53 protein-coding genes and 4 pseudogenes (1 of these 57 running past the window's edge) are annotated in these 57671 nt (G+C 56.5%); 34 read left to right on the forward strand and 23 right to left on the reverse strand.

Annotation, left to right across the window (positions count from 1 at the left end; translation table 11 throughout):
• Together ASR47_RS02675 and istA are read right to left on the reverse strand one after the other, a co-directional pair.
• Positions 1–382 (reverse strand): IS21 family transposase (locus ASR47_RS02675; RefSeq protein ID WP_483790118.1); only part of this gene is annotated, 382 nt, incomplete at its 3' end.
• Positions 383–624: 242 nt separating this feature from the next.
• Positions 625–1311 (reverse strand): annotated as a pseudogene (gene istA, locus ASR47_RS02680) (IS21 family transposase); the annotation flags it as partial.
• On the opposite strand from istA, the gene ASR47_RS27795 reads away from it, so the two are divergent.
• Positions 1280–2068, forward strand: coding sequence for a hypothetical protein (locus ASR47_RS27795; protein ID WP_245714242.1), 789 nt, complete (start codon positions 1280–1282; stop codon positions 2066–2068). The pseudogene istA and the gene ASR47_RS27795 sit on opposite strands and share 32 nt — an antisense overlap.
• Before the next feature lie 380 nt (positions 2069–2448).
• Here the strand turns inward: ASR47_RS27795 and ASR47_RS02690 are convergent, their stop codons facing one another.
• The gene (locus ASR47_RS02690; protein ID WP_065306230.1) at positions 2449–2661 is read right to left on the reverse strand and encodes a hypothetical protein; all 213 of its coding nucleotides are present in this window, start codon (positions 2659–2661) and stop codon (positions 2449–2451) included.
• Between the two features lie 945 nt (positions 2662–3606).
• Here ASR47_RS02690 and ASR47_RS02695 point away from each other — a divergent pair.
• The gene (locus ASR47_RS02695; RefSeq protein ID WP_150127652.1) at positions 3607–3876 is read left to right on the forward strand and encodes a hypothetical protein; all 270 of its coding nucleotides are present in this window, start codon (positions 3607–3609) and stop codon (positions 3874–3876) included.
• 322 nt (positions 3877–4198) lie between these two features.
• Here ASR47_RS02695 and ASR47_RS02700 read toward each other — a convergent pair.
• Positions 4199–4414, reverse strand: a pseudogene (locus ASR47_RS02700) (IS481 family transposase); the annotation flags it as partial.
• A gap of 98 nt (positions 4415–4512) precedes the next feature.
• On the opposite strand from ASR47_RS02700, the gene ASR47_RS26340 reads away from it, so the two are divergent.
• From ASR47_RS26340 to ASR47_RS02735, 9 genes and pseudogenes are all read left to right on the forward strand, one after another.
• Entirely contained in the window at positions 4513–5631 is a 1119-nt protein-coding gene (locus ASR47_RS26340) for an SEC-C metal-binding domain-containing protein (protein ID WP_171898875.1), read from the forward strand.
• A 1626-nt stretch (positions 5632–7257) separates the two neighbouring features.
• Positions 7258–7341, forward strand: a pseudogene (locus ASR47_RS28315) (SEC-C metal-binding domain-containing protein); the annotation flags it as partial.
• 229 nt (positions 7342–7570) lie between these two features.
• A complete protein-coding gene (locus ASR47_RS02710; RefSeq protein WP_065306234.1) occupies positions 7571–9166 on the forward strand; it encodes a S8 family peptidase in 1596 nt (531 codons plus the stop codon).
• Entirely contained in the window at positions 9163–10329 is a 1167-nt protein-coding gene (locus ASR47_RS02715) for a trypsin-like serine peptidase (RefSeq protein ID WP_065306235.1), read from the forward strand. The genes ASR47_RS02710 and ASR47_RS02715 overlap by 4 nt, the downstream gene beginning before the upstream one ends.
• 2 nt (positions 10330–10331) lie before the next feature.
• Positions 10332–12308 carry a trypsin-like serine peptidase gene (locus ASR47_RS02720; RefSeq protein WP_065306236.1) on the forward strand — a complete coding sequence of 659 codons (1977 nt, stop codon included), beginning with the start codon at positions 10332–10334 and terminating at the stop codon, positions 12306–12308.
• On the forward strand, positions 12292–15252 hold the full coding sequence (locus tag ASR47_RS02725; protein WP_082988688.1) for an AAA family ATPase: 2961 nt from the start codon (positions 12292–12294) through the stop codon (positions 15250–15252). Before ASR47_RS02720 ends, ASR47_RS02725 begins: the two co-directional genes overlap by 17 nt.
• A gap of 3 nt (positions 15253–15255) precedes the next feature.
• Positions 15256–15477 (forward strand): PrpF domain-containing protein, encoded by a 222-nt coding sequence (locus tag ASR47_RS28320; protein WP_217270522.1) that lies wholly within the window; start codon positions 15256–15258, stop codon positions 15475–15477.
• Between the two features lie 150 nt (positions 15478–15627).
• Complete coding sequence (locus ASR47_RS02730; protein WP_065306238.1) at positions 15628–15882, forward strand: hypothetical protein; 255 nt, start codon at positions 15628–15630, stop codon at positions 15880–15882.
• Positions 15883–16343: 461 nt separating this feature from the next.
• A complete protein-coding gene (locus tag ASR47_RS02735; RefSeq protein WP_065306239.1) occupies positions 16344–17942 on the forward strand; it encodes an ATP-binding response regulator in 1599 nt (532 codons plus the stop codon).
• 26 nt (positions 17943–17968) lie between these two features.
• Here the strand turns inward: ASR47_RS02735 and ASR47_RS02740 are convergent, their stop codons facing one another.
• The 13 genes from ASR47_RS02740 to ASR47_RS26845 all read right to left on the reverse strand — a co-directional run bounded on the left by ASR47_RS02740 (position 17969) and on the right by ASR47_RS26845 (position 30992).
• Positions 17969–21979, reverse strand: a complete 4011-nt coding sequence (locus tag ASR47_RS02740; RefSeq protein WP_065306268.1) for a response regulator — start codon at positions 21977–21979, stop codon at positions 17969–17971.
• A gap of 8 nt (positions 21980–21987) precedes the next feature.
• Positions 21988–23145, reverse strand: a complete 1158-nt coding sequence (locus tag ASR47_RS02745) for a response regulator (RefSeq protein ID WP_051959249.1) — start codon at positions 23143–23145, stop codon at positions 21988–21990.
• 600 nt (positions 23146–23745) lie between these two features.
• Positions 23746–25287 (reverse strand): IS66 family transposase, encoded by a 1542-nt coding sequence (gene tnpC, locus ASR47_RS02750; RefSeq protein WP_034754631.1) that lies wholly within the window; start codon positions 25285–25287, stop codon positions 23746–23748.
• 29 nt (positions 25288–25316) lie between these two features.
• Entirely contained in the window at positions 25317–25664 is a 348-nt protein-coding gene (tnpB, locus tag ASR47_RS02755; RefSeq protein ID WP_034754629.1) for an IS66 family insertion sequence element accessory protein TnpB, read from the reverse strand.
• The gene (gene tnpA, locus ASR47_RS02760) at positions 25661–26086 is read right to left on the reverse strand and encodes an IS66-like element accessory protein TnpA (protein ID WP_235194276.1); all 426 of its coding nucleotides are present in this window, start codon (positions 26084–26086) and stop codon (positions 25661–25663) included. The genes tnpB and tnpA overlap by 4 nt, the downstream gene beginning before the upstream one ends.
• Positions 26087–26140: 54 nt before the next feature.
• Positions 26141–26473 carry a GNAT family N-acetyltransferase gene (locus tag ASR47_RS02765; protein WP_150127653.1) on the reverse strand — a complete coding sequence of 111 codons (333 nt, stop codon included), beginning with the start codon at positions 26471–26473 and terminating at the stop codon, positions 26141–26143.
• Positions 26474–26629: 156 nt separating this feature from the next.
• Positions 26630–27064: a hypothetical protein gene (locus ASR47_RS02770; protein WP_065306241.1), complete on the reverse strand. Its 435-nt coding sequence runs from the start codon at positions 27062–27064 to the stop codon at positions 26630–26632.
• Positions 27065–27101: 37 nt separating this feature from the next.
• Positions 27102–27659 (reverse strand): hypothetical protein, encoded by a 558-nt coding sequence (locus ASR47_RS26835; protein ID WP_150127654.1) that lies wholly within the window; start codon positions 27657–27659, stop codon positions 27102–27104.
• A 58-nt stretch (positions 27660–27717) separates the two neighbouring features.
• The gene (locus ASR47_RS26345) at positions 27718–28155 is read right to left on the reverse strand and encodes a single-stranded DNA-binding protein (protein WP_082988702.1); all 438 of its coding nucleotides are present in this window, start codon (positions 28153–28155) and stop codon (positions 27718–27720) included.
• A 105-nt stretch (positions 28156–28260) separates the two neighbouring features.
• Positions 28261–28827, reverse strand: coding sequence for a hypothetical protein (locus ASR47_RS26840; protein WP_150127656.1), 567 nt, complete (start codon positions 28825–28827; stop codon positions 28261–28263).
• Positions 28828–28866: 39 nt separating this feature from the next.
• Complete coding sequence (locus tag ASR47_RS26350; RefSeq protein WP_082988689.1) at positions 28867–30015, reverse strand: PFL_4669 family integrating conjugative element protein; 1149 nt, start codon at positions 30013–30015, stop codon at positions 28867–28869.
• Between the two features lie 27 nt (positions 30016–30042).
• Positions 30043–30717, reverse strand: coding sequence for an STY4526/YPO1902 family pathogenicity island replication protein (locus ASR47_RS26355; protein WP_082988690.1), 675 nt, complete (start codon positions 30715–30717; stop codon positions 30043–30045).
• The gene (locus ASR47_RS26845) at positions 30714–30992 is read right to left on the reverse strand and encodes a hypothetical protein (protein ID WP_150127657.1); all 279 of its coding nucleotides are present in this window, start codon (positions 30990–30992) and stop codon (positions 30714–30716) included. Before ASR47_RS26845 ends, ASR47_RS26355 begins: the two co-directional genes overlap by 4 nt.
• Before the next feature lie 1047 nt (positions 30993–32039).
• Here ASR47_RS26845 and ASR47_RS02775 point away from each other — a divergent pair.
• Positions 32040–32480 (forward strand): antirestriction protein, encoded by a 441-nt coding sequence (locus ASR47_RS02775; RefSeq protein ID WP_171898876.1) that lies wholly within the window; start codon positions 32040–32042, stop codon positions 32478–32480.
• 107 nt (positions 32481–32587) lie between these two features.
• Here the strand turns inward: ASR47_RS02775 and ASR47_RS26360 are convergent, their stop codons facing one another.
• A complete protein-coding gene (locus tag ASR47_RS26360) occupies positions 32588–32899 on the reverse strand; it encodes an H-NS histone family protein (protein WP_082988692.1) in 312 nt (103 codons plus the stop codon).
• Between the two features lie 245 nt (positions 32900–33144).
• On the opposite strand from ASR47_RS26360, the gene ASR47_RS02785 reads away from it, so the two are divergent.
• Both ASR47_RS02785 and ASR47_RS26850 read left to right on the forward strand, forming a co-directional pair.
• On the forward strand, positions 33145–33462 hold the full coding sequence (locus ASR47_RS02785) for a hypothetical protein (RefSeq protein WP_065306243.1): 318 nt from the start codon (positions 33145–33147) through the stop codon (positions 33460–33462).
• A gap of 143 nt (positions 33463–33605) precedes the next feature.
• Positions 33606–33746: pseudogene (locus tag ASR47_RS26850) on the forward strand (IS30 family transposase); the annotation flags it as partial.
• 208 nt (positions 33747–33954) lie between these two features.
• Here the strand turns inward: ASR47_RS26850 and ASR47_RS02790 are convergent.
• The 5 genes from ASR47_RS02790 to ASR47_RS26860 form a co-directional block, all read right to left on the reverse strand.
• Positions 33955–34524, reverse strand: coding sequence for a hypothetical protein (locus ASR47_RS02790; RefSeq protein WP_065306244.1), 570 nt, complete (start codon positions 34522–34524; stop codon positions 33955–33957).
• A 202-nt stretch (positions 34525–34726) separates the two neighbouring features.
• A complete protein-coding gene (locus tag ASR47_RS02795) occupies positions 34727–35578 on the reverse strand; it encodes a DUF5677 domain-containing protein (RefSeq protein ID WP_217270524.1) in 852 nt (283 codons plus the stop codon).
• A gap of 259 nt (positions 35579–35837) precedes the next feature.
• Positions 35838–36044, reverse strand: a complete 207-nt coding sequence (locus ASR47_RS26855) for a hypothetical protein (RefSeq protein ID WP_150127658.1) — start codon at positions 36042–36044, stop codon at positions 35838–35840.
• Between the two features lie 87 nt (positions 36045–36131).
• Positions 36132–38429, reverse strand: coding sequence for a MobH family relaxase (gene mobH / locus ASR47_RS02800; RefSeq protein ID WP_150127659.1), 2298 nt, complete (start codon positions 38427–38429; stop codon positions 36132–36134).
• Positions 38426–38938, reverse strand: coding sequence for a hypothetical protein (locus ASR47_RS26860; RefSeq protein ID WP_150127660.1), 513 nt, complete (start codon positions 38936–38938; stop codon positions 38426–38428). The genes mobH and ASR47_RS26860 overlap by 4 nt, the downstream gene beginning before the upstream one ends.
• A gap of 683 nt (positions 38939–39621) precedes the next feature.
• Between ASR47_RS26860 and pilL2 the strand changes: the two genes are divergently transcribed.
• The 20 genes from pilL2 to ASR47_RS02890 form a co-directional block, all read left to right on the forward strand.
• Entirely contained in the window at positions 39622–40197 is a 576-nt protein-coding gene (gene pilL2, locus ASR47_RS02805; RefSeq protein WP_065306247.1) for a PFGI-1 class ICE element type IV pilus protein PilL2, read from the forward strand.
• Positions 40198–40231: 34 nt separating this feature from the next.
• A complete protein-coding gene (locus ASR47_RS26865) occupies positions 40232–41017 on the forward strand; it encodes a hypothetical protein (RefSeq protein ID WP_150127661.1) in 786 nt (261 codons plus the stop codon).
• A 17-nt stretch (positions 41018–41034) separates the two neighbouring features.
• The gene (locus tag ASR47_RS02810) at positions 41035–41556 is read left to right on the forward strand and encodes a hypothetical protein (RefSeq protein WP_065306248.1); all 522 of its coding nucleotides are present in this window, start codon (positions 41035–41037) and stop codon (positions 41554–41556) included.
• Positions 41553–42128, forward strand: a complete 576-nt coding sequence (locus ASR47_RS02815; protein WP_082988693.1) for a transglycosylase SLT domain-containing protein — start codon at positions 41553–41555, stop codon at positions 42126–42128. Before ASR47_RS02810 ends, ASR47_RS02815 begins: the two co-directional genes overlap by 4 nt.
• Positions 42129–42240: 112 nt before the next feature.
• Positions 42241–42675, forward strand: a complete 435-nt coding sequence (locus tag ASR47_RS02820) for a PFL_4695 family integrating conjugative element protein (RefSeq protein ID WP_171898877.1) — start codon at positions 42241–42243, stop codon at positions 42673–42675.
• Positions 42672–44996: a type IV conjugative transfer system coupling protein TraD gene (traD, locus tag ASR47_RS02825; protein ID WP_065306251.1), complete on the forward strand. Its 2325-nt coding sequence runs from the start codon at positions 42672–42674 to the stop codon at positions 44994–44996. The genes ASR47_RS02820 and traD overlap by 4 nt, the downstream gene beginning before the upstream one ends.
• On the forward strand, positions 44993–45745 hold the full coding sequence (locus ASR47_RS02830) for a TIGR03747 family integrating conjugative element membrane protein (RefSeq protein WP_065306252.1): 753 nt from the start codon (positions 44993–44995) through the stop codon (positions 45743–45745). The genes traD and ASR47_RS02830 overlap by 4 nt, the downstream gene beginning before the upstream one ends.
• A gap of 12 nt (positions 45746–45757) precedes the next feature.
• The gene (locus ASR47_RS02835) at positions 45758–46084 is read left to right on the forward strand and encodes an integrative conjugative element protein, RAQPRD family (RefSeq protein ID WP_245714243.1); all 327 of its coding nucleotides are present in this window, start codon (positions 45758–45760) and stop codon (positions 46082–46084) included.
• A 24-nt stretch (positions 46085–46108) separates the two neighbouring features.
• On the forward strand, positions 46109–46339 hold the full coding sequence (locus tag ASR47_RS02840) for a hypothetical protein (RefSeq protein WP_065306253.1): 231 nt from the start codon (positions 46109–46111) through the stop codon (positions 46337–46339).
• A 162-nt stretch (positions 46340–46501) separates the two neighbouring features.
• Entirely contained in the window at positions 46502–46903 is a 402-nt protein-coding gene (locus ASR47_RS02845; RefSeq protein ID WP_065306254.1) for a TIGR03745 family integrating conjugative element membrane protein, read from the forward strand.
• 32 nt (positions 46904–46935) lie between these two features.
• Positions 46936–47385 (forward strand): TIGR03750 family conjugal transfer protein, encoded by a 450-nt coding sequence (locus ASR47_RS02850; RefSeq protein WP_150127662.1) that lies wholly within the window; start codon positions 46936–46938, stop codon positions 47383–47385.
• Positions 47386–47387: 2 nt separating this feature from the next.
• Positions 47388–48224, forward strand: coding sequence for a PFL_4703 family integrating conjugative element protein (locus tag ASR47_RS02855; RefSeq protein WP_065306256.1), 837 nt, complete (start codon positions 47388–47390; stop codon positions 48222–48224).
• 17 nt (positions 48225–48241) lie between these two features.
• Complete coding sequence (locus tag ASR47_RS02860; RefSeq protein ID WP_082988696.1) at positions 48242–49270, forward strand: TIGR03749 family integrating conjugative element protein; 1029 nt, start codon at positions 48242–48244, stop codon at positions 49268–49270.
• A 9-nt stretch (positions 49271–49279) separates the two neighbouring features.
• Entirely contained in the window at positions 49280–50872 is a 1593-nt protein-coding gene (locus ASR47_RS02865; protein WP_082988697.1) for a TIGR03752 family integrating conjugative element protein, read from the forward strand.
• 15 nt (positions 50873–50887) lie between these two features.
• Positions 50888–51352, forward strand: a complete 465-nt coding sequence (locus ASR47_RS26365; RefSeq protein WP_082988698.1) for a TIGR03751 family conjugal transfer lipoprotein — start codon at positions 50888–50890, stop codon at positions 51350–51352.
• Positions 51353–51379: 27 nt separating this feature from the next.
• On the forward strand, positions 51380–54271 hold the full coding sequence (locus ASR47_RS02870; protein WP_082988699.1) for a conjugative transfer ATPase: 2892 nt from the start codon (positions 51380–51382) through the stop codon (positions 54269–54271).
• A gap of 34 nt (positions 54272–54305) precedes the next feature.
• Positions 54306–54887, forward strand: a complete 582-nt coding sequence (locus ASR47_RS02875; protein ID WP_065306259.1) for a hypothetical protein — start codon at positions 54306–54308, stop codon at positions 54885–54887.
• The gene (locus ASR47_RS02880) at positions 54874–55359 is read left to right on the forward strand and encodes a TIGR03757 family integrating conjugative element protein (RefSeq protein WP_065306260.1); all 486 of its coding nucleotides are present in this window, start codon (positions 54874–54876) and stop codon (positions 55357–55359) included. Before ASR47_RS02875 ends, ASR47_RS02880 begins: the two co-directional genes overlap by 14 nt.
• A 17-nt stretch (positions 55360–55376) precedes the next feature.
• Positions 55377–56639 carry a TraU family protein gene (locus tag ASR47_RS26370; protein ID WP_150127663.1) on the forward strand — a complete coding sequence of 421 codons (1263 nt, stop codon included), beginning with the start codon at positions 55377–55379 and terminating at the stop codon, positions 56637–56639.
• 13 nt (positions 56640–56652) lie between these two features.
• On the forward strand, positions 56653–57671 hold the 5' portion of the coding sequence (locus ASR47_RS02890; protein ID WP_082988701.1) for an integrating conjugative element protein. It continues 328 nt past the right edge of the window; 1019 of the gene's 1347 nt are visible here — the first part of the coding sequence; its start codon is at positions 56653–56655; its stop codon lies off the right edge, out of view.

Consider the following 57671-nt stretch of genomic DNA (forward strand, 5'->3'; position numbering starts at 1 on the left):
GCATCGAGCGCTTGAGCTGCCTGGCGAAGCGGCGGTAGTTTTCGCAGAACTGCGTGTAGCCGTAGGTCTGGCGATCGGCATAGTCGGCGCGGTGCTCCTCCCACAGCAGCATCAACGTCATGCCCTTACGGCGCAGTTCCTGGTGCAGGCGGCCATAATCGGGCTGCACATAGTCACTCGCCTTTTGGGCGCCGACCAGCAGGCGCCGCTCCAGTGCCGCCTCGTCCATGCTTTGTACAGTGAGCCAGTCCAGGCCAGCTGCCGCAGCCAGGCCGGCGTACTTCGTGACCACACCTTTAGACAGGCCAAGTGCATTGGCAATCTGCTGGTGCGACAATTTGGCGTCAAGTTTGAGTCGTAGTACGTCCTTAATTTTACGCATATTGATCCTCGGTGCGGGCACGCCATCTCCAGTCAAAAGCTGGGAGCCTACCCGTTCGGTTGCAAAATGCGTAACGTCATCACTGCGCTGTACAACACCATTCCGGCATCGTGACCAGCGATTCCGGTATCGTGACCGCTGATTCCGGACAATGCCCGAAATCGGTCACGTTCGCCCGGAATGGGCGGTCACGTTCAAACGGAATGGCTGGTCACGATGCCGGAATCACTGGTCACGTTCGTCCGGAATACCCAAATCCGGAAGCCGCTGTGCTTGGCGAAGTCGAGGAAGCCGGCGTGGTATCGGTGCTGGCCGTCGCCGTACACGTCGCGCTCGATGACGACCGTCTTCATGTTGTCGTACAGAACCTTACGCGGTACGCCGCCGAATGCGGTGAAGGCGCGCTCATGGCAGCCGATCAGTGTTGCCACTTTCATGTCGCTGACGAACTCGACATAGCTGGCACGGCTGTAACCCATCGTGGCGCAAAACGCATGCAGTGGCGCGCTGCCTTTGCGGAACTCGACCCAATCGACCTGCAACTGCTCACCTATCTCGGTCTCGAAGCGCATCACCGGCACGACTGGCAATGTCGGCCGCAAAGAACGCATGAACGCGCGCAACTGGCTCAGGCCACCCTGGTAGCCGCGCTCGACGATCTCATCGTGCAACACGCTCGCCGGAATCCAGTTCGGCTGCGCCGCCGTCTGCCGCTCCCGCAGATAAGCCTCATATGGCGCCAGTTTGCTTGGCCGTTTTACCTTGCGTTCGTATTTAGGCACAGCTTCCATTGCCAGATGCCGCCGCACCGTGTTCACCGCGCAGCCTACCTCGGCGGCGATACGCCGCAGACTCAAACCGTGCTTGCTCAATACCTGAATTTCCACACACACCTCCTTGGGTTTCAAAGCTGCTCCCAAAGCAGCCATCTTCTCAAATCGGTGTATCAGTTTTCAATCGCTGCTGTGTATCAGTTTACAACCGCTGCTGACACCCGCCTCAGGAATAAACAACAAGGTTGTTCTGCCCGAACTGTTCAGCTATCGATTTGTTGACCATCCCGAAGCACAGGCTGTGCTTGGACAGGCCTGGTACGTAGTCGAGATGGACCAAGGTCGCACAGTACTAAGGAACTATGTTGCCGAACCAGCATTACATTTGTGCGGAGGCGTCGGATATCACGTCCTCAAGAAATATGATGGAGATACCGTGCCAAAAAAATACGCCCTGCCCATTTTCCTTGTCGGCATCGTCGAACCAATGGCCTACCAGCGCTGGCTGGTACACAAGGCGCAGGCCCATGTGAAGCGCGACCGCAAGCGCGGCAATGCTACTGCGATCGGCGAGGCTTACCGGATCGCTATTCACGCGGCGGTGGGGGAAAGCGGTGGGTGCGACGCCTACAGCGGCGAGTCGCTCGACTGGACCTTATTAGGCACCTACAATAACGCCGACTCTGCAGAGGGCGGCCGGACCTACAAACACGACTTTGCACTGCTGCCTACGGTCGACCATGTTAGCGACGGCCTCGGACCGGCTGACTTTAAAATCTGTGGCTGGCGCGTCAACGATGCCAAACACGACTTGGATGTGCCAGCCTTCCTCGCTGTGTGCCGGACTGTTCTAGAACATCATGGCTTCACAGTCGCTGCTCCAACAGTCAAGCCGCCTGGAGGCGAAGCGTAATGACCAGTCGCTTGCCATGAAGGCGCAGTCAAACTGTGCATTATTCCCTTAGAGGAGCAGCTGGCCGATGCCGAAAATTTGCTACGCGACTCTATAGCTGACCCGGATGACGGTAGCAACAAGCTGGGTGGTTCCGTGGTATCGGCCGTGGCCAACTTGGCCCAGTTAATTGACATGACCCTTCCTTGCCTGAGCCGATTTGGCGGCATCGCTAATTGCGCTCGGGTGACATGTATATAGTTCCTTGATCAAAATTAATAAGGGGGGCGATTATATCGAGCACTTTAGGATAGTGTTTACGACGCCTCGTTTTCTCGCCCCTCCCGATTTTAGTGTCGCTTCGCCATGCCAACGGAAATCGGTGAAATGACAACTGCCCCTTATCCGCCAAAAATGATTTGTCCCAGGATGGGCCATATGTCCCACGTATAGATGGGATGGACATGAAGTGCAGCGGCAATAAGCAGCTTCCCGCCAATTTCAGAGGCAACGAATTGCTCCGTCAAGTCCTTAAAAAGCTTGTACCAATTCAGCAAGGCGGGCGCATTTTCCAGGGCAATTGCGAGCGGGGATGGTTTCGTTTTTTGTGACATAGAATACTCTCCTTAAGGTTGAAAAATGGGCCATACGCTTATTACAGCGAGTGGGTTTTAAATCTCTTCGCCGTCCGCCCTCGGCTTGATTACTTGGCCGGCGTCGCACACGACTACCTGTGCGATTTCGCAGGCTGCGTGCCACTCAAAACTACTGTCACGACTTGCTGTGCGTGCAGGTTTTCACCACATCTTGCCAATCCGACGGTTTGCTGTCCTCTGGTGGGTTTTCCAGCGGATATGCAAGTACTCATGGCAATGACGCGTTGATGCAATCCACTGCCACCTATGTCAAGCGTGGAACTGGCGGCAAGAACAGTCGTCTGTCTCGTCTAGCACCGGGATTTATTCCCAGCGGCTAAATCAGCGCACAGCTGTCAAAAATGATGGTCAATCGGAGGGGAGTAAAGCGAAGTGGAGGCAAGCCAATGAAAGCGATGTACCCGGCAGGTACGATCACTGGCTGTTCATCCAATAGTGGGGGTTGAAGACACTGCGGTAATACGATGGGAATGCCTTGCGGCTGTTATTGCTGTAATGGCAGACTCTAATGGCGCCTATCTCTGTCTATAGTGTGGGTTAGGCGTTGTGTTCTGTAGATTATGCGACTTCTACCGGAGCAGGCTGCTGCTTGTCCATGTAGTGTACCAAAAGGTGCCAAGCGCCCTTTTCCGCAATCTAGTCGTGATTACTCAATTATTCACGACGAGCCCGTTACTAAAGATCAAAGGGATCCTCAAGCATGGTCTTGATGAGCCACTGGACAGCTCCCAAGAGATTGAGTGGTCGCGAAGCATGTAGCGCCATTACGATAAGTACCCAACGCGGCTACGCGGACGTGACGTCCTTTCTCATCTTGAAAGCTATCGCGTTTGACCAACGTGCTGAAAACAAAGATGCCGGCGACCTGATACACGTGATGCGCGACGCCGGCGCGCGGAGCAGGTGGAAGAGGAAATCGTTGAGCGCTACAGATCTGGCTTGCATAACCAGGCGATATTAGATGCATTAGAGAAGTTGCAGAACCGTTTTTGTGACGGCGGTGGAGTGGATGGGTATCTGCGCAATGGACCAATTGCGACTGCGCGATTCAAGTTGGGTTTGGACGAAGAGGATGATGACGAGCGCGTTCGCGAGCAGCGGAACGTGGCCGGACTGGTGATGGCGATCGTCGCCTATGTGCTGAAGTGTATTCACCCGCAAGGATCGCTGTAGAACAGTTGATCGATTATTCACGTAAGCCGAAGTACACGGCAAAAGATTTTAACATCCCTGCCTGCTAGGTGTCACTCTTCAACATTGCGCCAACGTGGGTGCAGAAGCGGTTTTCACTGCGCTTGCCTCCCGTGTACAACTGGCACGAGCAAGCGATTTCAGTGTTGCTGTCGCTGGGCTTCTATAGGGCACTGATGTTGTGACATTTCAAATAACTGCGACATTTTCCAAATAAATGCGATAACAATTCCACAGATCAACATTTCTTCGTCATCAACGCAGACCTGCTAATCCACAGGCGAAGTACACGACGTGACTCGCTGTCCAGTCCCGTTTGATCATAAACGCGCTTGACGAATAGCTCCGGCTTCTTTTGCTGCCACTCTTTGAGCGCCTGGATGGGTGTTTTAGCACCGATGGCCCTTTGTAGAATGTGGTGGTTGTAAAGCTTTAAATAGTTGAGCAAGGTCGTCTCCAGATCGGCCCGACTGTCGAATCGGGTCTGCTGCAAGAGCTCGCTGATACGGCCGTTTAATCGTTAGCCCGTGCCCCCTCTTGCTGACACCGCAGCCGCTGCTTTTAGGATGATTATCAGGCTATACTGAAAGCATTAAAATTCTCAAAATGATAGTTGGCGTGGATAATATTCCTGAGTTTAATCAAAAAATCGGCCGCAATGCGTTGTGCCCTTGTGGATCGAAAAAAAAGTTCAAGCACTGTCACGGACATCACAGCAATCCGCCTGAAACGAATATATACGCGGCCTCGTCTAAAGTGCGCGTGATGAACGCCAAGGGAGAGTGCTATTCTCCATCGGATATGCATTATGACTGCACCCGTGGAACGATTAATGCTCATACCGTATCGCGTTCCGGAAGCCTTGGCGCCATTCAGCGCGACGGACACGTCTATTCGTACGACTTGAGGCTTGAAGCAATTCAAAAGAATGGTGCTGCGCTAACGCCCGTATCAACTGGCTGGAAAACTGCCTCGACTTTCCCTGGATTCTGCGGTTTTCATGATAAACATCTGTTCATGCCGTTGGAGGATCAGCCGTTTATCGGATCTAGAGAACAGTGCTTTCTAATTGCATATCGATCGGTCGCAAGAGAGCTGCATGCAAAAGCCACTTCGGCGAAGCAGACCAAATTGCGGTTAGCGTATGCCGGGAAATCTGCGATAGCTCGAAGTAACATCGCTACGTTCAATAAAGGTGTTGAGCTTGGGCTTCGTGATTCACAGCGGCACAAGAGCCGTTACGACAACGTACTCACGAAAAAAGATTGGTCCCAAGTGAAGGGAGTGCTAGTCGAGTTTGATAATGTCTTCCCAATCCAATGCGCCAGTGGCGTTTTCCCTGAGGCGGATTTTTTCGGTCGCGAAGTTCAGCGTTTAGGATGGGGAAATGATACACCGGATGCGCTTACTTTTTCTTCGTTTGCCGCTGATGGAAAATCATACTTCTTGCTTTGTTGGCTGTTAGATAGTGATGCTAGCTGTGTTCCCTTTGCCGCAGCTATCAGTGAAATTGAGCGTGATGCGCTGCCCGCTGTACTGGCGTCCTATATATTGCAGGTAACTGAGAACTGTCATTTCGCCCCTGCTTGGTATGACGCCCTGACGGATGATGGTAAGCTCTGGTGTAGAGAGCAAAGCATTTCTGGGCACTTTTATGGAAACCTTCCCCCTCCCATAAAAAATTGTGCAGTGCCGTTCTTTGGAGGCATAAACGTGAAAAATATTGTCCACATATAGAGGAGCCTGCGTTCACTACGATACACTTCATGTCGACTGCATCAGACCTAGCGCTCAGAACCGTGGCTGCAACCAGATTTGGCTGTGTCCTTGTGCTCGATGTTCCGACGAAGTCGCCAACTGTTAGCTTAATGTCGATCCGACTGCCAGCGCGGCGGTCACCGTCAATATGTCAGTTCTAGTCCCTTCTGACGTGTGAGTTAAAGGAGTTTTATGTCTTTGCAATCCGCACCTAGAGCTATTCAGAAGTCCACCGGCTTCACGGACTCCGAACGTATGCTTGCTGACTTTTGTGACCAGACTTTCCTAAGGCTGTGGAGTTATCCGAACCCCTTTAAGTCGGATGGGCACGAGCTGTGCGATTTGTTGGCAGTGTTCGGTAACCACGTCTTTATATTCTTTGACCGCCACAAGGTGCTTCCTATCGATAGCGACAAAGACCCCAATGTGCTTTGGAATCGCTGGAAGAACCGCGCTATAGATGCGCAGACTAATACTGCACACGGTGCGGAGCGTTATCTTCGAGGTGGAGGGAGTATCTACTTAGATGGGAAGCGGACAAATCCGTTTCCGCTGGCTCTAAACATTGACACCGCAATCGTCCATAAAATAATAGTCGCGCATGGAGCAAAGGAGGCATGTGAGCGGGCATCCGAGCAGAATATCTATGGCAGCCTAGCAATAACCTACTCGCATCTGGATGATGATGTTTCTCATCCATTTCACGTCTTTATCGACAAGTCAAATCCGGTACATGTTTTTGATAGTCACAATTTGCCTATTGTCCTTGGTGAACTTGATACGGTTACCGACTTCACCAACTACTTGGAAGAGAAGCTACATGCAATTGCCAAGTATGACGTGCTGACCTACTGCGGAGAGGAGGATCTCCTTGGGCACTATCTGGCAAACTATGACAAGGATGGGAGCCGGCACATAATCGGGACAAAAGACGAAGGCGTGACGTGTGTAATGATCGGGGAAGGAGAGTGGCGCGATTTCATAGAAACTGAAGTATTCAAAAACACAAAGCGCGTCGACCAGATCTCCTATTTTTGGGATGAGCTTATACAGCGCACTTGCCAAAATTCAATCGACGGCACCCTTGGGGGCAACTCCGATCTGCTGCGTGGGCCTAGCGCGATTTTTGAAATGGTGAAGGAGCCTCGTTTCGTCCGCCGTGCTCTATCCGAGAAGATAAAACAAGTGGTTGTAGAGTTCCCCGATTCGCCGGGGGAATTAATGCGACAGGTGACGTTGATGCCTTCATCTGTGGATGACGTTGCTTACGTATTTTTTCAACTCAGAGCGTCGGAGGAGCTGCGCGCAACCCCCGAGTATCTGGACAAGCGGCGCATGATGTTGGAGGTCGCATGCGGTGCGGCCAAGAACAAATTTCCTAATTTGAAGAAGGTCGTCGGCATTGGCATGGATGCGCCCAAGTTTGCGGGAGACACGAACTCTGAAGACTTTATTCTGATGCCTTGCGAAGTTTGGGAGAGGGAAACCAAGGAGCATTACGAGAAGTTGAACTCTAAACTAGGTTTCTTTCAGTCGCCGGATCTAAGGCAGTATGAGCAGCATGTAACTCAGTTCGTTGCACCTCCTGACACACCTTTGTATAATGCAGCGCAGTTTCCCAAAGTTGGGCGTAACGATCCTTGTCCCTGCGGCGCGGGCGTGAAATTCAAGAAGTGCCATGGACGGTAATCACCATTGGAATTTGGCACGTCTGTAGAAGAACAGCTATCCCGCAAAAGTTTATCTGGGCGTAAGTTCACAATCCCCAATCGGAGCGGGCAATTCAACTGCATTCGATGATGTTACTTTACACGGCGAGGCCGTTAAGAACTTCCGAACCGGCCAGGGTAATTCCAGCATTGACACTTTGAAAACAATCGAATAATGTGCATGTTGAGTATAATTAAAAATTCATAGGATGATGATGACGTTGCCTACAGTCCTGACCGCACTTGCCCGTGCGACCGTTGAAGTAGCCGGCGTCAATGAGCTGCCGGCTCGCTTCATACTATACCCCCGGTTTGACCAAGATCCATCGGAACTTGCCAGGCGGATTGCTGCGGAACTGCAGGTCTACATGGCGCAGCCTCTCGTTAATACCGATACTGAACGTGCCGTGATCATCGTGACTTTGCCGGCGCGAATCATGATTAAAGGTGCCGAGGCCTATGAAGCCGCCTATGCAATTGCGAACTATTGGCAGTTGAAGTCGGCGGAACCCGAACTCTACACCGACTTTTTCCCCGAGACGGAGGTGGTTCGGGGCGACGGCACGGATGAGTCTATTCATGATGCCTGCTGGGCACCGGCAGACCCACGGGTTGATGCAAACCCCAGGTGGGCGCTCGACATGTTGCGGGTGCCTCAGGCTTGGGAATGGTCGCTCATGCAGGGTCGACCTGCCTACGGTGATGGCGTGATCATCGCCCAGCCTGACACCGGGGTGACAGACCACCCCGAGCTGCGTGACGTGCCGCGCGTCGGCGCGATCGACCTCATTAGTGGCGGCGACACAGCGACCGACCCGCTCGATTACTACGGTAATACCTCTCATGGCACCGGCACTGGCAGCGTTCTGCTGAGCAGATCGGCAGAAAACATGACCGGCTCGGCACCGGGCGCAACCCACATGCCGATCCGCGCAATCCGCAGTGTAATCCGCATATCGCAGCTGAGTGTCGCAGATGCTATTAACCACGCTGTGGACAAGGGGGCCCACGTAATCACCATGAGCCTTGGCGGACTACCGTCAATGTTTCTGTGGCTGGCACTGCAGCGTGCAGTCAAAAACAATGTCATCGTGTTGGCTGCAGCCGGCAACTGCGTAGAGACGGTGGTGTGGCCAGCCCGCTATGACGACTGTATTGGGGTTGCAGGTGTTAACTTCGACGAACAGCGCTGGCGCGGTTCTTGCCGTGGCGGCACAGTGGCAGTAGCGGCCCCCGCGGAGAACGTAATTAAGGCATTAACGCTGCTGAACGGTGGCACGAAGTCTTATCATACCGAACAAGGCCAGGGAACCAGTTTTGCGGTGGCCTTGACCGCAGGTGTTGCGGCGCTATGGCTCGCGCATCACGGCCGGGATGTGGTGGTGTCGGCGGCAGCGGCCCAACACATCCCGGTGCAGGCTCTGTTCAAAAACCTTCTGCGGGCAACTGCCCGTAAACCGAACACCGACTGGGATGAATCCGCGATGGGAAGCGGCATTGTAGACGCGGAGGCACTGCTAAAGGCACCGCTGACGCTCGTGACGGGTGAGGAAGCAAACGAAACGGGGGCAGAGGCCTCGGAAAGCATCCGTAACCTGCTAGATGAAGCGCAGGCTGATTCAGCGCTTGAGCAAGACGCGCTGGATCTTTACGGTATGGAGTTGGCCGACGTGGCACTCGAAGCGCGCCTCTGCTGTGCTGATGGTGCAGAGAGCAACGAAGACGGGCCGTTGCAAGTGTCAGAGCAGCTGCGCCAGACCGTTCCGCTAACCACGCTAGAGCGTTTGGCAGCGGTTCAGCCATGAACCATCTGTACAGTCTGCTTGGAACTCGCCAAGCGGGTGGTGCCGAAGGTGTTAACGAACCTGACTTCGCGGAGCCGGTAGCGTACGATGTCCTCGACAGGTTCGACAAAGCGCTGCGTCTGGCACACGGCACGATGCTGCTTGGAGAGGACATCACGGCGGCCGAGGACAAGGTGGCGCAGCAGGTCGAGCAGGCGTTGAAGGCGCTGCGACAGGATAAAGCAAAAGTGCTGCCTGTAAACCAGCGACTTGGCCTGGAAACGGTCGTTCGGGCTGATGGCACACGGCCGAGCCTCGTGATCACTGGGGATGGGGTTAATCCGGATCACCCGATGGCCGTATGCTGGCGGGAACAACTTGCTGCAACCAGAGAGGCTGTAAGACTGCTTACGGGAGCAACCGCACGTGTGCAGCCCCGCGGAGGCTCGCGGACCAGATTCTTCGGAACAGCCTTTCTCATTTGCGCAGCACCCGCGCGCTTGGTTACAAATCGGCATGTCGCCATGCAGGCGTTGCGGCGCGCAGTCGCAACGCGTGAAGCCGCGGCACATCCGCTGCTTAGCAGTTACCGGGTTCACGCGGGTACCATTGAGGCCGAATTCGACGGCAGCCAGGACAGCAAAATCAAAAAAGTAGTCGCGGTCGAACGCGTAATTCTTCCGCCGTGGCCAAACACGGTGGGTCAGCCGAGCATGGATATTGCAGTTTTGGAATTGTCGCCATCCTCTATCGACAAGATTCCTGAACCGATCAAGCTGCAGCCGTCGTCTGATTTTGAATCGGAAGGAACGATCCACTCTTTCTGTATCATTGGATTTCCTGGCTCGCCAGCACGACGTATAGGCGTCGTCGATGGCATCGATTGGGCATACGTTGACCGGGTCATCTTCAATGAGAGTTACGGAGTCAAACGCCTGGCACCAGGCGTCGTCACCAAGTCACTTGAGAAAATCGACCGCCACGGAGCTGGCTACACGTTCTGTCACGATGCCACAACCCTCGGTGGCAGTTCGGGATCGGCCATCTGTGCCTGGAAAGACGGAAAAAAGATCTTCGGCTTGCATTTCTCCGGCATCGGCTCCGAGAGCAACCGCGCACACGGGTTTTCGTCGCCGGACACCGCAGACCTGATGCGCGCACTGCGAGTATTCCCGGATACCTGAACATGAACAAAGCCATTACGTTCGACGCTAGTTTGGTGCCGTTTGCCAAGTTGAGCGTAGACGAGCAGGACACACGTCTACTTGCTTATTCGAAGCGCAACGTCGCATTGCTTAAGGAGCAGTTCGACCTGCTGAGCGATGCCGAAGTTGCGCAGGCACAGTCTTTCGATGCGCTAGAAGCCGCCTATGGAGATGCATACAAAGCGTGCGAAGAGGCGATAAAATTTGCGCGAACTCATGACCTCACTGCACGCCTCGCGCATCGCATCGCGATAGCAGCTGGCCCCGAGGCCCGTCAGCGAATTCATGCATTCGGCGGCACTGGAGCCATAGCGATCGCAGAAGGCGTGTTCGATCCAAGGAACGGCCTTACCGACACCACTGTCTTGCTCGGCCTGTGTGAAGTCAACCGCGCAATCTGTTTGGTACTGAACGGCAAGAAGGCCGTTGGGACGGGAATGCTGGTCGAAAACGCCCTCGTCTTGTCGGCGGCACATGTCTTCGAAGACCAAGGGTATGTGGACGATGGTTCGAAAGATGCCGAACTAAGCGCACTGCTCACATTTCAGTTTTATGGCCCAGACGGCGTCCAGACCCATACTGCTCGGCTCGCCAACAGTTGGAAGGTTGCCTATGGTAGATCTTGCATCAAGCAGAGCGTCGACGGTGCAATCCCGGCCAATGCCGCTTCGGCACTGGATTACATTCTCGTGCGACTCGAAACCGCAGTACCGGCCAATATCCCTCCGCTTAAGTTAGCCAACCTAGGAAGGATTCCCGAGCCACCATTGTCGACTGAAGAATTGAGTCGGCGCTATTACATCATGGGCTATCCGGGCGGTAGAGACGCCAAATTTGCTATTGGCACCGTAGTTGCGATCCACAATCAGGCTGCGCGCTTGCTGCATGAATGCGATACGGCCCCTGGCATGTCAGGTTCGCCTCTGCTTGACGATTCAGCGCGCATCATCGCCCTGCATGAGGGACGCATAGAAACTCGCGCAGGGGGCCTTCTGCACAATCGCGCCACCATGCTGCGTTCGATCTCTACTGCGATCGAGCAGGCGCGTCTTCTCACCAAGCCGGCACCGGCCTATATCAAGAGTCCGGCCCTGCGGCGCCAGTGGACGGAATACGGTCTGAGCGCGGAGCACTCAGCTATGCGAACGCACTGGAGGCGCACACTGGCGGCCGCTGGCGTTAGTGATCGGGGAGAAATCACGGCCGTGCCGGCGGACAACTTCTACCCCATCTTCCATTTCGCAGATCTGGATGAATGGCTAGATCTTCCGCACGTCGCTCATGACACGCCAAGGGTCCTTTGTGTCGATGGTGCGCCTGGACGCGGGAAAACTTTCGCGTTGCAGTATGCCCTAGCTCGTAATGGTAGCGACGGTACTTACTTGGTGAATTCGGGTATCTCGAGTGGGTCAAGCTTGTTGGATATGCTGGCTTCATTACATCCCAAAGGCATATTTTCTGATGCGACCCGGCCCGCCGAGGGAAATCTGCGTCGCTTCGCCGAAGATATTCTCGATTATTTCGAATCGCTGGCCGCACAGGCGGTAGGAAAGCGGCTCCTAATCGCGGTCGACCTCGATCCAATGGGCGCTTACTGGGAGGACACGTATCGGTTCTGGCGCGAACTAGCTTTGCTGTGCATCGGGCGTAGCGCGTTGCGCCTGCTTTTGTGTGGACCGTCGCAGAATCTTCGAAATGAACTCAACGTGCACAATATCGGTCGCATCGTATGTCCGACTATCGACCTGAATGCTGTCGAACGACATTGCGATTCGTTGGTCGGGCAACTAGATATGCCCGGGGAGTCAGCATGGGTGAAGACGCGTGCAAGCGAACTATGGAACGAGGCACGGATCGGTAACCATGAACAGTACGCCACGTGCGACGCCGCCCGTATTGTTATCCAGGTGCGGAACGAAATGATTTTGAAAGGGAGCGCCGATGAGCCGTGTGGCTGAAACTAGGGTGCTGTACCGCATGATGCGCAGGATGGCCCTTCATGGGTGGCTGCGCCCGAGCGAACTCGCCAACTACACAACACCCCCTGAACGCTTGGCCGAAGTATTTAGGCGGCTGCGCAGCTTTTGTACCATTGGTACCGGCGTACACGATGGACTATGGCGCCTCACAGATGAAGCACGTCGACGGTTGTTTGAAGGTTGGAAGCGCGAAGATTTAGTACAGGCGCTAAGTATTGTCCCGGAGAATTCGGTGGCAACTTCGCTGCAGTGGGCGCTTGGCCTGCAGCAGGACCATGCCGGAACAGCGCCCTCAGGCGACCTAATCAACCGTCGTGCTGCCTTAAACTGGCTCCCGCCACGTTTGCAGCAAGCTGCCAGCGCCGACCACGACGCGTTGACACAGCAGATCGAACGTACGGCGGTTCTTGAGGATGTCCGCACGCTCGTCGGTGAGAGTTTCCTCGGACGCACTTCTCAGCTGCAGCGACTGCACAACTTTCTCAGTAAAGCCGATGTGAACAGGCACTTGGTCAATATTTGGGGCAAGGGTGGCATGGGAAAGTCCACTCTATTGGCCGCTTTCCAGCAAGAACTCAGCGCTGACACCAGCACTTTGATATTGCGTCTCGATTTTGATCGTCCGGACCTCAACCCGTTGGTGCCAACCTCGCTGGACCGTGAAGTCATTCTTCAGATCGGCCGCGAAGTTCCGTCGCTTTGGAATCAGTGTAGAGAGGTACTCGTCAATATCCTCGAATTCACCGCAGAGAGCGCGCGTGAAGTCATGACGCAGCGCTATTCCGGTCGAAAACGCCATGATGGCTCGACGAGCTACGATGCGGGCTTGGCAGAATCAGACATGGAAAGTGCCTACGCTTCTCAGCGTTCGGAACTGCTGCACATCCTGACCTTGGTCCGCCCCCGCATACGGCGGGTCGTGGTGATGTTCGATACCTTCGAGCGCGTGGAGAGCTCAGGCCACGATGCGTTGTATGGCGTACTTAGCTGGCTAAATCACATGTTCAATACCTTGGCCCTGCCAGCCTTGACCGTAATTGCCGGACGTACCCCGCTGGGCGGTTACCGTGATGCATTCAAGGGCAAGCTAGTTGACATGCAGCTCAATCAGCTATCCGTCCGTGACGCAATTGCATTACTGAAGCTCTACGGATGCACGACGGAGTTGGCGCACCTCTTACGGGAACATCTTCCGATTCGGTCGCCGCTCATCCTGCGCCTGGCCTTTGATGCAGTCAACACCAATGCAGAAGAAGGCCAAGCCTTGGTCCATAAATTGCGAACAGGTCAGATTCCAGAAGATCTGCTGTCGGCTTACTTATACACGCGGATCCTGGCGCATATTCCGCACCCGATCATCCGTCAATATGCGCGTGCATCCCTTGCACTTCCCGAGCTGGACGTGAACGTTTTAGCCAACGTCTTGATGCCGGAAGTCGAGCCGGACTCGGTTGATACTCAAGCTGCGCAGGATCGGTTCGATGCACTCGCGGCTGTACATTGGTTGATCGAACGGTCGGGTGAACGGCTACGGCTACGGTCGGACCAGCGTGAATTGGTGCTGCATATCGTGGACAGAGACAGCAGCATGCACAGCACTCTCCGTCGCGTCCGTGCTAGAGCGCTGGCTTACCACAGGCGCGAACCTGGCAGGTGGCACCAGGCTATGGTCTTGTATCACCGAATCATGCGAGCCAAGCAGGCAGGTGTCTCCACTGAAAAGACCGGATACTATGTCAATGCCGTGCGCGAATATGCAAGTGAGCTGGCGCCCTTCGCCGCCGACTTGCCGGATAATCTGCGCATGTTACTCTCTGAACGCCGCCGCGAACAGATCAATCTTGAATCGGCAGCGAAGTTGCTGAGCGCCGCAGAATGGCGACGAATCATGGATGGCATCGACGGGCGCACGGGACGCGGGCAGGAGATCCTGAGCCGCGAGAATCCGCTAACCGCTCACATGTTGTATATCCGGCGCCCAACAGCCCTCGGCTCACTTCCTCCAGCGTATGCTCTGCAAGCCGCATGCGACAGCGCACGCTGGGAAGAACTGACGTTCGACTTGGATGGGGCCTGCGAAGCATTGATGGCCAGATTTGAGGAGGCAGACCGCTGGGGTCCTCATTTACAGCACTTGGCTGCCTTGGTTCGGTACACATTGTTCGAAAATCCAGGTGCAGTGCCTCCAGCCTTGGTCGACCTTTTGAGTAGGATAGTGCCGCGTTGCTCTGCTTACGGCTCAGCCGTATCATTGTCGGACATCTTCGCTATCGCAGAGGTTTTTCATAAAAAGCGGTATCTTTCACCCAAGTTCCTGGATCGGATGCGTCCGAGTTCAAAAACTGACCGAGTGCTGATTCTCCGATCATTAAATGAACACAGGACCGACTTCGGTCAACTGACCGGCGCTGCAGTCGTTCACTTCGACGATCTCGGGTCGGTTGCATCTGTCATCATGGACGGCAGTAGCACGGCCGCAATCGAAGGCCTAGCCAAGTTGGAGGGGAAACGCTGGTCCGAGTACCAGCGCTACTATCGCCAGTTGGGAAAAAGTTGGATCGAGCGAGGAGCAATGGCTAAACCCCGCCTTCACCTTCCCGAGTTCTACCGTCCGTTGCGTCAAGCAATTCTTGACGCGTTCCGCAACGATATGCCCGCTCTTTCAGAGTTCCTGGTGCATGCCACAGAGATCCTACCGGTTGGTCCCATGGAATTCCAACCTGACTTCATCCGCTCACTCACCGAGCGGGATCCATATACTTGGCTTCACGCTTTTGTCCAGTACGCAGATTGGTGCGGAATGATGTTCGACGTCGCTGCAATGGCTATTGCGGCCAAACCGAAACATCAACGAATACAGCGAGTTCTCGCGGTTCTGCACCGGTGGCAATCGGTAACAGATCCGCGTCGAGAATTGATATAGGCGGTGCTTATTTACGCTCACGCAGGTGGCGTCGATCAACATCGATTTGCTGGTGCATCCGATCTTGCTGGGCAAACTTCACCACCCCATGGCGGGACCGCCACCGTTGCCATTGGTAAAGTCGCAGCGATTCCGGGAACGGTTGTGAACCCGGCGGCCAGCAGTGGCTCCCGTACTTCTGTGCGCTTCGGCCATCCGCCCCGCACCCTGAGCGCGGGGTATTAAGGATACGCTGGTGGATGGCCAGTGGACGGCCACGAAAGCCATCAGGAGACTCAGCCAGCGGGTGCTGATGCAGGGCTGCGTATGGCGCCCGGCCGCGTAAAGCGTGAGCGTATGCCCGCTGCCGTATTGAGCCGATCAGCAGGTAGCGAGATGATACTCATCAAACTGCTCGGCACCGGGGTTCAAACAAGCGATGCTGGACGCATTAGACAAGCTGCGAACCGCTTTTGTGATGGTGGTGCCGTGGATGGATATCTGCGTATTGGATTAATTGCGGGTGCGCGATTCAAACGGGGCTTTAGAGAGGAGTATGCTGACGAGCGTGTGCACGAACAACTGGACGTGACCGGGCTTGTGATGGCGATCGTCACCTATGCGAAGGAGCATATTCAAGCGCTAGAGTAGGGGGGGGGGAGACCAAAAGGTCGCGGTCAATGCCACGAGAATTCTCCTCCAATCTATCTGCGAACGCCGTAATACAACCAGCGTCGCTGAAATTGCTCTGACGCTGGGATTACCATGATGTAGCAAGTTGTCTAGCTCCGTCTTCCAATATCGAATCCACTACAAAGCCCCTCGTTGTGAGGATATAAAACATGGCCTCAGACTCAGGAGCACAGCGTGCGATTAAGCCTGCACCTTGCTGCTTAAACTGAGGCAAGATGTAAGCGTCTGCCCAGTGACGTCTTGGCTAGTTGCGGGATTTGATCGATGATGGCGTCACAGCGATTGACGTTTTTATACAGCCTGGGCCAGAAGCCGACCTTGACGGCTTGAAATGCTTTCGTTTCAAATCGATAAAAAAATGCCGCATAATAAATGAAACGGTGTGCTACCTCACGTAGCAGGCCTCACATGGGGGAGACATGGCACAAGTGCTGAGAATACTGGTGGTTGATGATGTTGAAACAATGCGCAAGGTCACGGCTGGCCAACTGGCCTCGCTTGGCTACGGATCGGTGGATCTCGCAGCCGATGGCTCTGAAGCTTGGCGCATGATTGAGCGCAAGCGTTATGATTTGGTGATCTCCGACTGGAATATGCCGGCGTTGACCGGCATCGCCCTACTGCAGATGATTCGTTCCAGTCCGCGCCATGTGCACATGCCGTTCATTATGATCACCGCCGAGGCCGAGCGCAGCCGCATCGAAACGGCCATCAGCAGCGGTGTCAGCGACCTGCTAGTCAAACCCTACACGGCGGGCCGGCTGGCCACCAGCATCAAGCGGGCGATGGCGCATCAGGTTGCAGCACCGGCGCCGGATAAGGAAACGAACATCGACGCGCCGCAGGCCGCCACACCCGTGGACGATGTGATCGTCAAGCCACCGGCGGCGGTCCATTTACAATCAAGGGAACCGTTGCCTCCGACATTGCTCCTGGTCGACGACACCGCTGACAACTTGTACGTGCTGGCCAATGTGTTCAAGGGCCGCTACCGCATCAAGGCAGCGCACAACGGCGAGAAAGCACTGGCCTTGTGCTGTGGCGACACGCCGCCAGACCTAGTGCTGCTGGACGTGATGATGCCCGGCATGGACGGTTTTGAAGTGGCGCGCCGCATGCGCGAGCATCCCAGCGCAGAAAATGTACCCATCATCTTCGTCACCGCCCTTACCGACGACGCCGCGCGCCTGCAAGGCATGGAGTTGGGCGCGGTGGACTTCATTACCAAGCCAATCGACCCGGCCCAGCTGAAGCTGCGGGTCGACAACTTCATGCGCTACGTCGAGCTGCGCCGCCACCTGCAAGCCGATTACGACAACATGCTCGCCATCGCCCGCCTGCGCGATGACGTCGAGGCCATGACGCGGCACGACCTCAAGGGACCGCTGGCCGGCGCCATCGGCATAGTGCAGTCGCTGATCGACGCCGCCGACATGGACCGCCGACAGCTTGAGAATTTGCGGCTGGCCGAGCAGGCCATGCTGCAGGTGACCGACATGGTCAACCTGTCCACCGAGCTGTACAAGATCGAGACGGGAAAATACGTGCTCCATGCAGCGCCGCTGTCCATCAGCGACATGTTGCGGCGGGTGGTTGAGACGGCACGCGCCACTTACGCGGGTAAGCAGCTGGTGTTGGCGGTCGACACCGATTTCGATGTCGGCATCGACGCTCCGCTAGCGCTGGGCGATGCCATGTTGACCTATTCGCTGCTGAATAATCTGATCAAGAACGCCTGCGAGGCAGCGCCAGAGCGCACCCGTGTCATTGCCACGCTGTACACCGGAAGCCCGTTGCGCATCGAGATAGTCAACAAGGGTGTGATCCCGGAACCGATACGCGAACGCTTCTTTGACAAGTTCGTCACCGACGGTAAGTCCGGCGGCACCGGCCTGGGCACTTATTCGGCACGCCTACTGGCGCGCGCGCAATACGGCGAGGTGGCCTTCGCCGTCGATGACGAGCTCCAGACCACCACCCTGATTGTCAGCCTGCCGTCGGTGCCGCCCCCGGCCTAAGGCGAATCGCGCGGCGGCCTTGCTTGTCAGGCTGGCTGCACCACGGCATCAAGCGCTTCCAGCGCAGCGTCGAAGTCGAAGCGTTCAATTGCCTGGCTGACTTTGCGCAGCTGTCGCGCCAGCGGGTGGCCGGCGGCTTGCGATTCCAATGTCTCCAGCACATCCAGCGCGGCGGTGTCGCTGTCGGCCAGCAGCTTGCGCAGCTGGGCAAGTGTGGCGGCCGCGTCCGGCGGCAGGGCGGGAGCCGCTGCGATGGCCCCGGCCCGGGTGTTCTCTGCCGCTGCAGTATAGTTGCCCAGTGCCGCCAGGCCGAGCAGCACCGGCGCCAGTTCGTTTTCGACCGCCGTCAGCAGCACAGCCAGTTCGGCTTCGGCTACACCAGCTTTGCATGCCAGTTCCAGTGCGGTAGCTGTCGCCGCCACGCCTTTGGCACCGACGTTGCCGGCGGTGCCGCGCAAGGTGTGGGCTACCCGCGCCGCCGCTGTGGGGTCATCGCTTTGCCGCGCAGCCTCAAATTCCCCCCGCAGTCTAGCGTGGCCGTCGCGGAAGCGCACCAGCATGCGCAGGTAAAGGTCCTGCCGGCCCATGCTGGTCGCCAGGCCGGCGCGCTGGTCGATACCGGGGAGTTCGGCAGGTAGGGCCGCAACCACTTTGCCTGCGGAATCTGGCTGCCCCGCTGGGGGCGCTGCTAATGCCGACTGCGCCGGGCGGATCCACTTGCTCATGGTGGCGAACATGGCGGTGACGTTCAGCGGCTTGGAGATGTGGTCATTCATGCCGGCAGTCAACGCCATTTCGCGGTCGCCGGCCATGGCGTTGGCGGTCATGGCGATGATCGGCAGCTGAGCGTAGCGGGGTTGGGCGCGCAGGCGGCGGGTGGCTTCGTAGCCATCCATCACTGGCATCTGGCAGTCCATCAGCACGCCGTCGAAGGCGACGGTCCCGGCTTGAGCCAGTAGGTCCAGCGCCTGTTGCCCATCGCCTACGATGGTGAGCACGATGCCAGCGCTTTCAAGCAGCTCGCGCGCTAGCTCCTGGTTCATATCGTTGTCCTCGGCCAGCAGCAGGCGGGCGCCGGCCATGCGGGCCTGGTCGGCCGCGCTGCGGTCCTGTCGCTCTGCCTGGCGCGTTTCGGCCACCACGCCCTTGCCCAGTACCTCGCCGATTGCTTCGAGCAGCGTCGACGGGGTGACTGGCTTGGTCAGCACGGCTGGCAGCGCCACCTGCTGGAGCGCCGCCGCTTCCTGAGCGTCGTCCCGGCCGAAGGCAGTCACCATGATGACAGAAGGGATGTGAGTCACGGCGCCGCTCTGCATGCGCTGCAGCGTTTCGACGCCGTCCATGCCCGGCATGCGCCAGTCCAGTAGCACCAAGTCGTAGGGCAGGCTTTTGCGCTCAGCCTCGACCATGGTGCGCAGCGCGCTGTGGCCGCTGTCGGCGAGGTCCACCTCCAAGCCGAAACTGCGCGCCATGGTCGACAAGATTTCGCGCGCGCTGGCGTTGTCGTCGACCACCAGCACGCGCAGGCCGAGCAGCTCGTCGGCGTGGAACATGCGGCGCGGCTGCACCTCGGTCTGGCGTCCGAAACGGGCGTTGAAGTGGAAGGTCGAGCCCTCGCCCGGCATGCTCTCGACCCAGATACGGCCATCCATCAGCTCCACCAGCTTCTTGGAGATGGCCAGACCTAGCCCGGTGCCTCCGTATTTGCGCGTGGTCGAGCTGTCTGCCTGGCTGAACGAGTGGAACATGCGTTCGCACTGCTCGGCCGTCATGCCGATACCGCTGTCGCGCACCCAGAAGTGAAGCTCGACTTGATCCCCGGCGTCGGCAGCCATCTCGATCCCGACCACGATCTCACCGCGTTCGGTGAACTTGGCGGCGTTGTTGCCGAGGTTGACCAATACCTGACCCAGCCTCAGCGAATCGCCTACCAATGCGGTCGGCAGGTCGGCCGAAGTGGCGAACAGCAGTTCCAGGCCTTTTTCCTCGGCCTTCAGGCCGATCATGCTGGCGAAATTCTCCAGCACGTCCTCCAGCCGGAACGGGGCCTGCTCTATGTTCATCTTGCCCGCTTCGATCTTGGAGAAGTCAAGAATGTCGTTGATGATGCCCAGCAGGTTCTCGGCCGAGCGGTGCACCTTCTCGATGTAGTTGCGCTGTTTTTTGTCGAGATCGGTGCGTAGCGCCAGATGGCTCATGCCGATAATTGCGTTCATCGGCGTACGGATCTCGTGGCTCATGTTGGCCAGGAAATCGCTCTTGGCGCGCGTAGCGTCCTCGGCGATCTCCTTGGCGCGCAGAACCTCGGCCTCCGCCAGCTTGCGGTCGCTGATGTCGCGCACCGAGGCGCACACGCAAACGCCGCGCTCGGCGATAGCCGGCAGCCGCGACAGGCCGATCTCGACCGAGAAGCGGCTGCCATCCTTGCGCATACCGTGCAGGTCGGCGCCTGTCATGCCCATCTGGCGTGCCGTGCCTTGCTCGATGAAACCATTGCGCGAGCCGACGTGGCGCCCGTGCGCCTCCGGCGGCACCAGCGTTTCGATCGGCAAGCCGGCCAACTCGCCGGCCTCGTAGCCGAACAGCTGGTCGAGCTGCGGGTTGGTCATCATGATCAGGCCGTGCACATCGATTACCAGCATGCCGTCCGGCGCAGCCTCGATGATGCCGCGATACCAGGCCTCGGTGGCTTTCAGCACCACCTGCTGCGCTTCGAGTTCGATCGCCATGGCCTGCACCGCGTGGCTGCGTGCCTTGATTTCCAGCGACATCGCCAGTTTGGGCAGCAGCTCGTCCATCAGCACCCGGCCCGATTCGCTGGGAGCGTCGAAGCCGGCCAGCTCCAGCACGCCCATCAGGCGCTCGCCGTGCAGCAGTGGCAGCACCTGCAGGTGGCGTGGGCGCGACCGCCCCAGTTGCGAGTGAATCTGCACGTAGTCGTCCGGCAGGGCGTCGAGCCGGAGCGGCTGGCGGTCCTGCGCGCACTGACCCAGCAGGCCACTGCCCAACGCCAGTTGCGGCGCCGGCGGATGGTCCGGATCGGCGGCGTAGCTGGCGGCAAGGCGCAATGCGGCGGCGTTTTCGTCAAGCAAGTAGAGCGCGCCCTGGCCAGCCTGCACCAGCGGCGCGAGTAGCGTCAACAGGCGCTGCGCGGCCTGGTCAAGGCTGGCCGCTTGCTGCAGTTCGGCCTGGATCGAGGCTTCCTGCGACTTGATCCAGCGCTGCATGTCGAGCTGGCGCGATTCGACCTGCAACTTGGCGATGGCGCGGGCCAGGTCGCCCGTTTCGTTCTGGTAGTCAGTATGCGGAATCACGCTGTCGAGCTGGCCGGCGGCCAGCGCATCGACCGCCTCGCGCAGGCGGTTGACCGGGCGCCGGATCGAGATGCTGATCCACCAGGCGCATAGCAGCGCCACCGCCAGGCCACCGATCAGCAGGGCGTAGGTGAGGGTGCTGCTGGTGAGGGCGAATTGGCGAATCTGGTAGATGGTGCTGCGGGCGTTGGAATCCTTGACGGCGGCGATCTCGGCCATCTGCCGGTCGGCGGTGCGCATCGCGTGCTGGAAGCGCTCGCTGTTGAGCAGGGCGTTGGCTTCGGCGTTGCGGTGCAGCCGCGCCAGTTCGATTGCCTCGTCGGCGATGCGCTCGGCGCGCGCCAGCATGCTTTCAAAGACGTTATGGCGTTGCTGGTTGTCGATGCGCAGCAGGGTGGCGCGGGCCTCGTCGACGGCAAAGTGTAGCTGCTCGCGCGTCTTGTCTAGCTGTTCGAGCGCCTTGTCGACGGCAACAGGGTCCGGGGCGTTGGCCACCTTGTGCAGCATTAGCTCGAAGCGGTTGAGCTGGATGCGGGCCTCCTTGACCTGTACGATGCCGATCATGCCCTCGCTGAGCAGGCGCTGCATGTCGCTACTCAACTGGTCTTGGGTGCGCAGGCTTTGCAACCCCAGCGCCAGGGCCAGCAGCAGCACTGCGCAAAAGCCGGCCGCAAGCTTCTGGCGCAGGCGCAGCCGTTCAAGATAAGCCAGGGGCGAACGCATGCCGGCGCTCACTGTGCAGGCAGGGTGTGTGCGATGGCGGCAGCCTGCTTGGCCATGTCCTGGTCGCTGTCGGCGTAGCGCGCGGCGATCTGCTGGAAGGCGGGCAGGTTGGCCAGGAAGGCGTCGCAGACGTCGGGATCGAAGTGCGAGCCGCGCCCCTCGGCGATGATCTGCACTGCCTTTTCATGCGGCATGCCTTCCTTGTAGACGCGACGACTGATCAGGGCGTCGTAGACGTCGGCCACCGCCATCAGCCGCGCCGAAATCGGGATGGCGTCGCCGGCCAGGCCTTCGGGGTAGCCGCTGCCGTCCCATTTTTCCTGGTGTGAGTAGGCGATCTCCTTGGCCAGGCGCAGGAAGTCGACGTCCATGCCCAGTTGTTGTTCGGCGTGGGCGATGGCGTCGCGCCCGAGCGTGGTGTGGGTCTTCATGATCTCGAATTCCTCGGGTTCGAAGCGGCCAGGCTTGAGCAAGATGCGGTCGGGGATGCCGATCTTGCCGATGTCGTGCAACGGCGCCGACTTGAACAAGAGCTTGATGGTGTCGGGGTCGAGGAAAGCGCGGAAGCGCGGATGCTCGCTCAGATGTTCGGCCAGCACCTTGACGTAGTGCTGGGTGCGGCGGATGTGGTTGCCGGTCTCGTTGTCACGCGTCTCGGCCAGCGAGGCCATGGCGTGGATCGTGACATCCTGGATCGCGCCCAGCTCGCGCGTGCGGCGCTGGACTTCCTGTTCCAGGTACTCGTTCTTGTCGCGCAGGAAGTCGGCCGCGTCTTTGACCTTGAGTTGGGTGCGTACGCGCGCCAGCACCACGGGCGGGCTGATCGGTTTGGTGATGTAATCGGCCGCGCCCAGCTCCAGACCGTGCGTCTCGTCCTCGCTGGAGGCCATAGCGGTCAAGAAGATGATGGGTATGTCGCGCGTGGCCGGGTCGCCCTGCAGTGCCTGCGCCACTTCGTGGCCGGTCATCCCAGGCATCATGATGTCAAGCAGGATGAGGTCGGGCGGCGGTGCATCGCGCGCGATGCGCAGTGCTTTCTCGCCGTTATTCGCTGCTTTGACCGTATAACTATCCTTGAGCAAGTTGGCCATCAACAGAAGATTATCCGGCGTGTCGTCCACGACAAGGATTACAGGCCTGATGGGACGGGTATAAGATGAGTTCATGCCTAAATGCTCCAATCAGGTCCGCACTAATTTGTTGCCTAGACTATATCTGTGTCCTGTGTGCAAGTAAACCGCATATTAGTTTTGCTATGCGAATCGCTCCCGTCCTACACTACATTCTCCGATCTCTAGGTATATATGGATTGCTCATCACTCAACATTTCGAAAATGACAGTGTGGGGAGGGTGCGCTTAGGGAGACCTCTGCCGCCAAGCTGAACTTCTGCTTTGAGGCCAGGCTGTGTGGAAACGCAGAAAAATTCTGGTTCTTCAAAAATCGGCCTCTCAAAACGCGCGCTACCCCGTTTTCTCGGTGGCGGGAATGGTAACCCTACCCACAAATATTTTGAGATTTGAAGTTTTCACCCAGCCTGGGGCGGAACCAGCCGCTCCCTGCCTCTGCTGGTGGCGTTACGGAAGTTGTCAGTTCAGGGACGACGTCGTTCGCAGCCATTTCGTTATCCCTTTGGATTAGTCGCAGCTATTCAGCGAAAAATCGTCGCAGCTTTTAGCAAAATCAAGTTGGCCTAGCCCTGTGCCGCAATACCTTTCGTCGCGTTTATTTCAGAAAGTCACAACACCGCTGGGAAGCGGCGTGATCTCAAAGGGCTGCTGGCAGCTTGCAGTTCCAAGGCAAGAAGTCATCAACCCGGTTGACGGGATGATCGGTGATATGCGTCAGCACGTGACGCAACCAGGCTTCGGGTGCGACACCGTTCAGCTTGGCCGTGCCGATCAACGAGTAGATCGCGGCGGCCCGTTCGCCGCCGCTGTCGGCGCCGGCGAACAGATAGTTGCGCCGACCAATGGCGACACCACGCAAGGCGCGTTCGGCCGCCGAGTTGTCAATCTCGATGGCGCCGTCGTCGCAGTAGCGCAGCAGCGCCGGCCAGAGCTTGAGCGCGTACAGGATCGCCGCCGCCGTGTCGGACTTGCGCGACAGCGTATCGAGCGTGGAGCGCAGCCAGTGCTCCAAGTCCTCGAGCAGCGGGCGCGAGCGGGCTTGCCGAACTTGTCGTCGTTCGTCGGGCGGCTTGCCCCGGATCTCGGCCTCGATCACATAGAGCTCGGCGATCCGGCGCAGCGCCTCGGTGGTCAGCGGCGTCGCGCGCGCCGCGTGCAGGTCGTGGAATTTGCGCCGCGCGTGCGCCCAGCAAGCCGCTTCCTGGATCGTGCCGTCTTCGAACAAAGCGTTGAAGCCAGCGTAGGCATCGGCTTGCAGCACGCCCTCGAACTTGGCCAAGTGGGTTTGCGGATGGATGCCCTTGCGGTCGGGCGTGTAGCCAAACCAAACCGCCGCTGGCGTGGTGTCGCCGGCGGGCCGGTCATCGCGCACGTAAGTCCACAGACGGGCCGTCTTGGTTTTGCCATTGCCGGGCGCCAGCACCGGGATCGGCGTGTCGTCGGCATGCAGCTTCGACGCCGTCAGCACGTGGCGGCGAATGGCATCGACCAACGGACGCAGCAATGCGCTAGCGGCGCCGACCCAGTCCGCCAGCAGCGCACGATCGAGGTCGACGCCTTCGCGGGCGTAAATGACGGCCTGGCGGTACAGCGGCAGATGATCGGCGAACTTCGCAACCAGCACATGCGCCAGCAGGCCGGGGCCGGCGATGCCGCGCTCAATCGGCCGGCTTGGCGCCGGCGCCTGGACGATGGCGTCGCAGCAGGAGCACGCCAGTTTCGGACGAACATGGCGGATCACGCGGAAGCTGGCCGGCACGAACTCCAGTTGCTCGGCCACGTCCTCGCCCAGCGGCCGCAGGCCGCCGCCACAAGCCGGGCAAGCATCGGCCGGCGGCGCATACACCTTTTCGTCTCGCGGCAAATGATCGGGCAACGGCCGGCGCACAGACTTCTTTCGCGGCGCCTGGTCGGCCGCCGGCATCTCGCGCGCCGCCTCGGCCTCGTCGACTTGCAGGTCTTCCAGTTGCAGCTCCAGCTGCTCGATTTGATGATCCAGCTTTTCCGATTTGCGGCCGAATTGCATGCGCCGCAATTTGGCGATCTGCAGCTTGAGGTGCTCGATCTCGACGGCGCGCGTGTTCAGCTGTTCGCGCAGCCCTTCAACCACCTCGTTTTGAGCGAGCAGCAGCACCTTCAAGGCGGCGATGTCGTTGGGCAGGTCGGCTGGGCTGAGCATGTGCCAAGTTTACGCGAGCCTTGTGTCGTTTACAAGGCCGACGTTGGTCTCCAGGTCCGTTCCGGCCGCCGCCAGTCGATGCCTTCAAGCAGCATCGACAGTTGCGCCTGCGTCAACGCCACCGAACCGTTGGTAGCCTGCGGCCAGATGAAGCGACCACGCTCAAGCCGCTTGGCCAGCAGGCACAGGCCATCGCCGCTCCACCACAGGAGTTTGATGAGGTCGCCGCGCCGGCCCCGGAACACGAATACGTGGCCGCTGAACGGATCTTCCTCCAGCGCCGTCTGCACTTTGGCAGCCAGGCCGTTGAAGCCGGAGCGCATGTCGGTGGTGCCGGCGGCAAGCCATACCTTGGTGCCGGCGGGCAGGCCGATCATCGTAGAACCCGATCGAGCACCTGCGCCAGCGCGGCCGCGTTGGGCTGGCCTTCGATTCGCACGCGCACTTCGCCCAGCTCCAGCATGATCGTGCCGTCGGCGTCGGCGTCGGCGGTGGAGTTGCCCGGAGCAGGCGCCGTTGGCGCCAGCACCACTGGCAATAGGCCATCGTCGCGAATCAACGCAGGCACGCCGAGGCGTCCTTGTTGATAGAGGCGGCGCCAGCTAAACACCTGGTTGGCGTTGACGCCGTGTTCGCGTGCAATGCGAGCCACCGAGACGCCCGGTTCCAGCGACAACGCCACCAATGCGCGCTTGAACTCTAAAGAATGCTGCCGATAATGGCCGCGCGCATTCGTCGAAGTGATTGGTTGAAAATTTGTGTCCATAATCAGAATTTGTGGGCACAAATGCTGTGCCAAAATTCGATCATGAATGACGGTGGTCAGGGAGTCCAGACGGCGCTGGGAAGACGCTTACGGCAAGATTGCCCCGATCATTTTTTTACCTTCTCCCAAACCTCTGTGGGATGAAGAAACAGCAGCCAGCCATAGTTCGTTACCTTGGTCACCCTCGAGCGCGGACATAACGATGAAACCAACCGGGTACCCCTTCCGCTCCCAGATCAACGCGTATGAATAACACCCGTTAATACGTCGATGGTGCAACAACACTGACATAAGCTCTATTTCCATTCCAAGGGGCGCGGCAGGATTCAATAGTTTTCGTGAGAAATGCCCATTTGCTGCTTCCTTCATGATGAGCGAAAAAATAAAGTCATAGTCGTGTACGGTTGCGTAGCGAATCATTGCTCAGTACCCTCTTTTTATTGGTAGAAACGAATTGTACAGCGCTCTGCGCGGATGATTTCCGAGGACGTTTCAAAAATATGTCACAAATTTATTGCGATTTGCTTCGTCGGCTGGTCGTCATACTGGCGATTTCGACAACCGATATCGAACCGGCTAACTCCGGCGAGAAATATACGGAGCGTAGACCGGCCAAAACCAGGCATAGAAAATTTTGAGCCAGAAGCGATCCCAAATGTTCAAACCGGCCATTTCGGGGGCTGTCGGAACTTTGACCAAGTGCTGTACCAAGAATCCTGCAGCGAGGTAGCCCAACCCGATCCACAGTGCAAAAGACGACCGGTGGCCGATCCACAACCACCCGTACAAAAGATTGGCATTAACAATTATGATCACTAATGTTTTGATCGGAGAGCCGAACTTAGACGCTTCTCGCTGTATGCCCTTGGCCGGCGCTTGGAGGACGCGCTCAATCATTTGTTCCGGCGTTAGATTTTTTCGCTCTTTAATGATGGGCCACCACCATTTCAAGACAAAATGGGCACCTATGGCACAAATCACCAAAAGTAGGATCAGGCTGGGGATATCCATTGGTATTCCTTTCATTCATTGAGGCGTTGGAACAGTGTTAACCACCGAAAATTTCTTGGATTCGGGAGGTGATCTTGTGGCGGTTATTGCTGCTGGACGCGATTGGATCTGCAGGATCGACACAAAACTCGGCGGTAACGTCGCTGCCGCTACCATTTTTTGAAAATTTGAATTCGAGCCACATCGCTCGCGGCACACCTGGTACGCCATATGGGACAGTTTGGGCCAAGTGGTAGAAAGCGCCACCTTGCTTTTCGTGTTTGTACCCCTGATCAACCAAATAAGTCCTGTCGATTGTTTTGCGATAAATCGCAATTTGCTCTGGCGACTTAAATCCGAAGCGGGTCATCGCTCGCCCATAGAGCGTATCAACGTCGACCTTGCTTTTTCTGTTGGGCAATACCGTGCAGCCATCTTCTTTTGAAGGGGTGGTGGTCGATGTATAGATTGGCGCAATAGCACGATTAATTGATCCTGGCGTCGGCGCTGAATCGGAACCGATATTTATTAGGCCATTAAGCGTCGGGTCAAAATTTGCGCAGCCTGAGTTATTTATCGTGAGTAACCCAATGAACAGCATACGGGTGATTTTCATGATGACTCCTTAAAAGGGCCGGGATGTCAGCCTTCGTTTATCAGGTACGGGCCTGTGCTCAATAGTGATTTGACTCGTTACCATCGAACGGCCCTGGTTCATCCAGGGTATTTGCGAGGCTTCTATTGCGAGATTCGGCAAATTGGACTGAATCGATCCGTGTAGGCGACAAAAATACCGCACTCGCTACGACTGAGAACGCGGTGATGGCATTGCCCGCAGCATCATGCGCTTCAAACTGTGTGAGTCGTCCTTCCACCTTGACGCGTGCTCCTTTGCAAAGCAACCGCGCGCAATTTTCGGCGGTGTGGTCATAAGTGGTCACCGGGAGCCATATTCCACCGCTTTGCGTATAAGATCCGTCACCGGTCTTCTCGTATTCATCAAAAAACACCCGCATTTCTGCCGCCTTCATCGTTTTTCCTTTTTTTGCGGTGATGTTTTTAAGGGAAGGTGCGTCTGCTAAATTACCGACTCCTTGAAATATGTTTGGCATTCCAACCTCCAAGCTCATTAAGCGCCACATGTTTCCACAAGAGGCTCGGCGCATCTGCCTATAGTGGGTTTGAATGGAAGAAGTACATCAGGCAAGGCTTATGCTTTACCGGTGAATTAGTTCCTTGAAATACCGTAAAATCGACCGATTGTGTTTTTCCTGAGCATTTAGAAAGGTGACCAGCTTATTGACAGTCTGGTACCATTGAACAAGATCGGATGGAAGCGGTGACAAAAAATGCTCAAGTTCATCCCATGCGATGTGGCTGGTATCGCTGGTTCCGGCGCGTCTCCACCGAAGCGATAACTGACCAGTGGATCCTCGGGTGTGGATGGCCAAATAGAAACGTTTTGCCTTAATTGATTTGGTAGCTACAGCGAGCCGCCGCATGTCTTGGTGGACCTGGTCAACAGCAGCTTGTGCTTTGTTCAGGCGGCGGCGGTCACCCCTACCCTTAAAGGCTTTTCGGTCTACATCATGTTGACCGGCAAGATCAGAAGCAATTTTGCCTGATGTTGACGATGGGTTGGGGGCAACCCAATCCATGTCGCTAAGCGGCATCGCTGTCAACGACGGTAGCCGTACCGGACGGAAGGCGACATCGGCACCTGGCGCATCCATGGATTCCCGAGCCGATTGTTCCAATTGGGAAGGAAGATTGTCGCAGTTCATAATGCCTCCTGAAAATATCACCAGTCTTATTGCGGCTGCTTAAAGCAATTTGTCGATTGCCGTAGCGTCAATGTCGTTCCCAGCCTGTTTCGCCATCTCTGAGCTGACATGCGCCAGTATGGCTTTTTCATTTGGCGCCAAATTCAGTCGTCTACGACTGTGGCGTGGTTGAATTTTTCCGCTGTATACATCAGGGGGAATTTGGCCCAATAATTGAATCACGTCCGTCTGGCGTTTTGCCGCATCACCGGATGCATTTGGAACAAAATCGGCTCGGCATAAATCGCGAAGTTCTGGACGCATCAAAAATCGCTCAAAGCGGGCCGTCTCAATGAACGCCGCCCGTATTGCACGTGTTAGTTCGCGGATGCTTTGCCGACCTTGATCATCGGTGAGCTGATCTTTCCGTACCAGTGTTTTTACAGTTCGAATGTAGTAGTCGAAATGTACGACGAGATCGCTGATTGCGTAGCCATATGGGCTTTTAAATCCAAGCAGAAGCACCTTTGGTTCAGCTGAACGCAAAATGGAGTATTGCAGGCCTCGGCTTCGCTGCGCTTCCAGTTTTTGCTGCAGTCGATTTACTTCGCGCTCCAATCGACGGGTAATGTCTTGCATGAGTTCTTCGTGCCGTAATAGTGCCCAATCAGCATACGGATTATCAGCACCAGATAGGAGCCATAAACATTTGAGGGCGGCCGCGACCCGCTTCCCGCCTACAATTTGTGCGAATTGCCCATTTGGATCTTTGGCCCGACCCATAAATAGGCGAAACGCCTCCTTGGTGTGTAGTTGCATCGTGTCTTGGTCTTCATTGATCAGAGATCCAAGACTTTGAAGATGTGCAGCTTCTTGTGTCGAGACAATTTTTTCTGCACCAGCCCTGTTTTCGTACTCTTCCTGCATGGCGTTGAATTCCAGAAGTCGTTCTTCATACAGCATTAGTCGTTTGAATCGAGGATCATTTTCGTTCGGTGTATCTGATTCCAAAAGGTCGCGCAATGCCTCGCGCTCTTTAAGTATGGAATAGCCATCAGGAAATGGTGAACTATTTTCAGTTTCAAATACCACTTCGGTTGTAGTCGCAAACGGTGAAGGAATAGAAGAATAGATATCTGCTATTGAGACGAGCTTTTTTGAAGCGTCATGGCCCTCTACGGTGGAGTGGTCCTGAATATTAGCTGCCATGTTAGTCCCCTGTGGGTAGAATAAGTTTTATGAAATATTCGAAGTCGTTCTCTTGGAAAGGTTAACTAATTTGTGCACGCAGCTGCCGCCGTCCCATTTGGTTCCTTGCTGAGAGGATTGATCATTTTTCGTCGCCATTCCTTGATTACCAAATGGCTCAAATTCATTAATAACTAGCCACAATGTCGCCAGGGTATGAGATGGAAAAATCTTATGAAGTAGGACAATTTTCTCTCGAATCGGAGAATTTTGATTCGTTTTAACAATTTTGTCCCAGCTATCATGTATATCTTCGCGTTCATAAGGGCTTGGCATAGGAGGCCGGCCTAAGCGTTGTTCAGAAAGGAGGAGTTGCTTTGCTGCCTTTGCTTCTTTACTGCTCATCTTGAACATTTTGCATATCATCGAAACAGAAGCACCATGTCGTACAAAATATTCTTTCAATTGGCGAACTCTTCGTTCATCTGCTGCTTGCGCGAAAGCATGGGATAGTTGTTTCTCGTTTAAGGTTACCTCCATAGTTACGTTTTGGAAATGTGACGCACGTAAGGCATCCCGTGACGACAAGTTGCGCAAATTTTCAACCCATTCGGAGTCGATTCCTTGGCTTAACAGGGATGCAGTATCGTTATCCGCTTGATCGAGCAGCGATTCGATAATTAGTACACGGATTGCTGCATCTTTAACATTGAGCTTGATCATTTTTTTCCCTTTGATGTTGGGACGAGGGGAAAATTGACATAGCGACGCGAGCCGCAGGTTAAGTGATACTCAATGCTAAAGAGCGGAATTTTATTGCCCGAAAGAATGCCGGTTGAGAAATAGGGAGTAACTGCAGAACGAAGAGGAGGCCCCATAGAGCAGAGGCCGTTGCGGTAGCAAAAGGCAATAATATCTTGTGAACTGGCGGTATTAACCGAACCCAGCTTTAAAACCCATGGTACGAAATTAATGATGTGTTTGCTTTGGTTTGTCATGATAACTCCTCAAGTTCATCGAACATGAGGAGTTGGCCATGTAGAAACTACACTTTCATTCCCAAAATGGATGAGTCCGCATTTTGTATTAACGCAATTTTGTATTCAACCTTCCACCGACCAACCCCGCAAAGTTAATTTAGCACAAAAATCGAGATGTCAACATATTTTTTATCTGCTTACCTTATGAGCTGACTCAAGCAAGTTATTAAAAGCTGATTAAATTTCATTTAGAAAAATTATTAAACATAAAATATATTGCTAACTGATAAATGACACTTAGCAGCAGCATCTGGTGGAAGGCGCCGGCGCCGCCGGCAGCAGCTGCAGCGTTGACGGTAGCGCGCCACACCGTGCCGGTGGCACCGTGTGGCGCTGCGGCCGGCGGGCAGGAACAGGGCAGGGACTTGCGGCGTGGCCGCCCACGCCGGACAGCAGCAGCATCTGGTGGAAGGCGCCGGCGCCGCCGGCAGCAGCTGCAGCGTTGACGGTAGCGCGCCACACCGTGCCGGTGGCACCGTGTGGCGCTGCGGCCGGCGGGCAGGAACAGGGCAGGGACTTGCGGCGTGGCCGCCCACGCCGGACAGCAGCAGCATCTGGTGGAAGGCGCCGGCGCCGCCGGCAGCAGCTGCAGCGTTGACGGTAGCGCGCCACACCGTGCCGGTGGCACCGTGTGGCGCTGCGGCCGGCGGGCAGGAACAGGGCAGGGACTTGCGGCGTGGCCGCCCACGCCGGACAGCAGCAGCACCTGGTGGAAGGCGCCGGCGCCGCCGGCAGCAGCTGCAGCGTTGACGGTAGCGCACCACACCGTGCCGGTGGCGCGATACGTCCTTCAATCCGGTTGACAGCGTCGTCCTATTGTTGATATTAAATTTGCTCGCACCTGAGCAACCGCGGTGGGTCAAACTCTTGCAACCCACACGTCCTGGCCAGCCTTGCCAGGGTCAGAGTCTCTGTAGCGCTTCTACCACCCCGATCGGGAAGACTTCTTCTCGATCCCCTGGGGCTCGGATGGTCTTCCTTTCGCTTTTTTTAACGGAGATCATCATGGAAATGAATGCAAACACCCAGCTGTATGACAACAGCATTTGTCCTATTGGAGCAGTGCTGGTGACTGATGTCGACGAACGAATGGAATGTCTGCCCAACGTGGCGGGCATGCGGTGCGTGCTGTTGGAATTCACCGTTTACAGCATGCTCGGTCGCATGAGCCAAGACTACGCGGGCGGATACTGGGATTTCTACAAGTTGTCGAACGGCGGTTTCTACATGGCACCGCAAACCGACGGTACCTTTCGGATGCGCTGCGAAAACATGTTCGAAGCGGAAGTGAGTGCCCAGACGGCGGGTCTTATTGCGTGCGCCATGGCCTATAGCCATCTGTCTTTTTCCGAGGACGCCGATTGCTTCGGAGAGGCATATATTTTGCTGTGGCAATACCTGGCCCAGCAACCGAACGCAGCGACAATTTTCGCGGCTTTGGACTAACTGACGCCATGGCCACGGATATGTTCCCGATCGTCGCCTCCAGTCCCATACCTGCCGCATGATCTAGCCTGATTGCAATCGAGGAAGCTGGCTTTGATTCTCAAGAATCAAATGCCAGCTTCTTCAATTTTTTTACCGGATTCGAGCCATTCTTTTACCCATTTTGGCTGGCGGCCACGGCCGCTCCACTGCAGCCTCGGATCAGTTGGATGCCGGTATTTGACAGCAACTGTTTGCTTCACCTTCGCAGGAGCACCATTCCCGACAAGGTCTTTGAGCGATACACCTGCTCGCTGTGCAATTTCCAGAATTTGCGCGCGAGCATCGCTGATGTCTTTCTGTTCCATTATCTTCAATTGTTTCTTGACCTGATCTTGCAGTTCGCGAAGTTCGGAAATAGAAAAATTTTCAAGATTCATATGTCATTTTCCTGACGTTAATATAGCCAGTAAGTTACCACATGTCCCAAGCAGCCATGCTTCATTTTTGGATCTACGAGCTCGGATAGCACCGTTCCAAGCGCGGGTAGGCACGATTTCTCGCCAGCATGGATGAGTAATAGGGGCTGAACAAGGCATAATTACTAAAGTCTGCACAGCTGCAGGTGTACAGCTATGCCAGGCTTACACTCTAGAGGTAATCAATGCCACGACCAAAACGGAGAATGAGTGCGATCGAGTTTGACGCGATCCAGGTATTGCTGCCTGGTATCAGCAAAAAGCGCTGTGCGGTCGCCCGGGCGGCATTGGTCGATGGCGAGACGCTGGCCGTCGTTGGTAGCAGATTCAACTGCTCACGCCAAGCGGTCAACACGTTGGTCAATATTTTTTGCGACGGCCTGGCGCGCTTTCATGAGGCTCAGCGGGTGATGAATGACGGTGAGTTGGTGCCGCCCGGGTGGGAAAGGGTCGCGCTTATCGCGCCAAGTCATCTAATCAATAAGTTGCGCGTAGAGATCAATGAACTGCAAAACACCAACTGACAGGTTCTATCGAAACGGCAATGGGCTGAAGGACATTCTGGACATGGCACCGGCTAGCACGGCAACTGCCGCCACGAGGATATACAAATACACGGTAGGCGCTCGCCGCAGGTGGACCAACAATAAAGTTTGACATTGATCCGCCCATGGGGCTGGATATTTCCACGTATTCGCAAGAGCAACTCGACGCGGTAGCCAGACGACTCAACGAGCGCCCCAGGAAGACGCTACACTACCACACACCGGCTCAACGATTTGAACAGTGTGTTGCGTTGACCGATTGAATCCGCACCCCAAAGCAGCCATTCGCACACGAAGTGGTGGGCAGCTTGCCTTGCTCAAACCTCGCAAGCAATTTCATGCGTATCTTTCCACATGGTGCTAGCTAACGCTGCAGCCGGGTCGGCGTACCGTTCAAGTGCCGAGTTGGGCCCAAAGGGGCATTTTTTTCTAGAGTTATACAACTACCGCATTAGCCGCGCCGCAGCCCGACTATTGAATGAACAGGGTGCCGCCATTCCTGCTTGCGTTTGCAATCAGGCTTAGAAGGGCTTCTTGCACTGGCTCCTTGTCGATGTTCGTAGCAGACAAGCTCTCTTGCCGCAGCTCCGCTGCCATTTCGGTGAGATCTGCTCCCGCTACGCGCCCCCCCGGAATAAGAAATTCCCGCAGGCGACCGGATCGGACCTCTCCCACTAAGGCAGCAAGCGCCGCAGCGTCTCCAAGTACCCACCCCTCATTTTCCCCATCTTCGTAGCCCCACCCAACGGACACACAAAAATCACCCATTTGTGTCTCCTCAATCAGCCCATCATGTTCAGCCAGTAGATCCCGAACGGATGTCTCAATCAAGGTGCAAGGTCGCACCGCGAGAATGAAGCGGAGATTTCGAGACTTGGCCATAAATAACGCGAGCCGGATTTCATATGTATTGCGGATGCTCGGACCGGCCTTGCTCAGCACGACAACCTTGTCGGTCACATAGGTCGGAAGCACCGCGCGGGGTGTCGGCTGGGATTCTAACGGCGATGGCGGTAGCGGCTTCTTGAAAAAGTTGAACATCAGTAAAATCTCCTAAGTGGTCCAAATGTTAAGAGTACTATCGCCGAAACGCGCAGCGTCTAAGTAGTCGAGTTGACGGCACGGGGAATGGCCGCTCCTGGCCGAATCCTGCCGATTTTACGCGACAGCGAACTGGCGTCCGGCCAGTTCGGTCGCTGCCGCCCCGCGCCGAAAGGCGTCCGCTGGATTTGATGGTTAGCGACTAATCGAACGATTCCAGCGGCACAGGCTCTACTCCTTCAAGCGCTAAGAGTTTATTGAATAGTTCTTGTTCGGCAAGGTATGGTGCCAGCATGCCTTGCCTACGGAAGAACGTAGACGCATACCCGGCCACCGCGTGACTGACCGCAAGAAGGAGGTCTTCAAGCTGTTTTTCAGTGGCGTCCTTGAAGTCCGCCACTGTCGGGTTGGGAGGTAAATGCGCTTGATAGAAGTAGTTCACCCCATACGGGGAGCCATGGATGATTTCTGACGAGAGAGAATAAACCAGAGCGTAAGCGGCGAGGAATCGACTACCTGCCTTTCGTCCAGCCAGTTCTCCTACTTTCCTGAAACGGCTTGGCACATCGAGCTTTGTCCAAACGCCGTTTCCACTTCCCGCAAACTCAGGGAACTCGGGACTTGTGGCATCTTGCACCAAAGGTGACGTTGAAAGCTTCATGGAGAAATCGCCGCTTCCTACCTGCCGGTTCGTCTGCTTCCATGATGCAAAGGCCACGTACTTCGCTGCGCGTTCCGCGACTGCATCCGATTCCACCAGTATGTATGCCGCGTTAATGAACGATTCAATCGCGCTCCGCGCGATTGGGTAGAGGTCTCGCACCGGAATCCCTCTCCAGTCAGCGCACCGCAGGATTGTCGTCACGGATTGCCCAGCACACATGGCAATGTGCTGAGAAGTCTTGAGCTTCAGTTCACCAAGGTGGCACTCCAATGACTCACCCCGGAAAGATGTTGGCCCTTGTGTGGCGACATACAGGCTCATCGTAACGAGTTCAAGTTGTTGGTCTACAATTTCTCGTAGCGATGCCAAGCGATTTTGTTCTTCGGTCACTTGTTTTTGTCCTAGTTTGCGCAGCTTTGCAAGGGCGGTGCGATTACTTATCGGTGAGCTTCGAGTCAAACGCCCAACGTCGGCTCCTGGTCGATAACGGACGTTCCTGGAAGCATCGCCGCAAGGACACGTTGTGTCAAACTTTATTAATTAGTTTGTGTCTTACTTTATTGCCCGTCGACAGCCGGTAGCCAATTGGTACAGATCCCAATATTTGCTGACACCGAATAATGCGGCGATGTGGAGGTGCCTAAACCGATTATTGGTCTTCATAGTCAGGCAATTTGTAGCCACATGCCGGGCAGAAAATACCGTTATGTTGATTGATGGCCCCAGATTCTGCACTTTCCCATATGCGGTACCGTGCATGCTCATAGGCACAAACCGGACAAATATCTTCGAAATGCCTATCCTCCAGCTCCATGCCACTAGGTTCAATGCCTTTGCCGAATACAATCGTTGCCATGATAATCTCCCGGACACCCTGCTTGTCAGTACCTGACGGCAGAAGCGGTGCCAATATAACGTTCGGAATTGGAGCTGGAACTCACGATCACGGCAGCGGTCCCGAAGAATCGTTTTTTGCGCTGATAAATGGGTTCGGAGGGGGCACTGGCATTACCCAGAGCCGCGGATCTTTCAGCACGACTGCCGCCAACTTGTTTGCCGCCTGTCCCCCTTTTTTCGAAACGTAGAGAGTCCAGACATTTTTCCCTCCAGGCGCGGTGGCATGCCACTGCGCCCGCAGGAGCTCCCGCTGAACACGCATCGCGAAATCGCCGTCATCTTCGGATGCAGTACTTGCTTTTTGGCCGCCGTTTGCTGCCGCATACAGTCGGAAAATTAGCGGAGACACCAGTGCCATACCATATTCGATGAAATGAACCGGCGCGCCAGCTTCGTTGTGCTTCATCGAACCGTCCGCCAGATTTTGCTGCACCCACTTCATGAAGTCGACCGCGAGCGCCGATGGCTCCTTGGTTCCTTTTTGTTTCAAAGCAGGTAGCTTTTCGATAGGCAGCGGAACCGGAAAAGGACGAGCAGGCGTTGCGTCAACCATGTCCTCTTGTCTCGGGGCCTGCCCCGGGTTGGTATCCTCCGCATCATTCTGATGGGCAGGACCTGTTTCAGTCTCACTTCCGGCTTCCTGCTGTCGTCGGTCTTTGTCGCGGCGTGCATTCCGTGCCTCCGCTTCGGCCGTGTCCCGTTCGTCCAAAAGATCGTCGGTGTCTGCTGTAGTCTTTTTTTTGCTGGTCCTGTTATCCCTGGTGACAAACTTAGGCGCTGGCACCTTCTTCGAGTCAACAGGTTCCGGGGAATCACCCGGCATGGGTACTGCATCACAATCTTCCAACGGGCGCTGGGATTGATGATCTCGACTGATTTTTCCTTGCGATGCGGCGGGCAACACCTCGATCGTGCCCGACATCGCTTCTGGAATTTGGGAAAGATCAATCCATACTTTTGCGACGGGAAAGCACAAAACACTGAGTTCATGACTATAGGCGATCTCGCCGGCCTGGTTTGTCCCAGTCACGACTACACGCCATATCGCTTGACCAGTCGCTGGATTGATACGGAGGTAGCCATATTCTTGCCATGCATCGAAAAGTCGATCATTTTTTGCGTCGCCCGGAAAACCGGCTTCCTCATTCTCTTCTTGGCGCAAGACAAATTCACGCACGCTGTCGGCCAACCGCTTCGCCACCAACCACACGCAGTCGTCGTACACCCAGCCCGCCGCCCCGTCACGATTGAGCGGCAGATGGCTGCCTTCCATGAACATCGAGGTCATGGCCCCCATGAGTCGTTCGATCAGGGGCACAGCCTTGGCAGAGCTGAACCTTGCGCGCGAGCCGGTGGCCAGGTTGCGGCGTGTTGATTCCTGGTCGGCTTTTTGAACAATCTCATGCAGTGCGCCCCTGCGTTCGCCGCCCAGGTATTGGTTCAACTCTTGAAGCCCTGCTGGCACGTGCGCCATCGATGCGAGCGTGGGGCCAGGAACTAACCGCTGGAGCAGCATGGCGCCAAGTTTTGCATGGGAGTCGTAGTTGCGCTCACTCTTCTTTTTGAAACCAACGAAATATTCGGTGGCTGCACAGTCGTTCAACGAGCCGGCGGCTGCTGACCAGAGCACAGGTTCGCTGGTTTTTCCACGCTTCCATTGAATTTTGAGATCCGTCATTGGCTTACCGACGTCGTGCAACAGGGCCGCGAGAAACACGGCATAGGTCCAGAAATCCCTTTGAGCGGCAATAACTTCGGCGCTGGCGCCAAGCGGTAGCAAGTAGCCGGTGCGGATAGTCAGCGCGTGCAAAACAGTTTCAAGCGTGTGAGCCAGTAGGCCGCCTGGATTGGCGTGATGGTGGGACTCGGATGCCGGCAGCAATTGGACGAACTCCGCAAAGTGCAATAAAGCCGGATGAAGATCGTGCGCAAAGATGTCTGGTGCAACGCGGGAGGCGCGGATGATTTTCTTTATAACCTCATCGCCTTCGATGCAGGAGATGAGAGCGTTCGCGGGAAGCACGTTGTACCATCCAGCTTCGGATCCGCGATAGGCTATGCGCACGTGGTTCAAAGGCGGGGCGCTGTGATGAATAGTACCGGGAATTGGGATGTTGTCCAGGGGACGCTTGTCACTGGCATCGTCTCTGTGATGCACTGGCGCTCCGCCGTCCATGTATTGGGAAATGTCCCGGAGCATTTGCGCTAATCTTCGCAGTAAAGTCTGTTTGCTGGCCCAGCGAATCTCGATGACTCCGAGCGCTGCTGCAGCACAGATTACCGTGGCGATCGCAAAGGAAATTATCCATCCTGACACAACACCCCCGAGTTGGGATACCGTCACACGAAGCTATTTACCTTGACATAATTTGCTAAAAGATGCCTTCTCACCTCGTCCAGGCTAGGATTGACCACTGAGTCTTTCCAGGCTTTCCAATTGCCATGAGGCCCCTGCAGCGCCTTAAATCGCCTGAACGTCATCTGGAGCGGGTTCCAGGTTAGTACAGGAATTGTTGAGTCAGGTGTAAACCAGGCTGCGCCATAAAGCAAGATTTGGAGGCTGCACAAATCATCTGCGAATTTCCCTCCCCGGGGGGGGCTGCCGTTCAGGCTATATCGTTGCAACAAAGACCGGACTGCTGGTAGTGGATCATCATTCGGAGCGAACACTTCGATTTCTGCATAGGAATCAAGCAAGATCAGCAGTGGGTGCATCCACGTGGCAAGGCCAGTCTCCCCCAATAATTCAGCGATCTCAAAAATTTGAATTGTTCGACTGTCCGAGACGACTGGAGCGGTACTGCGCGATCCTTGTGCGATGGGTAATCGAGGGGTAGATGGCTCGAATTGCATGTTTCACCAGTATGACGATATAGGGACACAGCGTTGACTTCATCGTGAAAGGAGACTTCGAAAGGTTCCCTTTTTAGTTGTGACGCAAACCAAAGCATGGTAACGCGTGCATGGCCGGGGAGCGCCTTCGATTTTTCCTTCTGCGCCTTGCTTTGCTCCCGCCCACGGGAGCAAAGCGTACCCGTATGTCGGGTACCGGTAAATCCCTTTGCCGCACGCTGCGGGGTTAAAGCAGCGTGCGGCACCCTTTTAGATCAGGCCCTTAACCAGTCACGCCCTTTCCCGTAATCCGTACGATGTTCCATTTGACACCTTCCCCCCCGCTTTGCCATTACAGGATAGCACCACCTTGACAACTAATAAATAGAGGTATGGCATCCCGTGGCTGTCACAACAGCACCAGATATTCGGATTTGCCTCGTCTGGAGGTTCAATCCTGGCGCTTTCCAACGAAAGGCATTGCCAGCGGAAGCGCGTATCACATTCAGCCCACCATGCCAACTATTTAATGGCACAACGTGGAACCGATTTGCCGGGGACGGTACTGGCGATATTTCCTATGCTGCGACGATCAGATACCCGCTCGGCGGCGGGGAACTTTGTAGGACTCAGCGTTTGGAGTATGGGCAGCGCTCGAAGTTTGATGCGCATGAACACACTGCAGTTACTTTCGGGAGACGTATATGCATCAGCGTCCGGGCTTGCTCAGTCCCGTTCTCATCGCACTGTTACTGACGGCCGGGAACGCGCTGTCTGATACGCCGATGGTATCGGCGGTTGCAAATGCAGAAATCTCGCTGCCAGGCAGGATGGCCGTGCGCTCCAGTGACGACGAAACGTTGGTGAATCGATATACAGCGATATCGATGCAGCCTAGTGCCGCCGACATTGATCCCATGCGTATCGTCGCTCAAGTGAATTTTCCCAGGATGAATACCAAGACAGTTGGCGAGGCAATCCGCTATCTCCTCATTCGTACTGGATATGACTTGGTCGAGGAAAGGCTGCTGGATCCACAGGTGGTTGCATTGTTCGCCAAGCGGTTGCCGGACTCACAACGAACGCTGGGACCTTACCACGTGGACACAATGCTAAGAATCTTGATAGGTCCCGCTTTTACATTGAGCACCGATCACGCCAGCAGGCGCATTTCCTTTCATCCTGCGGTCCCAACCGAGGCCGCAGTCACGGCACTAGGAACTGTCGGGGAGCGAAGCAAGCCGGATGCGTCAGTCACATCCGTTAAAGCTGCGGAGTGATTCCCATGCAGGCAACTATGGAAGAGGATATGCCATGACCCAACCGAACACTACAGCCAACACTGCAGGACCAGCGGCTCCTGTGGGCAGTTCTGTCGCTCCAGAAGCACCTGTCACAGGGCGTTGGAAAAAGCCACTGCTGTGGGCCGCCACGGCATGCTGTGGCTTAGTGGCTGTGCAACTAGCGATGAATGGGCGCGCGCCGCAAGTGCCTGCAAAGCTTCCCGATCCGGTCGCCAGTTCCCAAGTGGTGCCGGTACCCAGAAAGGCTGAGGTTAATCGTGCAAACGCGGCTACCCCAAGTGGAACAAATGTGATGCCAGCTGCGTCAGCCGTAGAAAATTCCGCCTCTGTGGATACCGTTGTGTCACCCCCAGTTGCCGAAAACGATGGTGCGCGATACCAACAGGGTAATCCGGTTGATCATGACGGCTCGAAGGAGATTCTGGACGCCTTGCAACGCAATGCCGACACGCTTGCCAACCTCGAGCAAGGAGTCGTCGAGCTGAAGGAACAGATAGCAAAACTGACTCATGTACCTAAGCGGCCGGCCAAGGCTATTTTGACTGCTGCGCCAACGCGCACAGTGCCTGCGCCTTTACGCGCGGATCCTGACTCGGCCCAATTACTATCCATCGATCTGTGGGGCGGAAAACCTTCCGTGGTGGTGGGCCGCAAACGTGGCGACGGCGCGGAGGTGACATTTTTGAACGAAGGCGAAAAGCAAGGGCGGGTAACTGTCAAGCGCGCCGATGTAGACAGTCAACGCGCAATCTTGGCGACCGACCGTGGCGATGTCGTGTTGAGCAGAGAAGAATAACCTCCGGCGAGTTGGCTATGAAAACTGCAATTTTCCCGTTGCTGTTGATCGTTGCAAATGTGGGCGCCCAACCATCGTCGAATACGACTATCGCTACGCGCTCGCAGCAGCCGACAGCGGTGGCTCAGATGGAAGCACAAGCGACCTCAATACAGGCTTCGGACCAGATCGCGCGGCAAGTTTGGGGACTCACTGCTGATGAGCTTGAGCGCGCAAAAATACTGCTTAAAGGCCCGCGTGCGAGTTTCTCCGTACCGAATCTCTCGCCGGTCGAAGCGCTGGGGATTCACGCCCGTAGCGACGCCGAACGGCGAAAGTATGCGGAAATGTTTGCCAAAGCGATGCATGAGGACACCGAACGTGTACTGGCCTGGGCAGCGGCTTACCAAGTTGCGATTCAACGCCTGTATCCAAATGAGAAGGTCATCGACTTCTCGGGCCTGCAAGCCGGCGACGTGTCCAACGGTAAAGCTGATGCTGCCAACCTACCACGTCAAACCACGCGACCGACCCGACCTACAGGTGGGGGGAGGCCATGATTACCAGGCGCAACTTCCTGGCGTTGGGCGTCGCCCCTGTCTTGGGCAGCGTATGGGCCAACGACGTAGTCGCGAAGAGCAAATCTCTCCGTCCCGCTCCGATACCACCTGGATATCTGCATGTGGCCAGGATGAAGCGTGTTCCTGCACCAGTACTGTATGCCGTTGCGTTGCAAGAGTCGCAAATGCGATTCGGAAATAACGTTCTGCCTTACCCGTGGACACTCAACATTCAAGGCATGCCGAAGCGGTTCGACAGCTATCGCGCGGCTCTCGCTGCGCTGGTCGACTGTTTGCGGGTGGGGACCTTGCTCGTCGATATCGGCCTGCTCCAAATATGCTGGTTATATCACCGCTCGAAGCTGCGCAGTCCGGCCCGGGCGCTGAACCCATATCTCAATATGGAAGTAGCCGCAGAGTTGCTGCATGATCATTTCAAGAAGTCCGGAAGCTGGTTCCGTGCGGTAGCCAATTATCATAACGCCGAACCAGCCATCGGAGTTCCTTATGCCACTTCGGTATTCCGGCATCTTGGTCAGATCCCGTCGATTGCGGGGGGCTATGATGGCTAGGATTTCTTGCGGCGTACTATTCATCTCATTCTTCACCTGTTTCGGAACCACGATTGCTGGCCCACAGGTACTGTTTGATACGGGGCGTACAGTAAGCTCCGTCCAGTACCTGGTGCACGCGCTGGACAGTTCAGAAAGCGACATTGAAACACCTCTCGTCTCTTTTCCAGTGCGCGCCGAAGGAATGTCACCGGGCAGTATTGAAGACATCAAACACGTCGTCGACATGCCCGAATGGCTCACGCGGCCTATCTTTATCGTAGGGAGCGATCCGCTCTCTTCACAATGGCTCACCGAAAACCATGCTGCACTGGTGCGCTATGGTGCTGCCGGCATTGTGGTCTCCGTGGAAGATGTTTCAACGTTCAAAGCAATGCGTCGCACCAATTCGCTGCCGATGGTGCCGCATCCAGCACCGCACCTGATGCGGCTATTGCAGGCCAATGGTATTCACCGCTATCCGTTGCTACTCCTCGAGCACGGAGACGTCCTGCAGGACTTGCGTGGCCAGGTTCCAGCTGGCCAGTACGTTGGGAGTGGACGATGACCAACCCATCGTACGTGTTGGAGCCTTTGCTCCGTCCCAAGGTCGAGTACCAAAGCGCCGCTGTGGCGGCAGCGTGTGGCATCTTGGCATTGTGCGCCCCTTGGGCATTGATGTTGCCGCCACGGCTGGGCTACGCTGCCGGCACCATCGCGCTCGGCTTTGCTGCGGTGAGATTCCAACAGGCGCGAAATATCGGGAAGTACCAATATGGCTTGAAACACTACAAGATTACTTACACGAAGTTGCACCGCATTGCGCGCAGCAAAGACATGCTGTACCTGGGTGAAGGGTTTCTGTGGACCCAGAAGCACACCCAGCGCAAACTCGACGCGAATCGCCCGGAAGCTGATCCATTCGTCAATCTGTCGCGCAAACGCCTACTGCTGGATCAAGCCATGCGACGGTACGAGCGCTGGGTGCTCTCGACCGGCGGCGGTCGAAGCTCGCCATCAATGTTCCAGAAGGTTGCGACGCTCACCAAGAGCGATGTGCCGTGGAATCCAGTACGGCCACTGATCGATCTCGGTGGTTCTCGCGTGTTACACGGTGTCGAACCGAACGAAAAGCCAGTGCTACTGCGGCAGGGGGCGCGAACGGGCCACGTCCTGGTCAAAGGGACGACTAGGGTCGGGAAGACGCGGCTGCTCGAATTGCTGGCCACTCAGGACATCCATGACTGCTATGTCGTCATTATCATCGATCCCAAAGGTGACGCCGAGCTGATGATGCGTGTGTACGCCGAAGCATCAAGGGCCCGGCGGCTCGATCACTTATACCTGTTCCATCTCGGTTATCCGGACTTTTCGGCACGCTACAATGGAATCGGCAACTTCGCCAGGATCACCGAAATCGCCACCCGAACGACAAACGGGTTGCCTTCCAGTGGAAATTCGGCCGCGTTCAAGGAATTCTCCTGGCGGTTCACCAATCTGGTAGCGCAAGCCCAAGTTGCGCTGGGCCAGGTTCCCACCTACAACGGCATACTGCGCAATATCACTGACATCGAACCGCTCTTCATAGCATATGCCAAACTGTCGCTGGATCGCGCGGAAAAAGACGGGCGGATCCATGGCTGGGAAAATGTAGTCGACAACTGCGCGACCGAGATATCGAAAAGAAAAATTCCTGTACCACGTTCGCTCCAAGACCGCCAGCCGATCCTGGCGGCAACAATTATCGTTGCCCGAAGGTTCCAACAACAAATCGAGGACCCAATTCTTGATGGTCTGTCGACTGCGGTCAGCTACGAGAAATCGTTCTTCGAAAAGATCATTGCCTCTTTAGGGCCGTTCCTGGAGAAGCTCACGACGGGCGCCATTGGCAAGTTGATCAGTCCAGACTATTTCAATATGGAGGATCCTCGACCGATCTTCGACTGGATGCAGGTGATCCGCCAGGGAGGTATTGTCTATGCTGGCCTCGATGCGCTATCCGATCCTGTCATTGCGGGCGCCGTAGGCAATTCAATGCTCGCAGATCTCGTCTCGATTGGCGGCAAAATCTACAAACATGGCATTGATCCGGACAGAACCGACGGCAGGATACTACTTCCGCAAATTTGCGGCCATTTCGATGAGGTCGAATCAATACTTGGAGACGAGTTCATCCCCATGGTGAACCGGATGGGCGGTGCTGGAATGCGCGTGACCGCCTACACTCAGACCGTCTCGGATCTGCAAGCGAAGTTGAAAGACTCTGCGAAGGCCAAACAGCTGCTGGGAAACTTCAATCACGTTATCACTTTGCGCTCCAAAGACCTCGACAGTGCCAAGTTCATCGCCGACCAGGTACCGAAGGTAGAAGTCGCCACCCTCACGCTGGTGTCAGGAGTTACCGACAAGGCTGCAGAAGGGGACGGCATCGACTTCATCTCCAACAACCAAGACCGCGTGGCGACCAAGGAAGTCCCGCTGATCGACGCCGCCGACATCATGCAGTTGCCTACCGGGCAGGCGTTTGCGCTTCTTGAGGGCAACCGCCTCTACAAGTTGCGAATCCCGTTGGCCGATCCGGCCGACGACATGCATATACCTGCCTCGTTGAAAGCAGTCTGTGAAGATATGCGTAGCCGCTATCGCACCTCAGAACAATGGTGGAAAGAAAACGACTGGTTCGCCGATGTGGATGTCACGCTTCCGATTGCAACACCTATTTTCGTGCCGACTGAGTTAGATGCCCAGATGGCGCAGGGGCAGGAGACTGTTGAACCTGAAGTGGATATGCCTGTGCTGGCATCGCTGCGCGATGTCGGTACCACCGGGGCCGCTGGCACGACTGCGTCTGGTGAAGCGCTGGATGGTGCTGATGGAGATCAGACATGACAGCCCACGCAGCGAGCGCCAGGACCACTGCCGCCACGGTGGGACCGGTCAGCAGAGGGCCAATAGGCATTGTCATCGAGATCGCCTTTGGCGGCGCGCTGGCGACGATTTTTGCTTGGGGGATAGGGGTCATGATTGCCTACGGGGGCATGCAGACCTCGTGGCTATGGGCCGACAAGGGGATCGATCACGCCCGTGGACTTGTCGAGGAGAATCTTCGTTTTATCGCCGAGTATCCACGGTCGGTCTTGATCCAAGATACCTTGGCATTCGAACATAAAGTCATCAAGGCTGTGTCCCGCCCATTCATCGCGATGGGAGCGTTGAAATATTACGAAGCCAGTTTAAAGCCGATACCAGACTCAGCCGACAGTCTCGGCAAAACCCTGGCGTTGCTCAAACGGGAACTTGCCAAGGTCTTCATGGTGGCGATGTACATCGCCATGGATACAGCGATGCGATTGTTCGTCGTCCTGTTCGCGCTGCCTTCATTCCTGCTTGCCTGCTTGCTGGGGATCGTCGATGGCCTGGTGCGCCGTGATCTACGCCGTTGGGGTGGTGGCCGCGAGTCGAGCTTTGTCTATCACCGGGCAAAAAAGGCAACGGCCTGGTCGATATCGGGTGGCTTCGGGATATACCTGGCGTGGCCTTTTGGCGGGTTCAACCCGGCGTACATGGTGCTGGTCTTTACTGTGCTGGTAGCAGCTTCGCTGTCCATGTATGTCAGCACTTTCAAAAAATACTTGTGAGGGGGAGGCGTGATGAAATTTCCATCCATTGTGCTGATAAAGAGGTTCCGATCGGCCGCATTGCTGGTCATATCGATTGCAATGACCGCCGCCCCTGTCTCGCATGCAGATGAAGACGCAGAGCGGGAGAATCTGACGAGAATCAGCTATGAACTGAGCCAGCTGCAAAGAATGATCAACGATGCTGCTAAAGAGGCGGAGTCCGGTGGCGGAGCGCGCTTCCGGTATGACTTGCTCGCGCGTGATTTGCGGCTGGTTCGCGCAGGTGTGGATGACCATTTACAACGGCCGCGCCAGCCGCAACGTGTGCAGCCGCTAGCGGGCGATTACAGAAACTAGAACGTAGATTGAGAGGGCTTCACCATGACCGCGACTATGCGCATTGCCTTTGACGCTGCATCAGGTGGTACCGCAGCAGGCGTGGCCTTGGTCATTGGCCTCGCATTGGCCGCTTTTCTCGTTGTTTGGGGAGCGAACGCCGTTCGTATGCTGCTCATCGAAGTCATGCATAGCCCCAAGTTATTTGTCCGCAATGGCTGGCTGGTGATGCGAGTCGTAACCATATTGACGGTGTTTTTCTATCTTTTGAAGTGAACGTGCTGAGCCAATAGGAGCTCAGCCACGAGTATCCGATTGGTGCTAAACGCGGTGGCGCCGATGTTTTTGATGACCGCGAAATCTTTGATGTAGATACGGGCCAGAAGCAACAGACGGTTCGACGCCTGGCGCTTAGTTGGTCCTTAACAGGGGGGTTATATGTCGTACTTGAAAAAAAAGGGGGCGGTATCAACCGATGTCCGCCCGGTCATCAGTGTGAATCGCCGTGACATCGCAGCAATGTTGTTATTGCTTGCTGCGGCGTTCGTGGCAGCGCCGGCAATGGCAGATCTCCCTGCGGCCGTACAGCCCACAGGCGGTGCTGCGGCCGGGGACTACATGCAGCTGTTGCGGCAATACTGGAAGCAGGGCATTGCCGTCTTTGTGCTGATGGTGGGCTCCTGGGCGTTTATCGAAGTCGGCGGGGGGGCCGTCGCCAAATTTGGCGAGTGGCGAAGAGGTAAGGTCGAGTTGAGCGAGCTGAAATGGTTCTTCTTCATCGGTGTACTGATGTTGGTCGCGGTGATTTACCTGCTGACGACTGCTAACGGCATCCTCTGACTTCGTTAATCGACGCGACCCTGGGCTTGATCATGGACGATATTTCCGACAGCGCACAAATGGACACTCCCCGTGTCCATGCACCATTGACCGACAGAGCAAATCGGGAACCTGCCATCTTGCGCGGACTGACGTCCTCCGAGGCACAAATGGCCATTTTTATCGTGATGCCGATTTATGCGGTGATAGGCCTGGCGGTCGCATTTGCGACGAAGATATGGGCGCTGGGGGTGCTGATCGCATCGCTGGCGCCCATGCTCACTGTGTGGACAGCAGCAGGCTGGATGGCAAAGGTGAAGCGCAACAAGCCCGACTATTATTATCAGCACCGCTTCAAACTGTGGCTCGCGGAGAACGGCCTGATCAAAAGCCGTTTCATCGATCATGACGGTTTCTGGGAGATTGGACGTGACGTGCCTTTTCCACGTCGCTCGGCGAAGGGAAATCGTTCTAATCAACCCGTCAAGAAGGTCGGAGTCTAGTCATGGCACGCTACACGGACGCCCTGGCGCAGGCCAACTGGTACATCAAGTGCCTCCTCGGGGTGGTCGCCGCATCCATTACGGTGGCGGTGATGGCCTTGTTTGGCTGGCGCAGCGCCGAGCGGGATGTAACAGTGCATATCCCGCCGGATCTGACGACGGGGGCACAGATCAAAGTAGGCCGGAAGGAGGTACCTGCCTCGAATGTGTACCTGTTCGCCTTCTATATATGGCAGCAGCTCAATCGCTGGAGCTTGAACGGGCAACAGGATTACGGCAGCCAAATCTACAAACTGCAGGCGTTCTTCACGCCAGCATGCCAGCAACAGCTGATTAGCGATATGACCACTCGTGCGGGGCAAGGTGAACTCGATCAGCGCACGCGGTCCGTTATGGAGATTCCTGGGCTGGGATATCGCGATGGCCGGGTTCTGGCTCATGCCGACGGTTCGTGGAACGTGCTAATCGACACCCAGATCATCGAATCCTCGCGCGGCGTACCTGTAAAGGATGCGTATGTGCGTTATCCGCTCCATGTGGTGCGCTATGACGTCGACCGAGAACTCAATCCATGGCAACTGGCGATCGATTGCTATTCTGCGCAAAAGAAACCGGAGCGGCTGGATCCTGACGCGGTGGCTGTGGCAATCAAGGGTAATCGTGCTGTGGTCCAGAACAGCGACGAGTATGCGAATCGCAGCTTCGCGGAAGGTGGCGTGCCGCAAACGCAGGGGGCGACGACAGGCCCGACTTCGCCACCCTCCGGCACTTCCGGTGGGCAGCGTAAGCCGGCTCCTCAGGATCTGACGCCGGCGACATTGCCGCGCGTGCCCCGCTAATCGAAGGAGAGAATGGCATGAACGGTCGACTTTTTTCAACGATTGGGGTGCTGCTGGTGTCCCAACTATCCGCGGCCGATTTGGTACATGCGCAGTCCGCAACGGGCATTCCCCCTACGTTGGAGTTGGGAGAAGTGCGCACGCAACCGGTGGAACCTAATGCTGCAATAAATGCCTCTTCTAGCCAGGTCGTAAGGTCCAGCGGCAGCGACCTGGCGTCAGAATCGCGCCCAAGTATTCCGGGGCCAGAGAAGCGTGCCGGTGCAAACTCCAATCCTGCCCCCCGCAAAGCAAAGGAGGCTCGACAACGTCAAGTGCCAGAGCGTAGCGTCAACGCAAAGCCAGAGCGCATCGAATTCAAGCGTCATCCGTTGAAGATATCGTTGGGAAATACCGAAAGGCTGGTCACGTTCCCGAATCCCGTGGCGGTGTCGCTGCCATCCGGTGCGGAAGCTGACGTTGATATGCAAATTATCGGGCGGACTGCGTACTTTACGATGTTGGCACCACGCAGCGCGCCCATCCGGGTGCTGGTGGATGATCTTGTCACCGGACAAACAATTCCTATGGATTTGCTGGGTGTGGGTGCTGTCGACGGGCTCAGCTCGGAAGTCGAGGTCCATTATGAGGACCAGCTGCCGGCAGACCAGCAGCAGGTGGATCGCGCGGAAGAGCAATCACCTGTACTCGATATGGTTCAACTGACGCGGTATGCGGCGCAGACTGTGTATGCGCCCCGGCGTCTCAAACCCTTGTCGGACGGCGTACGCAGCATACCGATGGACAGCAAAAGCATCGAAGGACTGTTTCGGGGTGTGCGCACCAGAAGTCGCCCGATCGGGCAATGGCGCTCGGGTGATCTATATGTCACCGCCGTTCAGGTAGTCAACTTGGAGGGCCGTTCCGTCTCGTTGGACCTCGAGCAGATCAGGGGCCGCTGGATCGCTGCGGCCTTGCAGCATCATCACGTCCTGGCATCAGGATCCGATTATGACAGCACCACGCTGTACCTGGTCTGTGGCCAGTCGTTCCATTCATGCAGATGAGGTGATACTGTGCCAGCGATAACCCAGAACAAGCTCACACCGATCTTCAGCGTATGCGCGGTGCTGATCGTGGCATACGTCCTGTTTGCCCGATATGGTGGTGGACAAACAGCACCTGTCAAAGCAGCGGATCCGCTACCGGTGGTGCCCGTGGCACCTGGTGATGAGGCGCCCGCGCGTTCGGGTGGGCTATTTGGCGTGGGGGCGCTGTCAGCGGCACCACGCCGTGCGGATGCGGATAGCCCCAGCGAAACCCTGAAGACTGTTACAGCAAGCAACAACGATCTGCGCGACAAGGTGCAAAAGGTCATTGAAGCGAACGATCTGTTGAAGCAGGAAAACGCAAGGCTACAGAACAGCCAGGCTACTATTGTTGCGCAGGTGACAGAGCGGGTCTTGGCCGACCAGCGATTGCACCCTAATGCGGTGCCGGAATCGGGGGATACCGAGCAAACAGGACAATCGAAGGCAGGGAAGCAATCGCCAACGGCGCTAGGCGGCATTGTGGACGCCGCCACTGGCGGCTATTCGACGATGGTGAACTCGCTGGGTACAGCCAATCCCAAGGGCATCCCAAACGGCCTGGGCTACGATGATTCCCGCACGGCGGACGTAAGTACTGCCTCCAACGGTAGAGCCATTACTACTTACACCAGGCACCTACCAGTAGGCTATAAGGAAGCGAAGGCGGGTGACGGTACGGTCGCTATCATGGATTCGGTGGGGCGCCCAGTGCGCCAGGCGGTATCAACTCAGGCGGCCGTCGACCCCGGTGCAGGCACAGGTCGGGCTGCCTCCAGCAATCAAGAGAAGCATACGCCGCGTCCCTTTTACACCATCCCCGAAAATGCCACCATGACCAAGGCGACGCTCATGACCGCACTGGTGGGACGTGTGCCGATCGACGGAAAGGTACATGACCCCATGCAATTCAAACTCCTGATCGGAAGGGATAATTTGGCCGCCAATGGTCATCATGTGCCGGATGCGGTGGCTGGCATCGTGATGTCGGGTATCGCGATTGGCGATATGGCGTTGAGCTGCTCGGAAGGGCTGATCCAGTCTCTCACCTTTGTGTTCGATGACGGCACTGTTAAAACTGTGTCGATGAAAAGAGATGGGGCAACTCCAACTCTTGGAGGGTCGGGTGGCGGTCAGGCAACTCAGTCGGTCACGCAATCGAACAAGTTGGCGTGGATATCCGATGAATATGGCAACCCCTGTGTCAACGGAAAATTTGTTACCAATGCCCCGTCCTATCTTGCCGACATGGTAACGATGAAGACGCTGAGCATTGCCGCCCAGGCGACTGCATTGGCGCAGACCACGACGGCGGAAAATCCGTTTGGATCAAGCACGGCAGTGACGGGAAACAAAGGCACTTATGTACTTGGCCAGGCAGCCGGTTCCGGTATCAATGAAGTGAGCAACTGGATCATGCGGAGGCTGAACAATTCGTTCGACGCGGTGGTGACGCCGGCTGGTGGCCGCCTGGTGGTGCACTTCGAGCAGGAGATAGCGATCGATAAGGCGCCGGATGGGCGCAAGCTTGATTACGGTAACAGCGAGGCGCCCGCCGGCGCCCTTCAATTGTTAGATTGACCGGGAGGGTCCACCATGAAGCTCACTTCTATTCTGGCCTTGCCGGCTATCGCGGGACTTGTGTCGCTGCAGGGCTGTTCGGTATCTGGCCCGCGAGAGAGCCCGTTGCAGAAAAACGGACCCAGAATGATCGACATCTATGAGCGGCACATCGAGGAGAATGGGGGCAATGCCCCATCTGGCCAGTCCGAATTGCCACGCCGTCCGTATGACGAACCTGCGCGCTCAACTGGTTCCAGCGACGTCCTGGGCAGTGCAATGAACAGCCGCTTTGCCCGACTGCCGAACCCGGATCTCGAGATGTACGTGTATCCGCATCTCGCAAAAGGGAAATACCCTATTCCCGGGTATGTAACGGTCTTTCCGATGTTCGAGTCTGTCCAGTATGCCTTGCCTGGGGAAGTAGCGCCCATTGCGCCTGCGGCGTCACGCCCACTGGGCGGCACCGCTCCTGAAGGGCAGATTCCAGGCTCACACTGAGGTTGATCGGTTTTTTCGGGAGGCTTTATGTTTGGACGGCGAGAAGCGAAGGCTACCTGTGGGGTGGCGGACCACACGGATGTGCGGAACGGGAGTGCGCAGGACGGCGCCGGGGAACAGCTCCTGACGACCGCGAAGCGCAGGCATATGGCAAACCGATCGCCCTCATTTACAGAACTGTTGCCATGGCGCGACTACGAACCATCGACACAAGTGTTCGAATTGAACGACGGCGTAAGCGTAGGTGCGCTTTTCGAACTGACCCCGATACCGACCGAGGCGCAAGCTGAGACGATGCTCAAGGAGTATTGCCGCAAGGTCCAGGCTGCATTGCAAACCCTGCCGGAATCCGGGACGCCAGACTGGATCGTTCAATTCTTCGTCAACGACGACCGCAATATTGAGCAACTCAAGGACGACCTGGTAGCATATATTGATGAGGTTCATGCGGCCAACCCCGATCGTGGGAAGGCTATTAAAAACTCCAAGCTGACCCAGGCCGTGCTGCATGAGTATGCCCTGCACGTTGCCAACGTCTCCCAGGATGGCGGCTTGTTCGAGGACACCCAGGTATCCGGCCATAGCTGGCGTGGCCAGATCAGGCGGGTGAGGTGCTGCCTATACCGAGTCTACCCGACGGGCTATATGGCTGTTCCTGGCGTCGAGTCGCCGTCCGATGTGCTCAACCGAGCAGCCGACAGTCTCGTAGCCAACCTCGAGGAGGCTGGCGCGCGGATCCGTCGATGCGGGGGAATCGATCTGTATGAGTGGCTGCTTCCGTTTTTTAACCGCAGCGGCAGATATGGCACGACTGCCGAACTATTGAGGGCATTTCCCTATCCCGGCGACGCGCCATCCCAAGCTGACGGTGAAGCGCCAGTCTTCGGACGCGACTTCGCAACCTTTCTCAATCTTAGCTTGCCTGAATCGGACCCGGTTTGGGGGGGCTTCAAGTTCGACGGCGTGTTGATGAAGGCACTCACGCTGCAGCAGATCACCTCCAATCCCGAGGTGGGCCACCTGACGGCCGAAAGGAAGCACGCAAAGCATCTGTTCGCCCGCTTTGACCGGATGCCCGAGAATGCCATGTTGTCGATGACGATCGTGGTGACTCCACAGGACGTGGTTCGAGACCAGGTGGAACGGATCCGAGATCGCTCTAAAGCCAAGAGTCCCGATGCCGAAAAGACGTCGGATGAATGCAAACAAATTCTACGGCACATGCAAACGGGTGACTGGCTTTTGCCCACCTTTACGGTGCTGTACCTATCAGGTACCAGCGAGAAAGCGCTACGCAAGGATATTGCAGCAGTCAACGCCCGGATGGGGACCTCGGGTTTTCGCTTCATCGAACCGGCACATGACTTGACTTCACTCGATGCCTTTGTGCGGGGCTTGCCTATGTGCTTTGACCCGCAATTCGACGCGAAGAACATGAAGCGTACACGGTACCTCTTTGCATCGCAGATCGCGGCCATGTTGCCGGTGTATGGACGGCAAAGGGGGACCGGCCATCCCGGCTTTCCTTTCTGGAATCGGGGGGGCGAACCTCTATGGATAGACCCGCTGAATCCACGAGACCGGAAAAAAAATGCTCACATGCTCACCCTGGGGCCGACGGGCGCCGGGAAATCAGCCACGTTGAATTTTCTTGCACTGTTCCAAATGGCTATCCACCGACCACGGCTCACTATCGCGGATGCGGGAAAATCATTCCAGTTGCTCAAGGATTACTTTGCATCGATGGGCTTGACCACGCACTCCGTCGAGCTCACGCCCAATAACGATGTTTCGCTTCCACCGTTTGCCATGGGCGCCAAACTGGTCAGGGATCCCGAAACCATCGCGGCGTACGCCGCCGCGAGGACATCGGCGCATGTCGCCAAGCAGCTCGAAGAAAAGATCGAACAAAGCTTGATGGAAGGCGCGCTGGACCCGGGTGAGGATGCTGCCGGGCGCGACTCCATGGACCAGGATGACGAGAAGCGCGATTTTCTCGGAGAGATGACCATCGCCGCGATCATGATGATCACCGGCGGCGAGCAGAAGGAGGTCGAGCGCATGACGCGTGCAGACCGATACGTGGTGAGCCGCGCGATCATCACCGCCTCGATTGAGGCACAGAAGGGCGGTAAACCGCATCCTCTCACGCAAGATGTGGCCAAGGCGCTCATGGACATGAACCAGGATGGGACGCTGCCGCACGAGCGCCGCGAGCGTGCTTACCACATGGGCGAGTCGATGATGGTCTACACGATGGACCTGAGAGGCAAGCTCTTCAATAGATACGGCCAACAATGGCCGGATGCTGACGTTACCCTGGTGGAACTAGGCACGCTGGTCAAGGACGGATACGAAGACGCACTGGCTGTCGCTTACACGGGCCTGCTCGACCACGTGCACGCCAACGGCGAGGCCCATCAGCATGAGGGGCGGCCCCATATTTTCCTGACAGACGAAGGCCATCTGATCACTACAAATCCGCTGCTGGGGCCGAAAATTGTGAAGGGTACCAAGATGTGGCGAAAGCTGGACCTTTGGTTTTGGCTCGCCACGCAAGATATGAAGGACTTCCCGGAATCGATGAGCCGGGTGTTGAACATGTGCGAATTCTGGTTGCTCTTGACCATGGAAGCGGAGGAAGTGAAGCAAGTATCGCGGTTCAAGTCGCTCACTGAAGAGGAGCGGCTGTTGATGCTGTCGACGCGCAAGGAGCCGCCCAAGTACACCGAAGGAGTCTTGCTCAGTAGTACTCATAAGGCGCTGTTTCGGAACGTTCCGCCGCCCTTGGCTATAGCACTGGCGATGACGGAAGGGCACGAGAAAGCGTGGCGCCAGCGGATTATGAATGAATTTGGGATCACGGAAATGGAGGCGGCAATACGCATCGCGCGTGAGCTTGCCGTACGTGCAACATGAGCATGTCGCGCGGCGATACGTAAAGGACGACAAAATGGACAGGAACAGGTCTGATCTGTGGACCGGCATTGGCAGCGCAATCGTGCGAACCGAGGGACACTCCCCGATTGTTATCGTGGAGCGGGATGAGTCGAGGTTCAGGGCGGCATTGGCGGCACATTTCATCGGCAAGGCGCTGGCCGATCACGATACCCGGCGCGCCTGTCAGTCCTACGTGAGCATGTTTGGGCACCCGCATCTCCCAGCCGCCATTGTCAGCGGTGGTAGGCGAAGTTCGTTAGCCGATCTGGCCAGCGTTCCGCTTGGAGCGCTGTACGGGGTAGAGCTGATCGCCATCGATGGGCCGGAGAGTATGTTGGTCACCATGCCGACGAGGCTTAAACGCTTCATCAACTGCTGTGCGCAGCGGGCGGACGCGGTAGTGGTACTGACTGAAAGTGCAAAGCGTCTTGTCGAAGCCGGGATCGATGGCACGCTGATGATTGTTGGGGCAAGTACCGATCAGAGACTCCTTTCCCGGTCACAAAATAGCAGTGGAGTGGAGTCGGAGATCCAGATGGCAGCGCTTATACGGCTATGCCATAAGCGGAAAGGGGACAGAGATGATGACCAATAGTCTGATAGCGGTTCTATTTGCAGCTGCGACCAGTACGCTGGTGGTGCCAGGAACTCAACTCACGAACACGCAGCCCGCGAATGTGGCGATCGAGGGCCCGTCGATTGGCACGGGTAGCGTTCGCCCAGTAGAAACCGTGGAAGTTTTTTCGAACTCGGCAATCTATCTCACCAATATCCGCGACGCGCGCGTGTTTGTTCTGGACGCGATGGAAGTGCTCGACAGCGAGCTTTCCGCCGGATTGCCAGCGAACGAGCCCGAGGCGCTGGCCATTTTGCGCCAGCGCCTGCATGCCCTCGGTGCCACGGCGCTTGCCCGCCGAACCAAGCCGGCGGCAGAGGGGATCGTTCAAGCCGCACGGTACGGTGTTGACCGCATTCCCGCGGTCGTTATCAATGGCGAGGCGGTGATCTATGGGGTGACCGATATCGATGTGGCGCGATCAATATTTCAGCGTAGTCATCTGCAATAGTTTGATGGGGGGAGCAAGTGAATACTCTACTACCGGTATTGCTGACGGCTTTAGCGCTGCCCGGGACGGTGGCCTGGGCGCAAACCAATACCGCGGAAATCGTGGCTAATACCCTGAAAGCGGTGCCCGCGTGCAGTAACTACAGGGTGGCGGGCGCGTGCTTTTGGCTAAAGTGTGAAGCATTTCCACCGCATTGCCGCGTGATCAGCAATGTGAGAATCTCCCATTTTTCCCCCGAGGTCGTTGTCAGCACCTGGCATGATGGGGCTAGCCATCCCTGGGCCGACTATGGGCGCGTCGTCACCAAAACGGTAGGCGGCGCCGCGTCCGGCCTCGTTGGTATGGCAATTGATTCTGCAGGCACTAGATTTGCGGGTGAGCGAACAGATCGCAATATCCTCTATAGAGATACCGATGCCATCGGCAATCCTGCATCGTTGGTCAGCCTGGGCGCATCGGCAAGCCCGGACAGTGCCGGCCGTGCAGTGCCAGCAATACCCGGCGTGGACGAGTTGAGAAAGTTTTTGCGGAGTCCACCTCCCTTAAGCAATCGCGGTGATGTCGGTACCGCGACAGCATTGGCGGATATCGCGGCCCTTCGGCACGGCGCGGACATTTACACACGCGGTGCTGCGGCAGTGGCGCAGGTACGTCAAACATTGGCATCTGGCGCTTCGACTGCCACCGCTCCTGCCGGCGGCTTTGTGCGTGCTGCAGGGTTTGCTGCACCTGCCGCCGCAAGCGGTTTGATGTGCCCGTCAACGTCAAAAGGTCTGATGGTGCACTTCCATTCCTATCTTGATGCGTTGGTTTGGCGCGGCATCGTGCCGGCCGAGCTGTTGTATCCGCAGACATATCTGCCCGGGGTGCAAGAAGTTGGCATCTCGGGGCTCAACACATGGGGGAGCCTGTATCCCAGGGTGGGTTCGGTGACGCAGCAAGTACCAATGAAGGGTGCCGCGGTACTTGCTCAACGGGTGGCAAACATCATTTCGCAATCGGCACAACCGCATGTTTATGCGGCGCTCTCTCCGGACTCGGGCTACCGGTACTTCGGACTTGGGCCGGTGCTTCCCAATGATTCCAAAAACTCGAAGTGGCAGCGCCTGTATCCGCATTCTTCCGCGACGTGCGAAGTGTTCGGCAGCAATGACACTATGTCGCTGACCACTTGGGGCGATGGTCAAAGTTCGCCCGAAGAGGCCTATAGCTGGAATCTGTGGCGGCGCCTGGAGTGCTGCAAGGTAGAAGGCGCCTTTATCGGATCAATCGCATTTTGAAGAGGGGGAGGCAATGAACTCATTTTGCCAATATCGCATGTTCATCGTGGTGGTTGCTGCATGTGCAGGGTCAACACCTGCGATGGCTCAAACGCAGGATGTACCAAGATCGCAGTCCCAGCTTTATTACCGCATCGGTGGCAGTGCGCCTGCCGGTAAATCGCCGAATCCGAACGCCCTAGCCGTCAAGATGGGATTTGGCCTCAAGCTCAACGCCAACTACACCTGCGGCAAGTTCGATGTCGGACTTAGTTGGGCCAATCTGATGAACGGATTCAGTAGCCTCGGTACCCAAATCACGGGTGCTGTCAAAGCTGGGATCAGCGCCCTTCCGCTGTACCTTCTACAGCGCGCTCAACCGGGCTTGTATGAGCTTTTTCAGACGTATGCCAAAAAGGCCGAGATCAGCGTGAATGCGGCGCTAGACAGCTGCGAACAGATGGAAGCGCAGATCAAGCAGGGGAAGGATCCCTATGCGAAGTGGGTAGGCCTGGCCAAGGGCGAGGGTTGGAGCGGGGAAGCCGGCACGAATGGGGATGTTGTATCTGCGAAAAGCAAAGTCGAAGCGGACAACGGCCGAAAGGGGGTCACTTGGATCGGCAATAAGGTTGCTGGCGGCTTTACGCAACCGGCTATTCGTCCCGTGAACGATATCGTTATCGCTGGCTACAACCTGACGATGATGCAGCCTGTCACCGCCTCCAATACGGCGAACTACTCGACAGGCGGCACGCCACTGGGGAAGGCATTTCCACGCCCGCAGGACGCTGCGGATTTCGCCGTTTCTGTGCTTGGTGACCATTTGATCGCCACGTGCGACGAACCGTCCTGTGCCCAAAAAGGTGTTTTTACGGCAATCGGCCTGCAACCGAAATATGACGCCGAGATCCCGACCGCGCTTAACCAGGTGAAGCTTGCAATCAGTAGCAGTAGCCCAACGTATGCGGCCCTGGCTGCATCTGGCGCGCCTGATGTCTCGATCACAACGGATGTAGTGCGCGCGATTCGTGAGCTTCCGGCCGATATGCAGGC

Source organism: Janthinobacterium psychrotolerans, from assembly GCF_001677885.1.
Lineage (GTDB): Bacteria > Pseudomonadota > Gammaproteobacteria > Burkholderiales > Burkholderiaceae_D > Janthinobacterium > Janthinobacterium psychrotolerans.

Coding starts and splice junctions, on each gene's coding strand:
- ASR47_RS02690 (WP_065306230.1), bottom strand. CDS start 2,661: ATGTCACAAAAAACGAAACCATCCCCGCTCGCAATTGCCCTGGAAAAT.
- ASR47_RS02710 (WP_065306234.1), top strand. CDS start 7,571: ATGATGATGACGTTGCCTACAGTCCTGACCGCACTTGCCCGTGCGACC.
- ASR47_RS02715 (WP_065306235.1), top strand. CDS start 9,163: ATGAACCATCTGTACAGTCTGCTTGGAACTCGCCAAGCGGGTGGTGCC.
- ASR47_RS02720 (WP_065306236.1), top strand. CDS start 10,332: ATGAACAAAGCCATTACGTTCGACGCTAGTTTGGTGCCGTTTGCCAAG.
- ASR47_RS02725 (WP_082988688.1), top strand. CDS start 12,292: ATGAGCCGTGTGGCTGAAACTAGGGTGCTGTACCGCATGATGCGCAGG.
- ASR47_RS02730 (WP_065306238.1), top strand. CDS start 15,628: ATGATACTCATCAAACTGCTCGGCACCGGGGTTCAAACAAGCGATGCT.
- ASR47_RS02735 (WP_065306239.1), top strand. CDS start 16,344: ATGGCACAAGTGCTGAGAATACTGGTGGTTGATGATGTTGAAACAATG.
- ASR47_RS02740 (WP_065306268.1), bottom strand. CDS start 21,979: ATGCGTTCGCCCCTGGCTTATCTTGAACGGCTGCGCCTGCGCCAGAAG.
- ASR47_RS02745 (WP_051959249.1), bottom strand. CDS start 23,145: ATGAACTCATCTTATACCCGTCCCATCAGGCCTGTAATCCTTGTCGTG.
- tnpC (WP_034754631.1), bottom strand. CDS start 25,287: ATGCTCAGCCCAGCCGACCTGCCCAACGACATCGCCGCCTTGAAGGTG.
- tnpB (WP_034754629.1), bottom strand. CDS start 25,664: ATGATCGGCCTGCCCGCCGGCACCAAGGTATGGCTTGCCGCCGGCACC.
- ASR47_RS02765 (WP_150127653.1), bottom strand. CDS start 26,473: ATGATTCGCTACGCAACCGTACACGACTATGACTTTATTTTTTCGCTC.
- ASR47_RS02770 (WP_065306241.1), bottom strand. CDS start 27,064: ATGGATATCCCCAGCCTGATCCTACTTTTGGTGATTTGTGCCATAGGT.
- ASR47_RS26835 (WP_150127654.1), bottom strand. CDS start 27,659: ATGAAAATCACCCGTATGCTGTTCATTGGGTTACTCACGATAAATAAC.
- ASR47_RS26345 (WP_082988702.1), bottom strand. CDS start 28,155: ATGCCAAACATATTTCAAGGAGTCGGTAATTTAGCAGACGCACCTTCC.
- ASR47_RS26840 (WP_150127656.1), bottom strand. CDS start 28,827: ATGAACTGCGACAATCTTCCTTCCCAATTGGAACAATCGGCTCGGGAA.
- ASR47_RS26350 (WP_082988689.1), bottom strand. CDS start 30,015: ATGGCAGCTAATATTCAGGACCACTCCACCGTAGAGGGCCATGACGCT.
- ASR47_RS26355 (WP_082988690.1), bottom strand. CDS start 30,717: ATGATCAAGCTCAATGTTAAAGATGCAGCAATCCGTGTACTAATTATC.
- ASR47_RS26845 (WP_150127657.1), bottom strand. CDS start 30,992: ATGACAAACCAAAGCAAACACATCATTAATTTCGTACCATGGGTTTTA.
- ASR47_RS02775 (WP_171898876.1), top strand. CDS start 32,040: ATGGAAATGAATGCAAACACCCAGCTGTATGACAACAGCATTTGTCCT.
- ASR47_RS26360 (WP_082988692.1), bottom strand. CDS start 32,899: ATGAATCTTGAAAATTTTTCTATTTCCGAACTTCGCGAACTGCAAGAT.
- ASR47_RS02785 (WP_065306243.1), top strand. CDS start 33,145: ATGAGTGCGATCGAGTTTGACGCGATCCAGGTATTGCTGCCTGGTATC.
- ASR47_RS02790 (WP_065306244.1), bottom strand. CDS start 34,524: ATGTTCAACTTTTTCAAGAAGCCGCTACCGCCATCGCCGTTAGAATCC.
- ASR47_RS26855 (WP_150127658.1), bottom strand. CDS start 36,044: ATGGCAACGATTGTATTCGGCAAAGGCATTGAACCTAGTGGCATGGAG.
- ASR47_RS26860 (WP_150127660.1), bottom strand. CDS start 38,938: ATGCAATTCGAGCCATCTACCCCTCGATTACCCATCGCACAAGGATCG.
- pilL2 (WP_065306247.1), top strand. CDS start 39,622: ATGCATCAGCGTCCGGGCTTGCTCAGTCCCGTTCTCATCGCACTGTTA.
- ASR47_RS26865 (WP_150127661.1), top strand. CDS start 40,232: ATGACCCAACCGAACACTACAGCCAACACTGCAGGACCAGCGGCTCCT.
- ASR47_RS02810 (WP_065306248.1), top strand. CDS start 41,035: ATGAAAACTGCAATTTTCCCGTTGCTGTTGATCGTTGCAAATGTGGGC.
- ASR47_RS02815 (WP_082988693.1), top strand. CDS start 41,553: ATGATTACCAGGCGCAACTTCCTGGCGTTGGGCGTCGCCCCTGTCTTG.
- traD (WP_065306251.1), top strand. CDS start 42,672: ATGACCAACCCATCGTACGTGTTGGAGCCTTTGCTCCGTCCCAAGGTC.
- ASR47_RS02830 (WP_065306252.1), top strand. CDS start 44,993: ATGACAGCCCACGCAGCGAGCGCCAGGACCACTGCCGCCACGGTGGGA.
- ASR47_RS02835 (WP_245714243.1), top strand. CDS start 45,758: ATGAAATTTCCATCCATTGTGCTGATAAAGAGGTTCCGATCGGCCGCA.
- ASR47_RS02840 (WP_065306253.1), top strand. CDS start 46,109: ATGACCGCGACTATGCGCATTGCCTTTGACGCTGCATCAGGTGGTACC.
- ASR47_RS02845 (WP_065306254.1), top strand. CDS start 46,502: ATGTCGTACTTGAAAAAAAAGGGGGCGGTATCAACCGATGTCCGCCCG.
- ASR47_RS02850 (WP_150127662.1), top strand. CDS start 46,936: ATGGACGATATTTCCGACAGCGCACAAATGGACACTCCCCGTGTCCAT.
- ASR47_RS02855 (WP_065306256.1), top strand. CDS start 47,388: ATGGCACGCTACACGGACGCCCTGGCGCAGGCCAACTGGTACATCAAG.
- ASR47_RS02860 (WP_082988696.1), top strand. CDS start 48,242: ATGAACGGTCGACTTTTTTCAACGATTGGGGTGCTGCTGGTGTCCCAA.
- ASR47_RS26365 (WP_082988698.1), top strand. CDS start 50,888: ATGAAGCTCACTTCTATTCTGGCCTTGCCGGCTATCGCGGGACTTGTG.
- ASR47_RS02870 (WP_082988699.1), top strand. CDS start 51,380: ATGTTTGGACGGCGAGAAGCGAAGGCTACCTGTGGGGTGGCGGACCAC.
- ASR47_RS02875 (WP_065306259.1), top strand. CDS start 54,306: ATGGACAGGAACAGGTCTGATCTGTGGACCGGCATTGGCAGCGCAATC.
- ASR47_RS02880 (WP_065306260.1), top strand. CDS start 54,874: ATGATGACCAATAGTCTGATAGCGGTTCTATTTGCAGCTGCGACCAGT.